Source organism: Streptomyces rugosispiralis (assembly GCF_024505145.1).
Taxonomy (GTDB): Bacteria; Actinomycetota; Actinomycetes; order Streptomycetales; family Streptomycetaceae; genus Streptomyces; species Streptomyces rugosispiralis.
Map to the genome: position 1 here is coordinate 173,015 of NZ_JANIAA010000010.1, position 56,562 is coordinate 229,576.

Here is a 56,562-nt window from a genome sequence, read left to right on the forward strand (position 1 = left end):
TACGAGGGCCCCACCGGGATCGTCGGGGTCCTCCAGGAGGCGTGCGCCCATGCCGGGGTCCCGGCGGTCAGCCTGTGGGCGGCCGTGCCACACTACGTCTCCCAGCCGCCGAACCCGAAGGCCACCCTGGCGCTGCTCAACCGCCTCGAGGACCTCATCGCGGTGCGCATCCCCCTCGGCGAGCTGACCGAGGACTCGCGGGCCTGGCAACTGGGCGTGGACCAGCTGGCCGCCGAGGACAGCGAGGTCGCCGAGTACGTCCAGTCGCTGGAGGAGGCGCGGGACACCGCCGAACTGCCCGAGGCGTCCGGCGAGGCCATCGCCCGCGAGTTCGAGCGCTATCTGCGGCGGCGCGACGGCCAGCCCGGCCCCGCCGGCGGCCACGCGACCGAGAGCGGCGGTCTGGCGGAGGGCCGGGAGGGCGGCACCGGAGGCCCGGGCGCCCCCTATCTGCGCGAGCCCTCCACCGGCCACGGACGGCCGCGCAAGCCGTCGCCCAAGGACGAGATGGCCCGGGAGGACGACGCCGAGGACACCGGCGGCGACGGGGACGAGGCCAAGGACGCGGACGACACCATGGACGCCGACAGCGCCAAGGAGGCGGACGACACCAAGGGGGCGGACGACGACCGGGGCTCCGAGGGCCGGGACTCCGAGGGGCGGGACTCCGAGGGGCGGGACGCCTCCCGCCGCGACGAGGACCGCACGGACCGAGGTGACAACGGGGACGAGGGGCCCGGCGCCGACCGGTAACCACGACCGCCGCACACGGCGCACGACGCCGCACCACGCGCGCCACGCCACGCACGCGACGCACGCCACGCGCGCCACGCACGCCTCGCACACCCCGTACGAGACAGCGAGAAGCCCGCGCCGGGAGGACCCCGGCGCGGGCTCACGTGTTCACCGTCGCGGCGCGGCGCCCCGACGCCGCGTCAGAGGGCCACGCCCAGCAGCGCGTCCACGGCGCGCGAGACCAGACCGGGCGCCCCCTCGTCCGTACCGCCGGTGGCCGACTGCGCGGCGGCCCAGCGGTCGACGGCCGCCAGGGCGGCCGGGGAGTCCAGGTCGTCCGCGAGCGCCTTACGGATCTCCTCCACCAGCGCGTCCGCCGAGGGCCCGTCCGGCCGTGAGACGGCCGCGCGCCAGCGGCCGAGGCGCTCCTCGGCCTCCCGCAGCAGCCCGTCCGTCCACTCCCAGTCAGAGCGGTAGTGGCGGGCCAGCAGCGCGAGCCTTATGGCCGCCGGGTCGACGCCGTCGCGGCGCAGCGCCGAGACGAAGACCAGGTTCCCCTTGGACTTGGACATCTTCTCGCCGTCCAGGGCCACCATTCCGGCGTGCACGTACGTCTTGGCGAACGGCCGCTCACCGGTGAGGACCTGGGCGTGCGAGGCGCCCATCTCATGGTGCGGGAAGGCGAGATCGGATCCGCCGCCCTGCACGTCGAAGCCCATGCCGAGGTGGTCCAGGGCGATGGCCACGCATTCGATGTGCCAGCCGGGGCGGCCGCGGCCGAGCGATCCGCCGTCCCAACTCGGCTCGCCGTCGCGGGCGGCCATCCACAGCATCGGGTCGAGGGGGTTCTTCTTGCCCGGACGCTCCGGGTCGCCGCCGCGCTCGGCGGACAGCAGCCGCATGGCCTCGGCGTCGAGTCCGCTGACCGAGCCGAAGGAGGGGTCGGACTCCACCGAGAAGTAGATGTCGCCTTCGAGTTCATAGGCGGCGCCCAGGTCGCGCAGCCGCTCCACGAGCGGCACGATCCCCGGTATCGACTCGACGGCGCCGATGTAGTGCCGCGGGGGCAGCATCCGCAGGGCCGTCATGTCCTCGCGGAAGAGGGTGGTCTCGCGCTCGGCCAGGTCGGTCCAGTCGTCGCCGTTCTCCCGCGCCCGCTCCAGCAGGGGATCGTCGACATCCGTGACGTTCTGGACGTAGTGCACCTGGCGCTTGGTGTCGAGCCATACGCGCTGAACGAGGTCGAACGCGTTGTAGGTCGCCGCATGACCCATATGGGTCGCGTCGTACGGGGTGATCCCGCAGACGTAGATGCGTGCGACGGGACCGGGGGTCAGGGTGATCCGTCCCCCGGTCGCGGTGTCGTGAATGCTCAGGTCGCGGCCACTGCCGGGCAGGGCGGGAACCTCAGAAGCGGGCCAGGCATACATGCAATGAGCGTAACCGGATGCAGCGTCCGTATACGAACCGGACCAGTGGTGTTGGCCGGATGGGCGGTCTTGCGCGGACGCCCGCGAGCTGCTTGAGCTCACGGGCGTCCGCGTTCCGGGGACTCCGGGCGGGGCGCGGCGGGCCCCCGCCCGGCCCCGGAACGGACGGCCGTAAGGAGCCGCAGCGGGCCCCTCCGCTCAGACCGGCGGCCAGGGGATGGCGGGCCACTGGCCGCTGGGCTCGGGGTGGGTCCCGGTCCGCAACAGCGCGGCGACACGGGCCCGCAGGGCCTCGACCTCGGCCCCGGTGATCAGCTCCGCCAGCCGGGCGCTCAGCGGGCCGCCGTCGGCCAGCTCGCCCGCCAGCCGGCGCAGCACCTCCAGCACATCGTCCGGCAGCGGCTCCCCGGCCCAGCCCCACAGCAGGGTGCGCAGCTTGTCGTCGGCGTTGAAGGTCACTCCGTGATCAATCGCATAGAGCCGGCCACCGGCCGCGGGCAGCAGATGGCCGCCCTTGCGGTCACCGTTGTTGATCACCGCGTCGAGCACGGCCAGCCGGCGCAGCCGTACGTCGTCGGCGTGGACCAGCAGCGCCGTACGGCCCTCGCCCACCTCGGCGTAGCCCACCGCCTTCCAGCCGGGGCCCGGTTCATCGCCGTCGACGAGCGCGAGCAGCTCCGCTCCCCCGGTCTCCTCCGAGCCGTCGCCGTCCGGCTCGCCGTCGGCCGTCTCGACCTCCACCCAGAGCTGGCACATCCCCTGCCCGTACGGCCCGTCGCGCAGCACCGTGGGCGGCACCAGGCCCCAGCCGGTGGCCTCGGAGATCTCGTACGCCGCGACCTCGCGCTGGGCGAGGGTGCCGTCCGGGAAGTCCCACAGCGGCCGCTCCCCGGCCACCGGCTTGTAGACGCAAGGGGCGCTGTGGCCCTCGTACTCGACCGTGCAGTACAGCACCGCGTTGGACGCCTCCCGGACCCGGCCGCGGACCGTCAGCTCACCGAGAGCCAGCAGCTCGGCCGCGGCCGGGGGCGTCAGGCTCCGCGGCGGTATCCGTTCTGGCGCGGACATACGTGTCCCTCCGGGTCGAGCGGCAGACTGCACAGCGGGCAGGGCGGCCGGCCGGCGTTGACGACCTCCAGGGCGCGCTTGGCGAACGCACGCGCCTGCGTCCCGGTGAGCCGCACCCGCAGCATGGGCGGGCCGTTCACATCGTCCTGGAGCAGCCGCTCCTCGGCCTCGGCCAGGTCCTCCTCGGACTCGGCCTCCAGCTCGACCAGCGCCTGCGCCTCGACGATCATCCGCTGCTCCTCGCCGTCCCAGGCGAGTGCCATGGTGCCGACCCGGAACTCCTCCTCCACGGGGACTTCCAGCGGCCCGGTGTCGCTGAGTTCGCTCGGTGCGACGGCGGGGACCGGGGCGTTTCCGCCGGTGCGCCGCACCACCTCGTCCAGCAGCTCGTCTATCCGCTCGGCCAACGCGGCGACCTGCGTCTTCTCCAGCGCGACACTGGTGGTCCGGCTACCGGCGGACGCCTGCAGGAAAAAGGTACGGCGACCAGGCAGCCCGACCGTACCGGCGACGAAACGGTCCGGCGGGTCATAGAGGAACACCTGACGGGACAACGTCCTGCTCCATTTGGTTCGACTGCTCGGCTGACTGACTGCTGACCGCTGGGTGTCACGACCGCCCGGTCACGGCTGTCACGGCGCCCTCGCACCGCGGCACCACCCTACTGCGCACGGCGATCACGGTGCTCCCGCGTCGCCGCCCACCGCCGCGTCCCCGCCACGGTTGCCGGTGTTCTCCTCGCGCGGCACCAGACCGGCGAAGTCCCCGGTGTCCCCGAGCCGGACGACGAACGGCCGGGTCGGGGTGTACCGGATCGCGGTGACCGAGCAGGGCTCGACCGAGATCCGCTGGAACAGATCGAGATGGAGTCCGAGGGCGTCCGCGACCAGCGCCTTGATGATGTCCCCGTGGGAGCACATCAGATAGACCGCGTCGGCGCCGTGCTCCCGCTCGATCCGGGCGTTCCAGTCGCGCACCGCCTCGACCGCGCGCGTCTGCATGGCGCGCATGGACTCGCCACCGGGGAAGGCGGCCGCGGACGGATGCTGCTGGACGATATTCATCAATGGTTCATCGGCGAGCTCGGCCAGCTTCCGGCCGGACCAGTCGCCGTAGTGGCACTCCCCGATCCGGTCGTCGGGGTGCAGCGGCAGTTCGGGGCGGGCGGCGAGCAGCGGGGCCAGCGTCTCCCGGCAGCGCTGCAGGGGGCTGGTGACGGCGGCGGCGAGCGGCAGTCCGGCCAGTCTGCCGGGCAGCGCCGCGGCCTGGGCCGTACCGCGCTCGTCGAGGGCGACACCGGGTGTCCAGCCCGCGAGGAGGCCCGCGGTATTGGCGGTGGACCGGCCGTGCCGTACGAGGATCAGCATGGGCATGGCTGCCACCCTACGACCCCTCCGGCGCCGCTCAGCGGGGATGCGCACCGATCCCGCACCGGGGTCCCCCTGTGCCGATCGGCATCACGCGAGGCACAATGCGCAGCGTGATCGTGGATTGTGCCATCTACCGGGACGGGGCCCGCACCGAGGGACCCGCCGACTTCTCCGACGCCCTGGACGAGGCGCGAGCGAGTGGGGACGCCTTCTTGTGGATCGGGCTGCATGAGCCGACCGAGAAGGAGTTCGAGCTGGTCACCAGCGAGTTCGGACTGCATCCGCTGGCCGTCGAGGACGCCCTGTGCGCCCACCAGAGGCCGAAGCTGGAGGTCTATGACGATTCGCTGTTCCTGGTGCTCAAGCCGGTGCGGTACGACGACGAGGCCGGGACGGTCACCGCGGGTGAGCTGATGGTCTTCGTCGGTGACTCCTTCGTGGTGACCGTAAGGCATGGCGAGGCCAATCCGCTCGGCTCGGTGCGCGACCGGCTGGAGAAGATGCCCGAGGTGCTCCAGCACGGCCCCACGGCGGTGATGTACGCGGTCTCCGACGCGGTCGTGGACCACTACCTGGACGTGGCCGACGATCTGCACGAGGACCTGGAGGAGCTGGAGACGGAGGTCTTCGCGCCGAACCCGGGCGCCGGGCAGAACACCGCCGGGCGGATCTACGCCTTCAAGCGCGAGGTGATGGAATTCCGCCGCTCGGCCGGGCCGTTGGGCGAGCCGATGGAGCGGCTCACCGGCGCCGGGGTGCCGTTCGTACATGAGGGCTCCCGGCCGTTCTTCCGCGATGTCAGCGACCATCTGACCCGGGTGAACGAGCATGTGGAGGGGCTGGACCGGCTGCTGTCGGACATCCTCTCCGCCCATCTCGCGCAGATGGGCGTGCGGCAGAACGACGACATGCGGAAGATCTCGGCATGGGCGGCCATGGCCGCGGTGCCGACGATGATCGCCGGGATCTACGGCATGAACTTCACGCACATGCCGGAGCTGAGGCAGCCCTGGGGATACCCGGGGGTGATCGTGCTCATGGCCGGTGTGATCGCGGTGCTGTACCGCTGGTTCAAGCGGCGTGGGTGGCTCTGAGGTCTAGGGGCGGGGCCGGGGCCGGCGTGGCCAGGCCGGTCCGCCAGAGGAAGCGGCCGGTCCGTCAGACGAGCTCGGGCGTCTCCGGCGCCCCGGAAGCGCTCTTCGCGGGGCCGCCCAGCGCGTTCCGCCGCTCGGGCATCCGCAGTGACACCATGCGCCGCCAGCCGCCCAGCCGCTCGTACGTGTGCAGGGCGTGGATCCCGGCCGCGAGCAGCGCGGACTTCGGCTTGGGCCAGCCGAGGAGGCGCCCCATGTGGGCCATCACGGCCAGGCTGACGTCCCGGTAGACCTCCATCTCGACGAGCGCGCTCTCCCGCAGGGTCCGCTGGATGGTCCGGCCGTATCCGTCGGCGGCCAGGCGCAGCAGCTCCTCATGGCAGTAGGCGAGGTGGTTGTCCTCGTCGTCGGCGATCATGCGCACCGCGCGGCCGAGGTCGGGGTGGTGGCCGAAGTACCCGCGCAACATCGTCATCTGGGCGGCGGCGCGCTGTTCGGTGACCCGGCTGTGGGCGAGGTAGATCACGATGTCGTGCTCGGTGAGCGGCTCGTCGCGGCGCAGCTTGTCATGGGCGAGGCCGATGCCGCGCGCCTCCAGGAGCATCGTGTAGTCGGTCTCGCGCGGCACCTCCATGGGCTCCAGACCGCGCTTGCGGAGCAGGGCGTTGAAGATCCGGCCGTGTTTGTCCTCGTCGGCGCCATGGCGGGCGATCTTGGGGGCGAGGTCGCGGCGGCTCTCGGGCACGAGGGCGGCGATCCGGCCGTTCTCCCAGCCTCCCTGGGCCTCCCCGCTGGCCGCGACGGAGCAGAAGAGCCGGAACGACTCGTCGTCGCCGAGGATCTCCTGGAACACGCTTTTCGCCGAGAGCATCGCCGCCACCTCCGTGCGCTGATCATGCGCCGCCGTGCGCTTAAAAAGTCAACGGCCCGGTGGGGGCGGCGGCAACAGCTGGGGCATCCGGCTCGGCCGAACGGGGGACCCCTCCGTACGCCGCGTCCGCGTAACCCCTGGGCGGCGGAGGCGTTGTGCTGGATGACGGCCGTGGCGGGGAAGACCCCCGAGCCCCCACCACGGCCGCAGAACTTTCCCGGCGCCGCGTCCAGCTCGGCGCCTACGCCACTCCGGCCCGCTCCAGGGCCTCGACACCCGCCCGCAGCCCGGCGAGCCGCTCCTCCAGCGTGAAGCCCGCGGGCGTGAGCGAGAGGGTGGTGACCCCGGCCGCCGCGTACGCCTGCATGCGGTCGGCGATGCGCTCGACGGGGCCGAGCAGCGCGGTGGAGTCGATCAGCTCGTGGGGGACGGCCGCGGCGGCGCCCTCCTTGTCCCCGGAGAGGTACTTCTCCTGGATCTCGGCGGCCTCCTTCTCGTACCCCATGCGCTGCGCCAGCTTGTTGTAGAAGTTCTGCTTGGCGCTGCCCATGCCGCCCACGTAGAGCGCGGTGTACGGACGGAACTGGTCGGCCAGGGCGCGGACGTCGTCGCCGAGGGCCATGGGGACGGTGGGCACCACGTCGAAGCCCTCGAGGTCCTTGCCCGCCTTCTCGCGGCCCGCGCGCAGCGGGCTGAGGGTGGTCTCCTCGGCGTGCTCGGGATCGTAGAACAGGACCAGGGCGCCGTCGGCGATCTCGCCGGTCTGCTCCAGGTTCTTCGGGCCGATGGCCGCGATGTACAGCGGGATGTACTCCCGCACCGGGTGCACGGTGAGCTTGAGGGGCTTGCCGGGGCCGTCGGGCAGCGGCAGGGTCCAGTTCTGGCCCTCGTGGGTCAGCCGCTCGCGCGACATCGCCTTGCGGATGATCTCCACGTACTCGCGGGTGCGGGCGAGCGGCTTGTCGAACCGCACCCCGTACCAGCCCTCCGACACCTGGGGCCCCGAGACGCCGAGGCCGAGGCGGAAGCGGCCGCCGGAGAGGGTGTCCAGGGTGGCGGCGGTCATCGCCGTCATGGCGGGGGTGCGGGCCGGGATCTGGAAGATGGCGGAGCCGACGTCGATGCGCTCGGTCTGCGCGGCGACCCACGCGAGCACGGTGGCGGCGTCCGAACCGTAGGCTTCGGCCGCCCAGCAGACGGAATAGCCGAGTTTGTCGGCCTCGCGGGCGACCGCGAGGTTGTCCGCGTCCATTCCGGCGCCCCAGTAGCCGAGGTTGATGCCGAGCCTCATACCGCACCCCTTACTGATCAGTAACGTCGCTGTTCCGGGGACTCTAGCGCGCATGGCCCCGATACGTCAGGGGTGGGTTATCCACAGGCTGTCACGTGGCGCTTTGCGCCCAGTAATCTCGACGTTCATGGAGCTAAGGCACCTCGGCAGCACGGGCCTGCGCGTCTCCCGGCTCGGGCTCGGCACGCTCACTTGGGGGCGGGACACTGACGAACACGACGCCGCGGATCAGCTCAAGGCGTTCTGGGAGGCGGGCGGGACACTTGTCGACACCGCGGATGTGTACGCGGACGGCGGCGCCGAATACCTCCTGGGGCAACTCCTGGAGGGGTTACTGCCCCGGCGCGATCTCCAGATCGCGACCAAGGCGGGCAGCGTGCCCGACCCCGACCGCCGCTTCGACGCCTCGCGCGGCCATCTGCTGGCCGCGCTGGACGCCTCGCTCGAGCGGCTGGGCACGGACTATGTCGACCTGTGGCAGGTGCACGCCTTCGACCCGTTCACCCCGCTCGAGGAGACCCTTCAGGCGCTCGACATCGCGGTGAGCAGCGGGCGGGCCCGCTATGTGGGGGTGTCCAACTTCAGCGGCTGGCAGCTCGCGAAGGCCGCCACCTGGCAGCTGGCCTCCTCGGGCGCGCACACCCGGCTGGCCAGCACGCAGATGGAGTATTCGCTGCTCCAGCGAGGTGTGGAGCGCGAGGTGCTGCCCGCCGCGCTCGACCTGGGCGTCGGGCTGCTGCCGTCCTCGCCGCTCGGCCGCGGTGTGCTCACCGGCAAGTACCGCCATACGACGCCCGCCGACTCGCGCGGCGCCTCCGAGCTCGCGGCGTTCGTCGAGCCGTATCTGGACGAGGAGGCGGGCCGGATCGTCGAGGCGGTCGCCATAGCCGCCGACGGCCTGGCTACCACCGCGCTCAACGTGGCCCTGGCCTGGGTCCGCGACCGCCCGGGCGTCACCGCCCCGATCGTCGGCGCACGCAACGCCCAGCAGCTGAGGGCGGCGTTGTCGGCGGAGACCCTTAGTCTTCCGGACGAGATCTGCCAGGCGCTCGACGATGTGTCGGCGCCCGTGCACCGCTATCCCGATCAGGACTGGAGCACGCTGTGAGTACCGACCGCCTCGCCGGCGACGCCACACCCGCGCCCGAGGAGGCCGACCCGCCGGCGGAGCCGGCGAACCCCGGGGACGCCGCGGCCGCCGGATCCGCGGAGTCCGCCGGGTCCGTCGGGTCCGTCGGGTCCGCCGGGTCCGTCGGGTCCGCCGGGTCCGTCGGGTCCGCCGGGTCCGCCGGGTCCGCCGGGTCCGCCGGACGGGGTGGGGCCGACGAGGCGGGGGCTCCCGCCTCCGGAGCGAGCGCCCACGGCGCCCAGGGCGCCGACGGCGAACCCCCGGCGGACGAGGTGGACGGGCCCGGAACGGGTCAGCGGGCTCCCTCCGCCGGGCAGGGCGCATCCGGCCCAGGGGCGGGCCAGGGCTCCGGGGACGCGGAAGCGCCGGGTCCGGACCGGGCGAGCGATGGAGCGGGAGCAGGCGCTCCGGCCCCCGCCGGGCGGGGCGAGTCCGGCGACGCCGTGCCGAGCCCCCACGTCGAGGGCGCCGGCCGAGAGCGGGCCCCGGCCGGGCAGCGGGCATCCGGCCCAGGGGCGGGCCAGGGCGGCGCCGGGGGGAGCGGTGACGCGGGCGCGGGAGACGGCGCTTCCACATCCGGCGGGCAGGACGCATCCGGCGGCGGTGGCAGGGGACGGCGGTCGGCGGCGGCCGAGGCGTTGGCTGCCGCTGTGCGGGCCGTCGAGAGCGGTGAGCGGTCGGCGGCGTCGTTCTTCAACGACGCCCCGGCCGCGCGTCCGGCGGCGCCCACCGCCCCCGCGGCCCCCCGTGAGCGGGCCCGCGCGGCGGCTCCCGCCTCCGCGCCCGCTCCCGTGCGTGCGGCGTCGGCCCGGCCGGCGCGTGGGCCGGGGGGCGAGTTCCCCGGCAGTGGCGACGTCCGGGAGGTGCTCGCGGCGGGCGGGGCCCCCGAGGCCCTGGCCGGGAAGGTCGCCGAAACGCTCGGGGAGCACGCCGCCGAGGCGCTGCGCGAGGACCCCTGGCAGTTGCTGGCCGTGCCCGGCGTACGCCCCGACCAGGCGGACGGCTTCGCCCGCTCCCTCCTCGGCCCGGACTGCGAGCCCGGCGACGAGCGCCGTGCGCTGGCGCTCACCGGCTGGCTGCTGGAGCGCGCCGCCCTCGAGGGGCACACCGCGCTGGAGTCGTCCGCGCTGCGCGAGGCGCTCGCCAAGGCGTCCGTGCCGGACCCGGACGAGGCGCTGCGCACCGCGATCGCGGAGGGCGCGGTGCTGGTCTTCCAGGACGCGCTCGACGCCCCGGCGGGGGCGCGCCCCCGGGCGGCCGAGGACGAGGACGCCGAGCAGCCGGTGCGAGTGCTGCTCGGGCTGGACCGCTACGCCCTGGCGGAGGAGAGCCTGGCCGACGGTCTCGCCCGGCTGGCGAGCACCTTCGCCCCCGCTCAGGACGGCGAGGCGACGGCGGGCGATGCCGATTGGGAGGCAGCGGCCGCGGCCGCGCCGTCCGCCTCCGCCGCGGAGCTCATCCGTACCGTCGCGGCCCACGGTCTGGTCACCCACAGCGGTGGCGAGGCGGCACGCGCCGAACCGGTGGCGCTGGTCGCCGCCGCCCGCGCGATGGGCCTGCGGGCCTACGCGGCGGCGCACACCGAGGACGGCGGGCGGCGGCTGGCCGCCGCACTGGGCGAGGCCCCGGACGCGGGAACGGGCGCGGGCCCGGACGAGGCCCGGGAGGCCGCCGCTGCGGCCGTCACCGTCGCCGGGCTGCTGGCCGGCACCGAGGGCCCCGGACGCGACGAGGAGGGCGCGCCGGCGCTCGATCTGCTCGTCGTCCTGGACGCCCCGCAGCTCGATGTGGAAACGGCCGCGATGCTCGTCGAATCGCTGCCGGACGGCGCCCGTCTGGTGCTGAGCGGGGATCCCGGGGTCCTGTGGTCGGCCGGTCCCGGCCGGGTCTTCGCGGATCTGGTGGCGGCCCGCCGCTGCCCGCAGGTCGTCTCCCGCACCCCCGACCCGGGCCCCATCGGCGAGCTGGTCTCGGGGATCGGGATCGGCGAGCTCAACCAGGTGGAGGCGCCCGGCAAGGAGGTCGTGATCGTGCCCGTGCGGGACGCGGGCGAGGCGGTGCACCGCACCGTGCAGCTCGTCGCCGACTCGGTGCCCCGTGCGATCGGCGTCCCGCCGGAGCAGACCCAGGTGATCACCCCGGGCCACGGCGGCGCGGCCGGCACCCGCACGCTCAACGCGGCCCTGAAGGACCGCCTCAACCCCGGCCCCGGCCGGTTCGGCGGCTTCGACCCGGGCGACCGCGTGGCGTACACCCCGGCCCCGGGCCGTACGGTGCCGGGCACCGTGGTCTCGGCGGACGCCGAGGGGCTGCGTCTGGACTGCGCGGGCACACCGGTCGTGGTGCCGCGCGAGGAGGTCGGCGAGCTGGTGCGGCACGGCTGGGCCCTCACCGCGCACCAGGCGGCGGGAGCGCGGTGGCCCGCGGCCGTGGTGGTGCTGCCGGGCGACGCCACGGCGGGCCTGACCCGCGCCTGGGTCTACACGGCCTTCAGCCGCGGTGAGCGCCATCTGTCGGTGGTCCACGGCGCGGACGCGGCGCTGCCGCGAGCGGTGGCGGAAATCCCCTTCAAGGACCGCACCACCCGCCTACGCGCCCTACTCCAGGCCCAGGTCCCGGCCGCGCCTACCGGCTGACCGACGGACCCGTACCGGGCCCCACCCCGCGGCCAAACCCCCGGCACACCCCGGTCCCGGATCGCCCGGCCCCACGGCCGAACGGTCCGGGACCGGGGTACGGAGCCGGGTGATCGAGGACCGAGCGGCCCGCAACCCAGCGATCCGGGACCAGGCGGCGCCCAGCGAACCGGGACCAGGCGGCCCGGAGCCACCGTCTGTTCTCGGATCGCTCGGGCCTCGGATCGCTCGGGCCCGAGCGATCCGAGGAGGACGAGAGGACAAGCGGCCCAGGGCCGAGCGACGGCCCCGGACCCCCGGCCTCAGCTGCCCGGCTCCAGGACCTCCAGGTCGTCCTCGTCCTCGTCCTCGAGTTCCTCGTCGTCGAGCTCCTCGTCGAAGACCGAACTCATGTCGAAGCGGCACACGACCATATGCGGATCCGCCTGGTCGAAGGGGGCGGAGAGCCACTCCCCCGGCTCCGGGGGCTCCTCGGCCGCCACCACCCAGAGCGTGGAGTCGCCCTCCTCCAGGCCGAACTCCTTGTGCCGAGAGGCGATCTCGTCCGGCTCGAACTCGCCGAAGACCACCCCCAGGGCGGTGTGCACGCTCTCCCCGGCGGCCGCCCCGCCGCCCTGCTTGTCGTTCCCCGTGTCGATGTCCGGATCCAGGTCGGCGATCCGCTGCGCCTGCGAGAGCAGTCGCTGCGGTTCGGCGACGACGTAGTCCCTGCGGATCAGCACGCTCAGCGCGCTCGGCTCCTCCGGCCCGGCGTAGGCGGGCAGGCGGTCGTCACCAGGGATCTCGAAGGGCGTCACCTCGTCGTAGGCGTCGTAGAGCAGCTCGTCGTAGACCTCGGCTGCCGCGGCCAGTTCGTTGAACGCGGCGTAGACGGCCGGATCGCCTTCCCCCGACCGACGTTCGACGGCGTCGAGGTGACGATCCAGTGCGGCTTTCACCGCTTCGGCGGCGGCACGTACCTCGGCAGCGGATGGCTGCGCAGCATCAGACATAGTGCAGACGCTATCCGTAGCAGGGCAGTTCCCGCACAATAGATGCGATGCCGGAATACGAATTCTGTGATGTGTATGTGCCGCGCGGCGTTTCCCGCAAGGCCACTACCCGCCTGCTCACCGACCATGCCGAGTACGGACACTGGGAGTTGGATCGCTTGAGACTCAACCCCGACGGCAGCCGCAGAGTGCGATTGCGGCGCCGGATCATCCGCCAGCTCCGGGCCACCTGGTAGCGGGCCGGGACATGACCGAGCGGGCCCCGCTTGACGCGGGGCCCGCCCAGAGTGACGCCATGGTCACCCGGCGCATGAGATCCGGTGTGTGATGTGTGGCGTGTGAGGTGCCGTGCACGGTGTGTGACGCGATGGGACCACCGCCCGGCATCTGTCGGCACCCATCAGCGCGAGGTGTGATCAGCGCTGTGCGGCGCGGGCCCGGCGGTAGAGCACCGTGCCCGCCAGCAGCATGCCCGCGGCGGCCGGAATGGCCAGCTCGACGGGGCCCGCGCCGGTGTGCGCGAGCTGCTCCTTGCTGCCGAGGTTCGCGGACGGGTCGAGACCGTGGGTTCCCGTGTGCTCGGTCTGGTGGCCCTGCGGGGAGTTTCCGTGCTGCCCCGAACCACCACCACCGTGGTTCGAACCCCCCGGGTTGCTCGGGTTGCCGGGGTTGCCGGGGTTGCCGGGGTTGCTCGGGTTGCCAGGGTTCCCGGGGTTACCAGGCTGACCCGGGTTTCCGGGGTTGCCAGGGTTCCCCGGGTTCCCCGGATTCCCGGGGTTCCCCGGATTGCCAGGGTTCCCGGGGTTGCCAGGGTTTCCGGGGTTGCCCGGGTTGCCAGGGTTCCCCGGGTTGCCAGGCTCACCCGGCTCCCCCGGGGTCTCCGGCACCGCCGGCACCGTCTCCCCGCAGTCGCCGCCGTCACTGCTGTTCCCGTACCCGACCGCGCTGACGTTGTTCCCGCACACATTGACCGGGACGCCGATCGGGGCCTGGATGTTGTTGCCGGAGCCGATGCCCGACGAGCCACTGCTGCTGCCCTGCGCATGCGAGCCGCCGGACTGCGAGCCGCCACCGCCGGACGAGCCGCCCGAGCCGCCATCGGCCCGGTCGCCGCACTGCCCCCCGCCCGCGCCGTTGAGGACACCGACGACGCTCACCGTGTTTCCGCACAGGTTTACCGGCACATGCACCGGGGCCTGGATGTTGTTGCCCGAGACGATGCCCGGCGAGTACGCGGCACCACCGTCGGCGCCCGACCCCGCCGCGTGGGCATAGCCGCCGGTCACGGCAAGAACGCCGCTGGCCGCGGCTACGGTGATCAGGCCCTTTTTCGCAACCTGTCGCATAACTTTCTGCTCCCCTAGCCTTCCGTCCCGGACGGAGTGCGCGCGGGCGATCTCGCCCGCACCCCCATCCCCGGACGGCCCGGAGCGCGCACACTCCGGAACCGCCCGGGATCACACCCCGGTGGACCGTGACTCGATGTCACGTGATCGATGCGGTAGTTGCCGAAGGCGGGGCACAGCACCACCCCCTTGTCGGCATCGCGGCCCGGTTACGAGCCGCACACACCATGTAACGAGGAGGGAGCAATCAAGCTATCAAGCTACGACACCATTCACCCTTTTTGGTTCCTTCGGTATGTGTGATCGATTAGGCCGAACGTGTAAGCCCCTCAGCGAGCCCGGCACGCCCCTGAGCAGGCCCGGCACCAGTGGGCCCAGCAGGCTCAGCAGGCGTCCAGGAACCGGTCCAGCACCCGCACACCGAACTTCAGCCCGTCCACCGGCACCCGCTCGTCGACCCCGTGGAACATCCCGGCGAAGTCCAGCTCCGGGGGCAGCCGCAGCGGCGCGAAGCCGAAGCAGCGGATGCCGAGGTCGTCGAAGGACTTCGCGTCCGTACCGCCCGAGAGGCAGTACGGCACGGCGCGGGCGATCGGGTCCTCGGCCTTCAGCGCCGACTGCATGGCGTCCACCAGCGCCCCGTCGAAGGTGGTCTCCAGCGCCTTGTCCGCGTGCACGTCCTCCCGCTTGACCCGCGGGCCGAGGATGCGGTCGAGGTCGGCCAGGAACTCGTCCTCGAACCCGGGCAGGAAGCGCCCGTCCACATGCGCCGTGGCCTGCCCCGGAATGACGTTCACCTTGTAGCCGGCGCCGAGCATGGTGGGGGCGGCGGTGTTCTGCAGCGTGGCCCCGATGATCTTCGCGATGCCGCCCAGCTTGGCGAGGGTCTCGTCCATGTTCTCGGGGTCGAGCGGGGTGCCGAGCGCGTCGGACAGCTCGTCCAGGAAGGACCGTACGGTCTTGGTGACCCGCACCGGGAACTTGTGCCGCCCGAGCCGCCCGACCGCCTCGGCCAGCTCGGTGATGGCGTTGTCGTTGTTGGTCATCGAGCCATGACCCGCGGTGCCGTCCACCGTGAGCCGCATCCAGTGCATGCCCTTCTGCGCGGTCTCGATCAGATAGAGCCGCAGCTGCTCGTTGACGGTGAAGGAGAAGCCACCGACCTCGCCGATCGCCTCCGTCACGCCCTCGAACAGCTCGGGGTGGTTGTTGACCAGGTGCTTGGCCCCGTAGACCCCGCCCGCCTCCTCATCGGCGAGGAAGGCCAGCACGATGTCGCGCGGAGGCTTGCGGCCGCTGCGCAGCCGCTCCCGGACGACCGCGAGCGTCATCGCGTCCATGTCCTTCATGTCCACCGCGCCCCGGCCCCAGACGCAGTCGTCCACGATCTCGCCGGAGAAGGGGTGGTGGGTCCAGTCCTCGGCATTGGCCGGTACGACGTCGGTGTGGCCGTGGATGAGCAGCGCGGGACGGGACGGATCCTCCCCCTCGATCCGCGCCACCGTCGACGCCCTGCCCTTGTGCGACTCGAAGATCTTGGGCTCGAGCCCCACCTCGGCCAGCTTCTCGGCGACGTACTCGGCGGCCGCGCGCTCACCGGGGCCGGAGTGGTCGCCATAGTTACTGGTGTCGATCCGGATCAGGTCACGGCAGAGGTCGACCACCTCGTCCTCACCCTTGACCGTCCCGGTCGTCGTCGCGCCCGAAAGCGACTCACTCACGATGCCTCCTCGTCGTTGCGCTGCCGCGGAACGCCCTGCCACGGACCCCGCGGCAGGGGTCACCCGCCCATACTCCTCCGCTCGCCCGCCCAGCCCAAGGCGGCAATACCGCCGTCATGCCCCCGTCACACAGCCCACCCACCCGGCCACCCCTCGGGGACCACCTGCCGTGATCGAGCACGCCCCGATGTTTGCTATGGTTTTCCATGTCGGAACGGCCACGGGGCCGACCGGCAGACACCTGGTCCGGGTGGCGGAATGGCAGACGCGCTAGCTTGAGGTGCTAGTGCCCTTTATCGGGCGTGGGGGTTCAAGTCCCCCCTCGGACACGTTCTTACGTACACGGATGACGCGGGTTGTGACTCAACGGTCACGACCCGCTTTTTCATGTTGTAGGTGAGCGTGGGACCGAAAGCCCGGCAGAGAGGGGCTTCGTGGTCGGCGGGGACAGGCTGAAGGGGCTTTCGCGCAGCCACGGGAGCGCGCCCTGGGAGCGATCAGGATCCGCGGTGCCGGGTGTGGACCTGCCGGTAGCCTCGTGCGCATGAGTGTGAGTGAAGCAGGCCCCTTCGATCGCCGCAGTCTGCGCGAGCGGACCATTGCCTATCTGCGTGGTCAGATCATCTCGGGAACGCTGCAGCCGGGTGAGCACGTTCGTGAGGTCTCGCTCAGCGACAAGCTCGGGGTCAGCCGGGGGACTCTGCGGGAGGCTCTGCGCTCCCTGGAGGGCGAGGGTCTGCTGGTCAATGACGGCAAAGGCCGCATGTGGGTCAGGAAACTCAGCGCACAGGAGATCGCCGAGGTCTTCGAGGTGCGGACGGCGCTCGAGATCCTGGCGGCGACCAAACTGGCCGGCAGCGACCGGCGTGCGGAGTTTGCGGACCTGCTGGAGCGGAAGGTCGAGGATCTGCGCGAGCCTGATCTCGGGTTCGGCGAGCGCATCGAGGCCGATCTCGGGTTCCACGCCTTGATGTGCGAGCTGACCGGCAGCGGCACGCTCAGCCGCTCGTGGCTGCAGCTGAACAGCCAGATTCGCATGATGATCATTGCCGCCGGGCCGGAACGCGCGGTCGGCAGGATGCGCTATGAGGCACACCTGCCGATCGTCGCGGCCATCCGCGCCGGTGACGTGGACGCCGTCCGGAAGACGCTCACCGAGCACATGCATGACTTCACCCGCCGTTACGTCGGCGACGCGCTCGCGGCCGAACCGGGTGAGACGCCGGCGGACCGGCGGTAGGAACGGGACGGGGTCAGCGCGCTCGGCGCAGTGTCGTGAAGAAGGCACGTTTCGTCTCGGTGCCGGCCGTCCAGTCGACGGGAACGGCCTGGTAGCCGTTGTGGTAGTCGCCGATTGTCGGCTGGGGCGGGTTGGTGGTGACGGAGCCCGGGTCGAAGTAGCCCCAGGAGGCGCCGGCGGACAGGGCCGTCTTCATGTGGTTGCGCGGCTTGTCGAAGTCGAAGTGGTCGTCCTCGTTGAACATGATCGGCTTCGGGGTGTAGCCGGGCGTGGCCCTGATCTCCTCGACCATCTCGGCCAGTCGTTCCGGGCCGGGGGTGCCGTTCCCATGGATGAGGACGAAGTCCGCTTCGGCGAGGACCTGTTCGGTGATGATGGGCGGGTGGGCGAGGAAGCTGGTGCTCACCAGCAGCCTGCGGCCTTCGTGGGTGACCGACTTGGCGTGCGCGATGAGCTCGTGGACGCGGTCGGCCTTGATCAGGCCGTGCGTGTAGTGGCTGTGCCAGTTCACCTCGTTGGCGATCTCGATCAGTACGTGGCGCCAGCCTGATCGAAGCACCCACGTGCACACCTCGGCGACGGCCCGCTTGAGGGCCGGTTCGTCGCGCAGCCGATGGTCCTGGCCGTGGTAGAAGATGTCCAGGATGACGACGAGTCCGAGCCGGTCGGCCTCCTCGATGATCTTGGCCAGGCGCTCGCGGTAACCCTCCAGCAGAGCCCCCTCCGCCGTGAACCCGGCATTGTCCCAAGGCTGTTCGGTGCTGTAGCCCTGCGGGCTGCCGCCCTGTACGCCGATGGTGAAGGCATCGAGGCCGTCCGCCTTCCACTGCGGCATGGCGGCGAGGAACTCACGGGTGTTGCGCTGTGCGTCCCAGATTCCGGTGTCGGGGTATGCCCACTGGTGGACGGTGTCGGGGTTGGCGTCGTCGAACGCTCCGTTGATCATGCGGCTGTTCAGCAGCAGTCCGTCGAGCGGGATGCCATCGAGGGTGCGGCCCTGGTTGGCGAGCTGACCGTCGACGGCGAAGTCGGTTCCCCAGATCTCGATCGAGGTCATGCGGATCATTCTCCTTGCGAGGTTGTGGCGGACCAGGTGGAACGGTGACCGTGGGCCGTGATGACCAGGCGTGCGGCGGGGGCGGCGATGAGCAGGGCGCCGACCGGCTGGATGTAGATACAGCAGACGGCAAGGAGGGCGGTGCCGGTGGTGAGGCCCGCGGCCCCTGGGTGCCGGACGATGCTGTCGACCGTTTCGCGGTAGGCGTCCCGGACCCCGCGCGGGGCGCCCGCGAGGGCCGGGATCAAGTTCGTGGCGAACACCAGGAAGGGGACGGCGACGGCCGTCAGCGCGACCGTGGCGTACGGCCGCTGCTGTCCCATGTGCGGTACGACCGCGCTGTTCAGTACCAGCAGCGCGGCGACCGGCGCGAGGGCCGCCAGCGCGGCGGTGCTCGTACGGGCCGACCGCCGCAGGTGGGAGAGGAAGGTCGGGCAGACGGGGCTCTGGTCGCCTCGGGCCCATCCGTGGACCGTCGCCACCAGGGCGGTGGCGGCCGCCGGGGCGGTGATCACCAGCGCGGTGCCGATCGTCCACAGCAGGCTGAGGAGCAGATACCGGCAGACGGTGTCGAGCCCCGCGTACGCGGGTCCGGCCCATAGGGCGCGATGGGACGGTTGGTTCATCCCTTCATCCCAGAGGTGGAGATGCCGTCCACGATCAGCCGCTGGAAGATCAGGAACAGGACCAGGGTGGGCAGAAGCGACAGCACGCTCATCGCGAACATGGGGCCGTAGTCCGACTGGCCGGTGCCGTCGATGAACTGCCGCAGTGCGAGCGGAACCGTGTACAGCTGGGCTTTCGAGATGTAGATCAGCTGGGAGAAGAAGTCGTTGTACGTCCACAGGAAGGTGAAGATCGCCGTGGTGACCAGGGCCGGCCTCAGCAGCGGCAGGATCACCTTGAGGTAGATACCGCCCGGACTGCATCCGTCGAGCGCGGCGGCATCGTCCAGGTCGCGAGGGATGCCGCGGATGAACTGCACCATCAGAAAGATGAAGAAGGCGTCGACGGCGAAGAACTTCGGCAGCACCAACGGGAGATAGGTGTCCACCCAGCCGAGATTGTTGAACAGAATGTACTGAGGGATGATCGTCACCTGTGCGGGCAGCATCACGGTGACCATCATCAGGGCGAAGGCCGTGCGCTTGAACGGGAATTCCAGTCTCGCGAAGGCGAACGCGGCCAGGGAGCAGGCGAGGATGTTCCCGGTGACGGCGCCGAGGCTCACGAGGATCGAGTTCAGCAGCGGGCGCCCGAAAGTGCTGCCGTCGGCGCTGATCCAGCCGTTTTCGTAGTTGGCGACGTTCCAGGTGTCCGGGAGCAGACCGGCCGATCCGAAGATTTCGTCGGCCGGCTTCAGGGACGCCGAGAGCAGCCAGACCAGGGGGTAGAGCATCGCGACCACGCCGATGACGAGGACGATGTAGAGCAGTGCTCGGGCGGCCCGTCGGCCGGGGGCGGCCGCTCGGGGCACCGTCGCGGACGGACGCGTACTCGTACCGGCGGGCTGAGTGGTGGTTGTCATTGTGCGTTCTCACTATTCATCGGAGTAGTGAACCCAGTACCGGCTGAGCCAGAAATTGACCGCTGTCACTGCTCCGATGACGACGAGCAGGAACCAGGCCATGGCGGCGGCATAGCCCATCTGGAAGTCGTTGAAAGCGGCCTGGTAGAGGTACAGGGTGTAGACGAGCATGGAATTGCCCGGTCCGCCGTGGCCGCCGCCGATGATGAAGGCCGAGCCGAAGACCTGAAAGGCGTTGATCACCTGGAGGATCAGGTTGAAGAAGACGATGGGGGTCAGCATCGGCAACGTGATGGAGAAGAATCTCCGCACCGCGCCGGCCCCGTCGAGGGAGGCGGACTCGTACAGTTCCGCGGGGATCTGCCGGAGCCCGGCCAGAAAGATGATCATCGGGGAGCCGAACTCCCAGACCCGCAGCAGGATCAGAGTCCCCAGCGACCAGTGCGGATCGCCGATCCAGCTGGTGGTGGATTCGATGCCGATCATGCCGAGAACGTTGTTGAGCAGTCCCTCGGCTCCGAAGATCTGCCGCCACAGGATGGCGATGGCGATGCTGGAACCGAACAGGCTGGGCAGGTAGTACAGCGCCCGCCAGATGGTCATGCCCTTGATGCCGCGGTTGAGGACGGTGGCCAGCAGCAGTGCGAAGGCGAGTTGCAGGGGGACCGCGACCGCGACGTAGACGGCGGTGACCACCACGGACTGCCGCCACACCGGATCTCCGGTGAGCATCCTCGTGTAGTTGCCTGAGCCGATCCACTGAGGTGAGCTGAGCAGGTCGTAGTCGGTGAACGACAGGTACAGGGAGGCGATGAGAGGGCCGGCTGTGAAGACCAGCAGTCCCACGATCCAGGGGCTGAGAAACAGCAGAGCCCACTTGCCCTGGGGGCGCCGGCGGCTGGTGGCCTTCGGTGTTCCCTCGGTGGTCGAGGTCCGGCTGGGGAGCCCGGAGAGCATGGTCACGAGAGGAACCCTTCGGCTTGCGAGAAGAAGCTGTCAGCTCCCGAAGAGATGGATTGGTAATTCGTGGCGACGCTCTGGCCGATGGTCACGAAAGCGGTCATGACCTGGGAGGAGCCGCTGGGGAACTCGCTGGCGAGGGAGGGCACCGGCTGGGCGAACTCCTGGGAGACGAGGTTCACGTAGTCGATGAAGAGGCGGTCGGTCTCGCTGAAGTCGAGGGCCTTGCGCAGCTGAAGATTGGGCGGGGCGGCGAATTCGGCCTGCAGGATGCCTGCGGCCTCCTCGTCGTTGAGCATGAAGTCGATCAGTGAGGCCGCGTCCGCCGGATGGCTGGAGCGGGCGTTGACCGCGACCCAGTTGGAGGCCCGCACGGAGTGCCCGGACTTCGATGCGCTGGGCATCGGCATGGTGCTGACGCCGAGCTGGTTCTTCGTCATGTACTGGAAGGCGCTCAGGACGTTCGGGTAGATGAAGAAGTTCGGAGCCTTGCCCGTGACCAGCAGCGAGTTGCCGAAGCCGCCGACCGCCGTCTGCACGGTGAGGTCGCCGGGCGGGGCGGCGCCGCTCTTGCGCAGCCCCGCCCAGATTTCGTACCAGTCCTCCAGGTCGGTCCGGGAGAAGCCGAGCTTGCCGTTCCGGTAGAGCTCCTTGCCGCGCTGGCGGACGAAGACCTGGAAGCCGTTGATGTCGGTGCTGTCGTCGATGCTGCCGTAGAGGCGTCCTCCGGACTTCTCCCGCACCTTGTTGGCGAAGGTGATGAACTCGTCCCAGGTGTGGCCGGGCTCGGGGACTGACATCCCGAGATCGGCCAGCGCGGCCTTGTCCCAGATCACGCCGTAGGCGTTGTCGCCGAGCGGCAGGGCCACGCGCTCGCCCCCGATGACTCCTCCGGAGACGGACCGCTCCTCGAAGTGCGACAGGTCCAGCGTCTTCGGGGCGTAGCGGTCGAGCGGGGCAAGGGTGTTCTTCGTCGCGAACTGCGCGACGATGTTCTGGAACAGCGCCTGGATGTCAGCCGCGTTGCCGCCGGCGACCTGGGTGGACAGCTTCTGCGAGTAGGACTCGTTGGAGAGCAGTTCCAGGTCGATCTCGCCGCCGTTCTTCTTGGTGTACAGCTTGAAGACTTGCTGGAGTTTCTGCTGCCGGGCAGCCGAGCCATAGGCCGACATCCTCAGCGGGACGCTGCCCTGGGGGGTGACCGAGCTGGACCGCGGGCTTCCGGAGGCGTCGCAGCCGGCCAGGGAGAGTGCGGCGGCTCCGGCTGTGGAGAGGCCCATGCCGAGGAAGGAACGCCGGGAGGGCACTCTGTGCGAATGGTGCACGGGCTGGCCTTTCTTCATGGAAAGGTGGGCACGAGGGAGGAAGGTCAGAAACCTTCCATCCGGTGCGGGACGTAGTGCGCCTCGAGCGCGCTCATCTCGTCCGCGCCGAGCGTGAGGTCGACCGCGGCCACGGCGTCGTCGAGGTGATGGGGCTTGGTGGCACCGACGATCGGCGAGGTGACGACCGGGCGGTGCAGCAACCAGGCGAGGGCGACCTGGGCCCGGGTGACACCGCGGTCTCCGGCGATCGCCGTGACCTGGTCGCCGATCTTGCGGTCCTCGACCTCGGCCTGCTGGTACAGCGTCTTGCCCAGCGGGTCGGTCCTGATCCGGTCGCTGCTCTCGTCCCAGGCACGCGTGAGCTTGCCGCGGGCCAGCGGACTCCAGGGCAGTAGGCCCACGCCCTGGTCCAGGCAGAACGGATGCAGTTCGCGCTCGTCTTCCCGGGTCAGCAGGTTGTACTGGCTCTGCATGGAGACGAAGGTCGTCCAACCGCCGAGACGGGCGGTGTACTGGGCCTTGGCGAACTGCCAGGCGTGCATCGACGAAGCGCCGATGTAGCGGGCCTTACCTGCCTTGACGACGTCGTGCAGCGCCTCCATCGTCTCCTCGATCGGGACGGTGTCGTCCCACCGGTGGATCTGGTAGAGGTCGACGTAGTCCGTCCGCAGCCGGCGCAGGCTGGCGTCGATCTGCTCCATGATGTGCCGGCGGGAGAGCCCGCCGCCGTTCGGGCCGGGCCGCATCACACCGTGCACCTTGGTGGCGACGACGACTTCCTCGCGGCGCGTGAAGTCGCGGATGCAGCGGCCGAGGATTTCCTCGCTGTGCCCGAGGGAGTAGATGTTGGCGGTGTCGAAGGTGGTGATCCCCAGTTCGAGAGCTCGCTTGATGAACTCGCGGCTGGGCTCCTCGGGCAGGCTCCAGCCGTGCGCGCCCCGGTCGGGGTCGCCGTAGCTCATGCAGCCGAGAGTGACAGCGGAGACTTCGAGCCCGCTGGTGCCGACCTTGAGGTACTTCATGTCAGTGCGGCTCCTTCTGGAACATTCGGATGACGCTGGAGTCGTCGTGGCGGCCCAGCCCCTGGTCGCCGGCGCGGGCGAACAGGGCGGCCGCCTGCTCGGCCAACGGGGTCACGGCGCCGGATTTCCGTGCCGCGGCGAGGACGAGGGACGAGTCCTTGACGAAGATGTCGACCGCGCTGCGGACCGGCGGAGTGTCGGTGCTGAGCATCCGTGGCCCGCGGTCGCTCAGCATGAACGAGGAGGCGGCGCCCGGCTCGATGGCGGCGAGCACCTGGACCGGATCAAGGCCGAGCGCGCGGGCGAATTGCAGGGCCTCGCCCGCCGCGGCGAGGTGCACGGAGCACAGCAGCTGGTTGACGAGCTTCACGGCCTGTCCGTCGCCGACCCGGCCACCGCAGAGAGCGATCCGGGAGGCCACGAGGTTCAGCACCGGCCGGACACCGTCGAGCACGTCGGGTGCGGCACCGGCGAGCACGGTCAGTTCGCCGGTCTCGGCCCGGGAGGCGCCGCCGGTCACCGGCGCGTCCACCACCTTCGCGCCGAGGGCCTCCAGGCGCCGCCCCGCATCGGCCGCGCAGTCGGTGCCGACCGAGCTCATGAGGATCACGGTGGATCCGGCCGGCAGGCCGGCGTGGACGCCGTCGTCACCGAACAGAGCACGGTCCAGCTGCGCGGGCGTGGCCACCATGACGACGACCACGTCGGCTCCGCGGGCCGCCTCGGCCGCGCTGACAGCGGCGGTGGCTCCCTGGGCGGCTAGCTCGGCGGTGCGGGCGGAGTCCGGATCGAACACGGTCACCGGGAACCGGCGCAGTATGTGACGGGCCATGGGCAGCCCCATGGCGCCGACTCCGACGAACGTGACCTTCACAAGGCCTCCTCGCTCGACTGGGCGGACGCTGCGGCCAGGTGGCTGAGTGCGGATCGCACTTCCTCTTCCTTCGACGCGAACGGGCTGCCGTGGGTCTCCAGCTCCAGCACGAGCGGCCCCCGGTACCCGGCCGTTCGCACCGCGCGCAGGACCCGGGGGAAGTCGATGTCGCCCAGACCCATCGGCCGGCGGATGTCCCCGGCGAGGGCGTCGCGCAGATGGACGGTCGCCACCCTGCTCGCGAACCGTGGGAACAGCCCGGCCGGGTCCTCCCCCGCCGCCCGGACGTGGGAGACGTCCCAGGCTTGGGTGATGCCGGGTGCGAGCGCGGCCAGCAGGGCGTCGGTGCGTGCCAGTGTGTTGACCAGCCGCAGATAGTGGGGCGCCTCGACGGTCAGCTCCACGCCCACGTCGCCGGCGCGGTCGAGTACGGGTTCCAGGCCGCCGGCCACCCGGCGCAGTTGCTCCGCTGCCGGGACCCCGGGGTCTTCCGGATCGCCGCAGGTGAGCACCAGGCGGGGACTCCCGGCGTCGGCGCAGAAGTCGAGCAGCCGGAACATCGCGTCACGCACACCGGCGTGGTCGGTGCGGGTGTTGAAGGAGCCGGGGTCGGCGTTGACCCCGGTGACGGCCAGGGACGCCGCCCGGACCCGGGCCGCGACGGCGGACAGCTGGGCCGTGGTGCCGGTGGGCGGAACGTGCTCGCACAATCCCGCCAACGCACCCAGGTCGACCCGGTCGAAACCGAGACCGGCGATGGTCTCGAGCGCTCGGGGCAGATCGCGGTCGCGGAAGGTGATGGTGGAGCAGGACAGGCGCGGCAACGCCGGTGGACTCATCCGGTCTCTCGCTCTCGAGGGGAAGGAGGCTGGGTGGCGGCCGACGGCAGGCGCCGGGCGTCGCCCGCGTAGCGGCGGCAGAAGTCGCCCATGTGCGCGGAGACGACGGAGGCCACATGGGCGGGGTCACCGGTCTCGATCGCGTCGACGATGGCGACGTGGTCGGCGTAACGCATCCGGTCACTGGCCCGTGCGGGGCCGGCCGCGATGATGATCATCTCGATCTGGCCCACCAGCCGGCGCCACGTGGTGAACAGGGTGGTGCTGCCCGCCAGCGCGCACAGCCTCGCGTGGAAGGCGAGGTCCAGCTCGATCTGGGTGCCGAAGGACAGGTCGGGGTTGTTCAGCGGCGCCAGCAACTCGCGCAGCTCGGCTGCGGTCCCGCCGCGATCCGCGCGCCGCGCCAGCTTGGTCGCGGCCAGGACCTCCAGCGCCTCGCGGACTTCGAAGACCTCGCGGATCTCCCGGCCGGAGAGCTCCCGGACATGCAGGTGGCCGCGGCCGTCGCCCACGATCAGGCCCTCGGTCTCCAGGGGGCGCAAGGACTCCCGCAACGTGCCGCGGCTCACCCCCAGCTCGCGGCTGAGAGCCACCTCGACGATGTGCTCACCGGGGCGCAGCGCCCCAGAAATGATCTTCTCTCGCAGGTGAGTGGTGCAGCGTTCCCGCAGGGTGCTGCGGCTGAGTGTGGCTTGAACGCCGAGTTTCATGGCGTGAACCGTACTTGTTGACATTTTTTTGTCAACAGTTACGGTGGCGAAACATCATCGACCCCTGACCGAAGGAGATGGGGGCTACGTGACGCGACTGTGGAACGCGCCGGATGACTTTCCCGACGAGATGCTCGCCGGGTTCGTCGCGGCGAGCGGCCGGTGGATACGGCAGGTTCCGGGAGGGGTGGTGCGCTCGACGAGAGATCCGCGGCCGACGGTCTCGGTGGTCATCGGCGGGGGTTCGGGCCACTACCCGGCCTTCGGGGGACTTGTGGGCCCGGGCCTGGCGCACGGCGCCGCCGTGGGAAATCCGTTCTCCTCCCCGTCGGCACGCCAGGTCGAGTCGGTCGCACGCGCCGCCCATCAGGGCCGGGGAGTGCTGCTGTCCTACGGCAACTACGCCGGTGACGTCCTGCACTTCTCAGAGGCCGAGGCCGCCTTGCGCGCCGACGGCATCGACTGCCGCACGGTGCGGGTCACCGACGACATCTTCAGCGCCCCGGCGGACCGCGCGGACCAACGGCGCGGAATCGCGGGCGACTTCACGGTCTTCAGGATCGCGGGGGCCGCCGCCGCGGCCGGCCTCGGCCTGGACGCCGTGGAGTCCCTCGCGAGCAGGGCCAACGCGCGTACCCGCTCGATGGGGGTCGCCTTCTCCGGATGCAACCTGCCCGGCGTCGACGAACCACTGTTCACCGTCCCCGACGGCCGGATGGCCATCGGACTGGGCATCCACGGCGAGCCCGGTATCGCCGAGGTGGACCTGCCGACCGCGGACGGCCTCGCCCAACTCCTCGTGGAACGGCTGCTGGCCGACGAGGAAGTGCCGCTGCCGGACGGACCGTCCAGCGCCCGCGTCGTCGCCCTCCTCAACGGCCTCGGCTCGGTGAAGTACGAGGAGCTGTACGTCGTTTACCGGCGCGTCGCCGAACTTCTCGACGTCGCCGGTGTGGTCGTGGCGGACCCGCATGTCGGCGAGTACTGCACCAGCTTCGACATGGCAGGAGTCTCCCTGACGCTGCTGTGGCTCGACGACGAGCTGGAACGGCTCTGGTTCACGCCGGCCGACACCCCGGCCTTCCGCACCGGGAGTGTCCGGACCTCACTGCCGCGGCCCGCGGCGGCCGCCTCCACCGAGCGGCCCGACGGACCGCTGCCCCGGGCGAGCGCGGAGTCCCGTCAGCTCGCGGCCCGGATCGTCACCGCCCTGGACGCGGGCCACGCCGCCATTGACGCCGCGGCGGAGGAACTGGGCCGCATCGACGCCGTGGCCGGCGACGGCGACCACGGGGTGGGCATGCGGCGCGGAACCCGTGCGGCCTCGCACGCCGCGGCAGCCGTAGCCCAGAGGGGCGCGGGGGCCTCGACCACGCTCAACGCGGCCGCGGACGCCTGGTCGGACAAGGCCGGCGGCACCTCGGGCGCGATCTGGGGAGTGATCCTGCGCGCGGTCGGCCGAGAACTGGGCGACGAAGCCGACCCCACGGCCGAAGACCTCGTCCGAGGCTTGAACCGCGCGGTCGAAGGGGTCACCTCATACGGCAAGGCCACCGTGGGGGACAAGACCCTGGTCGACGCCCTCGTACCGCTCGCGGACACATTCGCGGCGGCTGTGGGAGCCGGCGCGGACCCGGCCCTCGCATGGTCGAAGGCGGCCGCGGCCGCCACGAGGGCGGCGGCTGCGACCGCCGATCTGCTTCCGCGTATGGGCCGGGCCAGAACCCACGGCGAACGCTCCCAGGGCACCCCGGATCCCGGAGCTGTCTCGCTCGCGGTCCTCGCCCGCGTCGTCGAGCAGTCCCTCTCCCCCGTCGACTGATCACCATACGAACCCGGCCCTTCAACGATCGGACTGAGCAACATGGCCGCCTGGCGTCTCGTCGTCGGCTCGGACGACGCAGGATACGAGTACAAGCAGCGCATCAAGGCTGATCTCCAGAGCGACCCGGACGTGGCCGACGTCGTGGACGTCGGCACCGGCGCCGACGGACGCACCAACTATCCGACCGTGGCCATCCGGGCCGCGGAAATGATCGCGAACGGGGAGGCGGATCGGGCGATCCTCGTCTGCGGGACGGGACTTGGCGTGGCCATCGCCGCGAACAAGGTGAAGGGTGTGCGAGCGGTCACCGCCCACGACAGCTACTCCGTCGAGCGGTCGGTCCTCTCCAACAACGCACAGATCCTGTGCCTGGGACAGCGTGTGGTCGGCATCGAGGTCGCCCGCAGACTGGCCCGGGAGTGGCTCGCCCATCGGTTCGACGAGTCCAGCCCGTCGTCTGTGAAGGTTCTCGAGATCGCGAACTACGAGGCACGGTAGCTGGGCTGTGCCCGCTGCCCCCGGGATGTCCGACATCGAAGGGAAACACCATGCACTGTCCGGTCGATCTCGACTCGCCGGAGCTGCACAAACTGCTGGACGCCCTGTCCCTGGAAGCGAAGGTGCGGCTGCTGACCGGCCGCGACTTCTGGACGACCTGGCCGATCGACAAGATCGGCCTGCGCCGGATCCTGGTCTCCGACGGGCCGTCCGGAGTGCGGGGCGAGGTGTGGGACGAACGCGATCCGTCCCTCAACCTGCCGTCGGCGACCGCCCTGGCCTCGTCATGGGACCCGGAGGTGGCACGCCGCTACGGCAACGTCCTCGCCGTGGAGGCGCGGCGCAAGGGAGTGGATGTCGTACTCGGCCCCACGATCAATCTGCACCGCTCCCCCCTGAGCGGCCGTCACTTCGAGGCCTTCAGCGAGGACCCGGTGCTCACGGCGGACCTCGCGGCGGGCTATGTGCGTGGGCTGCAGGAAAACGGTGTCGGCGCGACACCGAAGCACTACATCGCCAACGACTACGAGACCGAACGGTTCACCGCGAGCACGGAGGTCTCCGAGCGGGCGCTGCGCGAGCTCTACCTGACGGCGTTCGAGAAGGCGGTCACCGAGGCGCGGGCCTGGCTGGTGATGTCGTCCTACAACGCCGTCAACGGCGTGCCGGCGACCGAGAACGAGCTTCTCCGGATGCCGCTGAAGGACGAATGGGGCTTCGACGGCGTCGTGATCAGCGACTGGACGGCCGTCCGGTCGCTGGCATCGGCCGCGGCGGGTCAGGACCTCGTCATGCCCGGCCCGAACGGGCCCTGGGGGGCCGCCCTCGTCGACGCGGTCGACGACGGGCGCGTCCCCGAGGCCGAGATCGACCGGAAGGTGCTGCGGATCCTGCTGCTGGCCGCGCGGGTGGGCGCGCTCGAGGGGTTCGGGCCCGCCCGGCCCGAACCGGTTGGGCCCGAGGACGGCACGGCGTTCGCCCGAGAGGCGGCGGCGGAAGGCACCGTCCTGCTGGCCAACGACGGAATCCTACCGCTGGACCCGGCCAGGCTCCGCAAGGTCGCCGTCGTGGGGCACAACGCGTGGCACGCCCGGTCCCAGGGCGGTGGATCGGCCACCGTGCTGCCCGAAAAGGTCGTCACCCCGCTCGACGGCATCCGCGCGGCACTGCCCGGAACCGAGGTGACCTACTCCATCGGAGCCGTCGTGCAGCACGGCATCGCCGAACTCCCACTCGACCGGATCGTCAACCCGGCCACCGGCGAGCACGGCATGCTGGTGCGCTTTCTCGATGCCGACGGCGCCGAACTCCACCGGGAGAACCGTCTGTCCACGGCGCTGATCTACTTCGGCGGGGACGCCCCCATCACCAGCGCCTCCGCGATCGAGCTCTCGCTCACCTGGACCCCCGATACGACGGGGGAGGTCCGGCTCGGGTTCGCGTCCGTCGGCCGCGGCCGGGTGCACATCGACGGGGAACTGCGCCGCGAGGACACCGCGGAGGCCGTCGGGCAGGACCTGGGCGCGAGTCTGCTCTCCCCGCCGTCGATCACCACCCCGCTGGCCGTCACCGCCGGCACCCCGGTCGATGTGCGCGTCGAGTTCGACATGACCTCGGGGGAACGAGCCATGGACGGCGCCTTCGGCATCACCGTCGGGGCCGAGCCCGTCGAGGCCGACTCCGGGCAGCTGATCGCCGAAGCCGCCCGCGCCGCCGCCGACGCGGACGTCGCGGTCGTGGTCGTGGGCACCAACGCCCAGGTGGAGTCCGAGGGCTTCGACCGTACCGGCCTTGACCTCCCCGGCCGCCAGGACGACCTCGTACGCGGCGTCGCGGCCACCGGCACGCCGACGGTCGTGGTCGTCAACTCCGGCTCGCCGGTGCTCCTGCCGTGGCGGGACGAGGTCTCGGCCCTGCTGGTGCCGTACTTCGGCGGGCAGGCGATGGGCGACGCGCTCGCCGATGTGCTGCTCGGCGTCGTGGAACCCGGGGGCCGCCTCCCCACCACCTGGCCGAAGCACCTGGACGATGTGCCCGTATCCGACGTCACCCCCATCGACGGCGAGCTCCGCTACGACGAAGGTATCCACATCGGCTACCGCGCCTGGCTGAGGACCGGCACCGAACCGGCCTTCCCATTCGGCTCCGGACTGGGCTACACCTCATGGCGCCTCACCGACCTCCAGGTCCAGCCGCGGATCACCGCGGGTGAGGACGGTGAGGTCCGCCTCACCGTCACCAACGACGGGGCCCGCGCCGGGAAGCAGGTGATACAGGTGTACCTGTCCCGCGCCACAAGCTCCGTCGACCGGCCCGCCCGCTGGCTCGCCGCCCACTCGGTGGTCCGGATCGGCGCCGGGGAATCGGTGGCGGTGACCATACCCCTGCCCGGCCGCGCGTTCGCCGACTGGCGGCCGCACGGCTGGACTTACGAAACCGGGCGATTCGACGTCCTGGTCGGCACCTCGGTGTCAGACCTGCCGCTGACCACTTCAACGACCCTGGAGGACTGACCGGAGCGGTGTGTGCCAACGCCGCCCGCCACCTGCTGGACAGGCGGCCGTCACAGCCGCTCAGTAGCGGACCTTCCCATAGTCGATCTCCTGCTCGGGATAGGTGGCCGCCCGCTCGCCGAGGGCACGCATCCGCCGCCGCATCTCCTCGGCGGGCAGCCGGTGGAAGCTGCCGTGTCCCGGCAGCACCCATGCGAAGGTCAGCTCCTCGGCGCCGCGCGCCACCGAGACGGCCAGCGTCTTGATCGAGTCGTAGACGACGCTGTCCGCGACCTCCAGGTCCTGTTCGGAGTGCGACCAGAAGAAGGCGTCGCCCGTGAAGCAGAACTTCTCGTCGGCGATGAACAGCGTGCTGCCCGCCGTATGGCCGGGGAATGGATGGGCGATCACTCCCGGCCCGATCTCCACCGGCTCCCGTCCCCGGATGACGCGGTCGGCGTCCGGGCGTGAGTGCAGATCGCCCTCGTGGATCCACAGCCGGGCGCCGAACGCGTCGGCGTACTTGCGGCCGTGCGCCACATGGTCGAGGTGGGTGAGCAGCACGTCGGTGATCTTCCCGGCCTTCTCCTCGTAGCGGCGGGCGAGCGCGGGGCTCCAACGCGGGGTGTCGATCATCATCGCGGTGCCGCCGGGGCGGCGCAGCAGATACGAGGTGGCGCCGTAGGTCCGCGTCGAGGCGTGCCCGCACAGCAGGACGATCCCGTCCTCGTCCAGAGCCATCGGGTACGGATCCGAGTCCGCCGCCCACGCGTCGGCGGGCGGGTGCACGGACCGGGTCGGACACGCGTGCGCGGCCATGTACATCTTCCGCAGCTCGTCCTCGGTCTCCGGCTGGCGCAGGACGGTCGACACTCCGCCGTAGTCGCCGCCGGCCGTGTAGCCGATCAGGCCGGGGGCGTACTGGCGGGCGATGTTGCAGTTCAGGCAGCGGTCGTCGACGTACCAGCCCTGCTTCGTCTCCGTCGCCGTGGCCTCGTGTTCCGTCTGGGGTGTGCTCTCGCTCCGCTTCCCTGAGTACGGAGTCACGGTCGGGGTTCGCCGAGCGGGGCTCGGGGAGTGGGGGGAATTGCTCATGATGGGTTCCCGCTTCCACGGAATTCGGAGCGACACCCCACACCGTCGGCGAACCGAGGCACGACGTGACGCTGGAACGAGTCAGGTCATGGATCGCGCGACGGAGGGCAGAGCAACGGACGCCGTTTTCCGGAATGAACCCTAGCGGACGCACACCCGAAGGGGTGCCGAATCGTTATCGAAGCCGACTGTTTCGATCGCGATCGTACTATGGGGTGACCGCACGATACCGCCTCAAGGAGTCACCGTGGCCCGCCCTCGCACCACCGCCCGGAAGGTGGAGCATCCCGAGATGTCGGAGATCTCCCTGCAGCAGGTCCTGGAGGCGCTGGTGGACCCGGTGCGGCGGATGGTGGTGTCCCAGCTCACCCGGGCAGGTGAGGACATGAGCTGCGGCACGTTCGATGCGCCGGTGTCGCTGTCGACGCTCACGCACCACTTCAACGTGTTGCGCGAGGCGGGCGTGATCCGCCAGTACTACGTCGGGACGACCAAGATGAACACGCTGCGCGCGGTCGAGATGGAGGCGCGTTTCCCGGGCTTGCTGTCGGCGGTGCTGGCCGCCTCCGCCGCCGAACGGAAGGCGGACGCGAGGTAGGGCCGCGGAACCGACCGCGGCGTCGGCGGGTACATATTTTGATGGTGATCTAAATTTGACTGCCATCGAAGTTCGGGGCACTGTGGGCGGTGGCACCGGCTGATCCGGTACCGCCGTCCCCTTCCCGTCCGCGAGGAGCCGCATCATGAGCCGCGCCGTCCGTTTCCATCAGACCGGTGGCCCCGAGGTCCTGCGTCTTGAGGAGATCCCCGACCCGACTCCTGGTACGGGCGAGGTCCTCATTCACACCCGTGCCCTGGGGCTGAACCGGGCGGAATCGATGTTCCGCCGGGGCGAGTACGGCATCGACCCGGTCTTTCCCTCCGGCCTCGGCTACGAGGCCGCCGGCGTGATCGCGGCCGTCGGAGAAGGGGTCACCGGGTTCCGCGTGGGCCAAGCCGTCAGCGTGGTGCCGTCCTTCACGATGACCGACTACCCCGTGCACGGCGAAATGGTCCTCGCCCCCGCGCACGCCGTCGTCGCCCACCCCGAGCGGCTCTCCTTCGAGGAGGCGGCCTCGGTGTGGATGCAGTTCGTCACCGCTTACGGCGGCCTGGTGGACATCGCCGGAGTGCGCCCCGGGGACACGGTGCTGATCTCCGCCGCCTCCAGCAGCGTGGGTCTCGCGGCGATCCAGGTGGCTCACAAGGCGGGCGCCCGTGCCATCGCCCTGACCCGTACGGGGGCCAAGCGCCAGCAGCTTCTGGACGCCGGAGCCGACGCGGTCATCGCCACCTCCGAGGAGGACATCGTCGCCCGGGTGCGCGAGCTGACCGGCGGACAGGGCGCCCGGGTGATCTTCGACCCGGTCGGCGGCCCGGCCCTGGCCGACCTGGTCGAGGCTGCCGCCCACGAGGCCGTCATCGTTCTCTACGGCGTTCTCGACCGCGGCCCGGCCCCGCTGGAGGTGGGCACCGTGCTCTTCAAGCACCTCACTCTCCGCGGCTTCGAGCTGTTCGAGATCACAACCGACGACGAACGGCGGGCCGCCGCGGTCGAGTACGTCCGCGAGGGCCTCGCCAAGGGCGAGCTGACCCCTCTCATCGACAGGACCTTCCCGCTGGACGCCATCGCGGACGCCCACCGCCACCTGGAGGCCGGCGGACAGGTCGGCAAGATCGTCGTCACGGTCGCGCCCGGGGCCGGAACGTCGTCGTGAAGTCCGGCTTCACCAGGTTTCTCACGCGGGACGCCATCTCGCCCTGGCCCGCAGGGCCAACGCGATGAGGGCGGCGTCCTCGGGACGTCGTACGTCATGACCGGTGAGTTCGCAGAAGCGGTTGAACCGGTGTTGCACGGTGTTGCGGTGGCAGTACACGGCCGTGGCCGTGTCGGCTATCGCACCGTTCCCGCCGAGATGCACGCGCACGGTGCGCAGCAGCCGCTCCTTCTCCGCGTCGGTGACATCAGGCCGGTCGAGCCCGCCGAGCACGTCACCGACGAGGTCGTCCGCCAGGTCCGAGGCGTGATGGACCAGGACGTCCAGCCAACTGTCCCGCAGCCACCGCGGCCCGCGGGCGTCCGCGGGAAGGCTGCGTGCCGTGGTGATGGCCAGCCGGACGGCGCGCGGCACGTCGGCAAGGTGACCGGGGGCCGACGACACCCCGCAGGGCGTATCCCCCAGGTGCTCCAGGATGGTGCGGGCGGTGGTGCGCGGCCCGAGCTGAGCGGTGAGGACCACCGCTGAATCGAGGGCCTGCTGCTGGACCGGGACTCCCGCGGTGCGCAGTTCCATGGCGGCCCGGCGCAGGGCGGCGCCGTGCTGGGCGGCGGCAGCGGCGCACATGTATTCGCCACTGACCTGGAACCCGAGGGCCAGTGCGGTGTCACCGACCACGGTCGGGTTGCGGCCGTCGCAGTCCATCAGGCGGGCGAACCACATCTGGCGCTCGTCGTCGGCCCGCCGCCCCATCTCCAGCACAGTGCGCTGGTAGGCGGTCATGATGCCGGTGACATGACGTTCGACCGCCTCCCACACGTAGTACGCGGAGGCCACCAGATGCGTCATGTTGCGCTGCTCGGCTTGTCCGATCAGCGCCGTCCACACCACCCGGAAGTCCAGCCGGGCCGCGTCCAGCAGGGCGTCCAGCGGTACGCCCTGCCGGGCACGTCGCGTGCCCACCCGTTCCGACACCTCGGCGATGTGTCCGGGCACCGGCAGCTCGGCCACGGTGCGCAGCAGCATCTCCAGGGCGTCGCGCGCGGAGTCACGGAAGTCCGCGTCCGGCACTCGGTCGGCATATGCCTCGCGTACGGGGCTCACCACGTCGATCCAGAGTTCGATCAGTCCGTCGAGATCCTCCAGACATGCCTGGGCGAGTTCGGCGATGCGTGGATCGGGCGGCGGGAAGGCGGCGGCACTGTGCATATGCACGATGTTGGCCGGTGGATCGGATGCATTTCAACCTTGGCCGAATTCCCTCGTCCCGTGATTCTGGTGTGACCCCGGAGGGACCTGTGCCGGGGATCACCGTCCCGGGAGGGCCGTAGCAGTGCATTTGACTCCTCGAGAGCTGGAACGTGTCCAGCTCTTCACCGTGGCCGAGCTGGCCCGGCGCCGTCGGGCGCGCGGGCGGCGGCTCAACGCCCCCGAGGCCATCGCGCTCATCTGCGACGAGGTGCTGGAGGCGGCCTGGGACGGCGCCACCCTGGACGAGGCGATCGCGGCCGGCCGCTCGGCGCTGACCGTGGACGAGGTGGCGGAGGGAGTCCCGGCTCTGGTCGGCACCGTCCAGGTGGAGGCGATGTTCCCCAGCGGTACGTCCCTGGTGGCGATCGACGACCCGATCACCGGCGGTGGTCGGGCATCGGCCCCCGGCGCGCTGCGGCCGGCCGACGAGCCGGTGGCCATCAACGCGGGCCGGCGCCGGATGCGGCTCACCATCCGCAACACCGGCGACCGTACCGTCTTCCTCTCCTCGCACTATCCCCCGGCCGAGGCCAACCCCGTCCTCGAACTCGACCGCGAGGCCGCCGCCGGCATGCGGCTGGACATCGCGGCGGGGACCGCGCTCGCCTTCGAGCCCGGCACCGAGCGCGAGGTCGGCCTGGTGGCCGCTCGCCACGACGAGCGGGAGGAGACGCGGTGAGCGATGTGACACGGATCGACCGCCGTATGTACAACACCCTCTACGGCCCCACCACCGGTGACCGTGTCCGCCTCGGCGACACCTGTCTGTGGATCGAGGTGGAGACCGACGACGGCACCCCCGGCGATGAACTGCTCGGCGGCTGCGGCAAGACCGTCCGTGACGGGCTGCTGGCCTCCCCGCGCTCCGACCGGGCCTCGGCCCTGGACCTGGTGGTCTCCAGTGTGCTGCTGATGGACCCCGTACTGGGCATCCGCAAGACCGACATCGGCGTCAAGGACGGCCGGATCGTGGCGGTCGGCGGGGTGGGCAACCCGGATCTGATGCCGGTGGACTTCGCCATCGACTCGCACACCGCGGTGGTCACGGGAGAGGGGCTGATCGCCACCCCGGGCATCGTCGACAGCCATGTGCATCTGTCCTCGCCCCAGGTGGCCCCCGCCGCGCTCGCCTCCGGTGTGACCACGGTCGTGGGCATGGGGCTCGGCGGGGTCTGGGACATCGGCTGCAACCCGGCCCACAATCTGCACACCCTGATGAGTTCCTGGCGCGGCACCCCGCTCAACGTGGCCTTCCTCGGCCGCGGCTCCTCCAGCTCCCGCGCCCTGCTGGACGAGTCGGTGCTCGCCGGGGCCGGCGGATTCAAGATCCACGAGGACTTCGGGGCCACTCCGCGCATCATCGACACCTGTCTGGCGACGGCGGAACACGCCGATCTGTCCGTGGCGCTGCACACCGACTCGATGAACGAATCGGGCTATCTGCGCGACACCATCGGCGCCACCCGCGGCCGCACCGTGCACGCATACCACGTGGAGGGCGGCGGCGGACACCCCGATCTGCTGGAGATCCTCTCCGAGCCGCACATCCTGCCGTCCTCGACCACCCCCACGATTCCCTACACGGCGAACACGGTCGGCGAGCTGTTCCCGATGACGATGACCGTGCACCGGCAGAACCACCATGTGCACAGCGATGTCGAGATCTCCCGCGGCCGCATCCGCGGCCACGCCATCGCGGCCGAGAACGCGCTGCACGACCTCGGCGCCATCAGCATCGTCAACTCCGACTCGATGGGCATGGGCCGGATCGCCGAAACCGTACGGCGCACCTGGCAACTCGCCCATGTCCAGGCGCTGCGCGCGGGCGAGGGCGGGGTGGAGCGGCCCGCGAACGAGCGGGTGCTGCGCTATCTCGCCAAGATCACCCTCAATCCGGCGCTCGCCCACGGCCTCGCCCACGAGGTGGGCACCCTGCGCCCCGGACGCCTCGCCGATCTGGTGCTGTGGCATCCGGCGTGGTTCGGCACCAAGCCCGAACTGGTGCTCAAGGGCGGCTTCGTGGCCTGGGGCAACAGCGGCTCGGGCTCCGGCTCCACCCGGCTCACCCAGCCCCGTGCCTACGGGCCGTACTTCGGCGGCCTCGGCGACGCGCCGTCCCGGCTGTCGCGGATCTTCGTGGCCCAGGCCGCGCTCGACGACGCCGGGGCCCGCGCCGCCCTCCCCGGCGGACTGCGCTACGCGGCGGTGCGCGGCGCCCGCGGGCTCACCCGCGCCGACATGCTGCACAACACCGCCACCCCGCGCGTCGAGGTGCCCCGCGAACCCGCCCCCGTCCTCGTCGACGGCGTGCCGACCACTACCGAACCCGCCACCGCTCTGCCGCTCGCCCAGCTCCACCACCTGGCCTGACCCGAGGCCGACACACATCCCCACCGGCCCCGCGCCGAGGCCACGCGCGTCCCCTCTCCTCCCCCGCACCGAGCTCACCGGCCACCCCGACGCCCCACTCGCCCGCAACGGCCGGTTCCTCTCCGTCCCCACAGCCGCCACCGGCTGCCGCACGCCCCTGGAGACCCCGTGAGCACCACCACCGCGCCACCACGCCCCAGCCCGGGAGACATCAAGCGGCTGCTGGCCGCCGCGTTCATCGGCACCGCCCTGGAGTGGTACGACTACTTCCTCTACGGCACCGCCGCCGCGCTCGTGTTCAACAAGCTCTTCTTCCCCTCCCTCGCCCCGGCCACCGCGACCATCGCCTCCTTCGTCACCTTCGCGGTGGGATTCCTGGCCCGGCCCATCGGCGCCGCCGTCTTCGGGCATATCGGCGACCGCTACGGGCGCAAGGCGGCGCTCATCATCACCGTCGTACTGATGGGTGCCGCCACCGGCTGCATCGGACTGCTCCCGGACTACCGCACGATCGGCATCTGGGCCCCGGTCCTGCTGGCCACCCTCCGCTTTCTGCAGGGCATCTCAGTCGGTGGCGAGTGGAGCGGCGCCATGCTGCTCACCCTGGAGCACACCCCGAAGGAGAAGCACGGCAGCTACTCCTCGATCCCCCAACTCGGTTCCCCGGTTGGGACGTTGCTCTCCAGTGGCGCCTTCGCCCTGGTGGGGATGTTGCCCGATGACGCCTTCTACGCCTGGGGGTGGCGGATCCCCTTCCTCGCCGCCTTCGCGCTGCTCGCCTTCGCCCTCTATCTGCGGCTGCGCATCGAGGAGTCCCCGGTCTTCCGCGCCATGCGGGCCGACGCCGAACGCGAAGGGCCCACGTCCGCCCCGCTCATCGAGGCGTTCCGCAGGACCTGGGGGCGGATGCTCATCGGGGTGGCCGCGGCCCTCCTCGGCATCGGTGGCTTCTTCCTGCTGACCACCTATGTGATCTCCTACGGCACCGAGGAACTCGGCGTCGGCAAGTCCGTGATGATCAATGCCACGCTGCTGGCGGCCGTCGCCGAGATCGCCGTCATCGTGGTCGCCGGGCGGCTCGCCGACCGGATGGGCGCCTGGAAGGTGTGCACCATCGGCGGTATCGCCTCCGTACTGGTGGCGTTCCCGGCGTTCTGGCTCATCGACACCCGGCACACCGGGCTGGTGATGCTCGGTGTCTCCCTGGGCGTCGCCGTCATCTCGATCCCGTACGCGGCGATCGGCGCCGTGGTCACCGGGATGTTCCCCGACACCGTGCGCTACAGCGCGGTCGCCATGGCCTACAACCTCGCCGGTGTGCTCGGCGGGCTGGTGCCCCTGGTCGCCGCCTGGCTGACCGGCCTCGCCGACGGCGCCTCCTGGGGCGTGACGCTGCTCCTGATCCTCATCGCGGCCTGCACCGCGGCCGGCTCCTATCTCGCGGGTCCGCCGCTGCGCCGCCGCCTCGGCCCTGACCACCCCGAACACCATGAACACCCCGCGACCGCGAAGGCCACCGCATGACACCGCAGTACCCCGCCCGTACCGGCGGGCAGGTCCTGATCGACCAGCTCGTCCGGCATGGTGTCGACACCTTGTACGGCGTGCCCGGCGAGAGCTATCTCGCCGCGCTCGACGCCCTCCACGACGCCCCCGTCCGGATGGTCGTGTGCCGCCACGAGGGCGGCGCGGGCTATATGGCCGAGGCGTACGGCAAGCTCACCGGCCGACCGGGCGTGTGCTTCACCACCCGCGGCCCCGGCGCCACCAACGCCCTGGTCGCCCTGCACACCGCCGAGCAGGACGCCACCCCGCTCGTACTCTTCATCGGGCTGGTGCCACGCGGTCACACCGGCCGCCGCTCCTTCCAGGAGCTCGATCTGCGCGCCACCTTCGGCGCCTGCACCAAGCTCGTCGAGACCGTCGACGACGCCGCCCGGATCCCCGAACACCTCGCCCGCGCCTTCGCCACCGCCACCGGCGGCCGCCCCGGCCCGGTCGTCCTCGGACTGCCCGAGGACATGCTGACCGATGCGGTACGGGTGGCCGACGCGGCCCCGGCTCCGGCGCCCGAGGGTGCCGTGTCCCCGGCCCAACTCGACTGCCTCACCGACCTGCTGGCGTCGGCGGAACGTCCGCTCGCGCTGCTCGGCGGCAGCCGCTGGACCCCCGGGGCCCGAGCGGACGTCCGGGCCTGGGCCGAGGCGTGGTCCCTGCCGGTCGCGGTCGACTTCCGCTGCCAGGACCTCTTCGACAACGACAGCGAGGTCTACGCCGGAGCCCTCGGCTACGGCCGCTCCGACGCGCTCGCCACCCGGCTGCGCGACGCCGATCTGCTGATCTGCGTGGGCGCCGCGCCCGGCGACGTCACCACGGACGGCTTCACCCTGCTGCCCGCCGGCGGACCGGGCCCGCGCATCGTGCTGGCCCTCCCCGAACCCGGCGCCCCCGGGCTGCTGCGCGCCCCCGGCCTCACCCTGCTCGCCGCGCCGGACGCCTTCGGCCGCGCCGTACGGGATCTGGCCCCCGCCGGACCCGTGGCATGGGCCGCGCTGACCAAGGAGGACCGCGCCGCCCACCTCGCACACCGCACCCCCGTCCACGACGACGACCCGCTCGACCTCGGCGCCGTCTTCGCCGAACTGGACTCCCGGCTGCCACCGGACACCATCGTCACCTTCGGCGCCGGAAACCACGCCCTATGGGCCCAGCGCTTCCTCACCTACCGGGACGGCTCCCGGCAACTCGCCCCGCGCAACGGCTCCATGGGGTACGGCATCCCCGCCGCGGTGGCCGCGGCCATCGCCCACCCCGGCCGCCAGGTGGTCTCCGTCGCCGGAGACGGCTGCTTCCTGATGAACGGCCAGGAACTCGCCACCGCGGTGGCCAACGGCGCCACCCCGCTCATCCTCCTCGTCGCCAACGGCACGTACGGCACCATCCGGCAGCACCAGGAGCAGCACTACCCCGGCCGGGTCAGCGGCACCGGCCTGGTCAACCCCGACTTCGCCGCCTACGCCCGCGCCTTCGGCGCGCACGGCGAAACCGTCACCACCACCGAGGAGTTCGCCCCCGCCCTCGAACGCGCTCTCGCCGTCGGCACCGCCGCCCTCATCGAGCTGCGGACCGAGGGCCGGCTGGCCCCCGGAGAAACCGTCGCCACCACCGGACCCGCCGCCCACCCCGCCCAAGGAGCCCCCGGATGTCCGAACTGACCCTGCACAACGTCGTCGACGGTGAAACCGTGGCCGTGGACGGGCGCATGGACCTGACCGACCCCGCCACCGGCGAGATCTACGGCACCGCGCCCCGGTCCACCGCCACCGACGTGGACACCGCGGTCGCCGCCGCCCGCCGCGCCTTCACCACCTGGCGCCGCACCACCCCCGCCCAGCGCCAGGACGCCCTGCTGCGCCTGGCCGACCTCGTCGCCGAGAACGCCGACCGGCTGCTGGACGCGGAGGTGCGGAGCACCGGCAAACCGCGCGCGACCACCCGGACCGTGGAACTCGACCGGTGCGTGGACCAGATGCGCTTCTTCGCCGGGGCGGCCCGGGTCCTGGAGGGGCTGGCCGCCGGGGAGTACGCCGAAGGCCACACCTCCTACCTCCGGCGGGAGCCGGTGGGCGTCATCGGCCAGGTGACCCCGTGGAACTACCCGCTGATGATGGCCGTGTGGAAGCTGGGCCCGGCGCTGGCCGCGGGCAACACCGTCGTCCTGAAGCCGTCCGACACCACGCCCTGGTCCACCGTGCTCCTCGGCGAGCTGGCCGCCCGGGTCCTCCCGCCCGGTGTCGTCAACATCGTCTGCGGCGACCGGGACACCGGCCGGGCCCTGGTCTCCCACCCGGACATCGACATGATCGCCATCACCGGCAGCACCCGGGCCGGATCGGAGGTCATGAGCGCCGCCGCGGCGGACCTGAAGAACATCCACCTGGAGCTCGGCGGAAAGGCCCCCGCGATCGTCTTCGCCGACATCGATCCGGTGCGCACCGCCCGCGCCCTGGCCGACGGCGCGTTCTTCAACGCGGGCCAGGACTGTACGGCGATCACCCGAGTGCTCGTCCAGCGCGAGGCCCATGACGCGCTGCTGGCCGCCCTGATCGCCGCGGCGCGCGACACCCACACCGGAGCACCGCCGGACGGCGCCTTCTACGGTCCGCTCAACAATGCCGACCAGGCCGAACGGGTGGCCTCGGTGATCGCCGGGCTGCCCGCCCACGCGGTGGTGGAGACCGGCGGCACCCGCCTGGACCGGCCCGGCTACTTCTTCGCCCCGACCGTGGTCTCCGGGGTGCGGCAGGACGACGCCGTGGTCCAGCGGGAGACCTTCGGCCCGGTCGTCACCGTCCAGCCCTTCGACACCGAGGAAGAGGCCCTGGAGCTGGCCAACGGGGTCGACTACGGCCTGGCCTCCAGCGTGTGGACCACCGACCTGGGCCGCGCGACCCGGATCGGGGCCGAGCTGGACTTCGGCTGCGTATGGCTCAACTGCCACCAGGTGATCCTGGCCGAGCTGCCGCACGGCGGATACAAGCAGTCGGGCGCCGGGCGGGATCTCAGCCGCTACGGCTTCGACGACTACACCCGGGTCAAGCATGTGATGGTCGCCCACACCGCGCCCTGAGCCCGCCACCGTTCGCCCGGCGCTGCCGACACGGATTCCCCTCCCCGCCCCGGAAAGGAACATTCATGACCGACCCCGGCCCGTTCCCCGCCGAAGCCGCTGTCGACCGCTATTTCGCCGCCGTCGCCGCCCGCGACGCGGCCGCCTGGGCGGCCAACTTCGCGGCCGAGGGCAGCAGCGAGGACCCGGTGGGAGGGGAACCGGCGATCGGCCGGGAGGCCCTCCGGGCCTTCCAGCAGTCCATCTTCGACGCCTTCCCGGTCATGGTCCTCACCCCGCGCGCCCGCTACTTCGGCGCGAACCAGGCAGCCGTCACCTGGACCTGCCATGTCGAGACGGACGGCCGCGCCGCCGACTTCGACGGCGTCAACACCTACGAGGTGGACGAGGAGGGCCGCATCACACGGCAGAAGGCGTTCTGGGACATGGCAGGCGTCCAGCGCCGCCTCGCGCGGGATTGACGCGCCGGGGTCAGTCGCGCGAGTTGCCGAACAGGAGACGGTACGCGACGAGGAGCACGAGAGAGCCGCCGATGGCCGCACCCCATGTATAGAGGTCGAAGAACTGCTTCTCCACGGGGCGGTCGAGGAATCGAGCGGACATCCAGCCGCCTATGAAGGCGCCCGCGATGCCGATGAGGGTGGTTCCGATGAGGCCGCCCGGGTCACGTCCCGGCAGAAGGACCTTGGCGATGGCCCCGGCGAGGAGGCCGAGGATGATCCAGCTGACGATGCCCACGTGGGTGTCCTCCATCCGGTCCGGCCAAGTTGGGACCACCTGGCCGGGAGCAGTATTGCTTGGTTGCGCAACTTTACAGATAGTAGGGAAGACGCGTGTGGGGGTGTCCGCGGTTGCGTACACACCGGTTGATCAGGCCCGGTGCCGCTGAGGCCACGAAGCGTTTGAGCGATGTGTCCGAACCGGACGCCTAGACTGGGCGCCGCGGACGCGAGGCGATGACCAGGACAGGACAGGGAGAGGGCTGTGGCGGCAGGCGAGGGTGGCTTCGAGGATCCACCCGCCGAGGTGCTGGCGGAGGCCGCCGCCGCGTTCGGGCTCCTGGCGTCCTCGGCTCGGCTGCACATCATGTGGACCTTGGCGCAGGGGGAGAGCGATGTGACCCATCTCGCCGACCGGCTGGGTGGGGCCCTGCCAGCGGTCAGTCAGCACCTGTCGAAGCTGAAGCTCGCCGGGCTTGTCCGTTCCCGTCGCGAGGGGCGGCGCCAGGTCTACTTCGTGGACGACCCCGACGTGGTGACCGTGGTGCGGCTGATGGTCGGCCAGCTGGCCGCCCGCGCCGAAGCGGCGTCCCCACCGGTGGGCGGACTGCGTGGGACCGGTGCCTGAGTCTGCTGCGGCCTCGGAACCGGGCGCCGAAGCGCTCGTTCCCGGGTTCGTGCCGGGGCCGGGGAGCGGCTCACCCGTCGATGCCGTCGCCGGTCGGGCGACGAGCGCCCCGACCGTACTCCAGGTGCTGCGGCGGCTGGACAGTGGCCCACGTGGGCTGACTGAGGCGCAGGCTGAGGAACGCGCGGTTCGCTTCGGGGCGAACACCCTTCCGGCCCGGTGCGAGGCCTCCTGGCCGCGGCTGTTCGTGCACAGCCTGCGGGACCCGTTCACCACGGTGCTGCTGTGCCTCGGGCTGGTGTCGGCGGCCGTCGCCTCGTGGGGGACCGCGTGCGTGATCCTCCTGCTGGTCGCGGTCAGCTGTGTGCTGCGGGCGTCCGGCGAGCACCGGGCGGACCGATCCATGGCCGCGCTGCGCGGACTGGTCGCCACCACCGCCACTGTGCTGCGCCGCGCCGAGGAGGGCGATGCGCCGGTGGCCCGGGAGATCCCCGTGGAGGAGGTGGTGCCCGGCGATGTGATCCGGCTCGGTCCCGGCGACCTGGTCCCGGCCGACGTACGGCTCCTGCGCGCATACGGCCTGTCCGTGCACCAGGCCGCGCTCACCGGCGAGTCAGCCCCCGTCGCGAAGGCCGCGGCCGACACGACGGGCGCGGCCTACGGCGGCGTGTTCGGCCGACCGCAGATGTGCTTCCAGGGCAGCAGCGTCGTTTCCGGCACCGGTACGGCCATCGTCGTCGCGACGGGCAGGCGGACGCGGTTCGCCGCCGCCCACGGCGGCCTGGGCGCCCAGCGCGAGCCGAGCGCCTTCGACCGCTCCGTGCATGGCATCTCCTGGATCCTGATCCGGTTCATGCTGTTGACCCCGCCGCTGGTTCTCATGGTGAACGCGGCGTTGCGCGGCCGGGGTCTGGAGACGCTGCCGTTCGCCGTCGCGGTGGCGGTCGGGCTGACGCCGGAGATGTTGCCGGTCATCGTCACCACCTGCCTGGCTCGCGGAGCCTCGCTGCTGGCCCGTGCCCACGGGGTGATCGTCAAACGGCTGCCCGCGCTGCACGACCTCGGCGCCGTCGACGTGCTGTGCCTGGACAAGACCGGCACGCTCACCAAGGACCGCCCTGTCGTCGACCGCGCCCTGGGCCCGGACGGCGAGGACGGCCCCGAGGTCTTGCGCTGGGCCGCCGTGAACGCCTGGTGGACCCTCCAGCTCGCCGACCTGCCCACCCCGGACGCCCTCGACGAGGCGATCCTCGACGCCGCCGACGAGGACGACCTCATGGCGTACGACGGAACAGCGGCCATCCCGTTCGACCCGGTACGCCGCCTCGCCACCGCGGTCGTCCGCACGCCGGGCCGGCTGGGCAGCCACACCCTGGTCGTCAAGGGAGCCGTTGAGGCCGTCCTGGTGCGCTGCGCGGTGACGGAGGACGAGCGCGAGCGGCTGCTGGCCCTCGCCGCCCACCAGGCGGATGCCGGTCTGCGGGTGCTGGCTGTCGCCACCGCCGAACGTCCGGCCCGCGTCCGCGACTACACCCCGGCCGATGAGCGTGGTCTGACCTTCCAGGGCTTCGTCACCTTGCGGGACGCGCTCGCACCCACCGCCGCCGACGCGCTGAAGGTCCTGGCCGACCGGGGGGTCGCCGTCAAGATCCTCACCGGCGACCATCCCAAGACCGCCGCTCGTGCCTGCCGCGACCTGGGCATCCCTGTCGCCTCGGACAGTGTCTTCACCGCCGACCGCGTCGACGGCCTCAGCGACACCGAGCTCGCGCACGCCGCCGCCCGTACTGTCGTCTTCGCCCGCTGCACTCCCGAGCACAAGGCCCGGATCGCCACTGCCCTGCGCTCCAGCGGGCACACCGTCGGCTTCCTCGGGGACGGCGTCAACGACCTGCCCGCACTCCGCGCCGCCGACATCGGCATCGCCCCCCGCGACGCCGTGGCCATCGCCCGCGAGGCCGCCGACGTCGTGCTCGCCGAGAAGGATCTCACCGCGATCGACCGCGCCATCACGGCGGGACGCCACTCCGGCGGCAACATCGCCACGTACCTGCGCGTCACGCTGTCCTCGAACCTCGGCAACGTGATCGCGATGCTCACCGCCGGGCTTCTCCTCCCCTTCTTGCCGATGCTCCCGGTGCAGGTCCTGGCCCAGAACCTGTGCTTCGACGCGGCGCAGCTCGCTTTCGCCTACGACCGCCCGCACAAGGCGGTGCTGCGTCGCCCGACCCGGCTTCGCCCCCGCGACCTGCTGCGCTTCATCGCAGGCTTCGGGGCCCTCAACGCGGTCGCCGACCTGGCCACTTTCGCCGTGCTCGCGTTCACTCTCCACGGCCCCGACGCCCTGGACGACGAGGCGGTGTTCCACTCCGGCTGGTTCACCGAGAACCTGCTCACCCAGGCCCTGGTGATGCTGCTCCTGCGTACCGGTCGCCGCGGCGCCGAGGGCCGCACGCCGGGCACGGTCGGCTGGGCGGCAGCCGCGCTGACCGTGGTAGGACTGCTGGTGCCGGTCTCTCCGCTGGGCTCCTTCTTCGGCCTCACGCCTCTGCCGGTCCTCTACTACCCCCTGCTCGGGGCCGTCCTGGCGCTCTACGCGGCCGCGCTGATGGCAGCCCGGACACGTTACGAGCGGCTGGGGGCCGGCCTCCGCGTGGGGCCGTGAGACCTCGCTGCCGACGGTTTGGCAGCCGGCTGTCCCAGCTTGACCCCCATCAGGGACTCGCCGTGTCGAAGCCGTACCGCAGCGGCTCGTGTTCCACCCGGAGGTCCCGACGGTAGATGTACAACGCTTCCGCGCGCACACCGCCTGGCGAGGCATCCACCTCGCAGGGGTAAGTCACCTGAATCGCCCGCGGCCGGCCGGTGACCCGGATTCGCAGTCCGTCCGCCGGACCGTCATCGAGTACCGCGGTTTCCTGTCCCGTTGCGTCGCTGGTTTCCACCCAAGACAGTTTAGAGGTTGCGCAACTATAGAATAGTTGTGTCCTGGGTCACACGCGCGCACTCCTCACACACGCGCACACGCGCCGTTCGATGGGAGGAGGCTCGTGCCGAGGCGGTCCGCCCCGGCACGGCAACCGTGTGGTCCCGCCGCAGGCGCCGACCGCGGTTCGGGGTGAGTCGGGGCCGTCAGTCCTTCTTCTCACCGAGGCGCTCGACGAAGTCCTGCGCCTTGTCGACTCCCGTGTCGATCTTTTCGCTGTATTTGCCGCCGGTCTTGTCGTCGATGAAGTCGCCGGTTTTCTCCAGCCCCTCGGAGATCTTTCCGCCGTGACTCCCGGCGAGGTCCGCGGCCTTCTGCTTGAGGTTCTTCAACGCGTCGAACATCTTGTACGTATACCTCCGACTGATCTCGGTGTCGGCATGTCACTGCCGTCGGGGGTGGCGAGCAGGACCCTCCGCCCCGCACCCGCGGTCCTACTTCGTGGCGGATTCCAGCGAGGCGAGCGTGGAGGCCCACTGGAAGTACTTCAGATTGGCCAGATCCGCCACCGTCTTGATGCCAAACGCCTCGCGCAGCAGCTCACCCTGCCGGTCCGACACGCCCTTCAGGGCGGAGGCGGGAGCCGCGAGGATCTCCGAGAGCTCCTTGTCGGCCCACGCCTTGTCCACCATGTTGCCAAGATCTATCGCAGCCAAGCTGTCCTCCTGATACCGGCCGGGCGCCGTGGCGGCCCGGTGACCGCGTTCGCGGCCGAACGCAAAACTACAGCGATGTAGAGAAGGTTCCCCGACCGGAAGAGGAGCGCGTGCTTTCGGCCAGGTCGGCGCGCCCTGCCGCCGTACGCGTACGCGATGGCGGGCCGACTCTTCTCCACCGCGACACCGTCGGGTTGTACAGTTGCGCAATGCCGCAATCATGCCGAGGGGCGACACCCAGCGGCCGACAACAAGGAACGAGGTGAGTGTGGTGCTGCTTCGCAACGGGCTGGAACCCTGGCACCTACTGATCGTGGCGATCGTGTTCATCCTGCTCTTCGGGGCGAAGAGGCTGCCCGACACCGCTCGCTCCCTGGGCAAGTCCCTGCGCATCCTCAAGAGTGAGACCAAGGCCATGAAGGAGGAGAGCGGGCAGGCAGCCGCGACCTCGTCAGCGTCCACTGCCGCCGATACGGCCGAGCAGCCCTCGTCCCGGGGTATCCAGGCAGCCTCCGGCGAGACCTCCTCGGCGCGAGCGGTCCGAGAAGACCACACCACAGGGCGATGACCCCGGGCGCCGGCGCGAGAGGCTCAGCACCCTCTTCGACACTTTAGACATTGCGCAACTGTGCGAGCTAGGGTGGTCGCGGCTCCGCGGTCGGAGCCGGTTGAGCGCCAAGTGCCAGGCACCGAGTGCCAAGTGCCAAGCGCCAGGAACAAGCCAACAGTGGAGGAGGAGAACAGTGGGAGTTTCGCTGTCCAAAGGCGGCAACGTGTCGCTGAGCAAGGAGGCGCCGGGGCTGACGGCGGTGCTGATCGGTCTGGGCTGGGACGTCCGTACCACCACCGGCGCGGACCATGACCTGGACGCATCGGCTCTACTGTGCGATGAGTCCGGGAAGGTTCTCTCCGACCAGCACTTCGTCTTCTACAACAACCTCAAGAGCCCGGACGGCTCGGTCGAGCACACCGGCGACAACCTCACCGGCGAGGGTGCGGGTGACGACGAGATCGTCAAGGTGAACCTCGCCGGGGTGCCCGGCAACGTCGCCAAGGTCGTGTTCCCGGTATCCATTCATGATGCCGAGGTCCGCGGGCAGAGTTTCGGCCAGGTCCGCAACGCCTACATCCGCGTCGTGAACCAGGCGAACGACCAGGAGATCGCTCGCTACGACCTGTCGGAGGACGCGTCGACGGAGACCGCGATGGTCTTCGGCGAGCTGTACCGGCACGGCGCGGAGTGGAAGTTCCGCGCGGTGGGCCAGGGCTACGCCTCCGGTCTGCGCGGCATCGCGCTCGACTACGGCGTCAACGCCTGACGGACCCTGCTGCCCGCGATCACCCGTCCCCCGTCACCCGTCACCCGTCACCCGTCACCCGTGAGGAGCCGGACGCCACGACCAGCACGGACGCCATGACCAGCACGGAGTTTCGCGAAGGACCGGAGCAGCAGCACGTATGAGGCAGACACTGTGGACGCCAGGCCGTTTCCGCGCGCCGCTTCCCGCCGCGCGGCCGTCGGTCGACGCGGGAGGCCCCAGAGGCGACGGCCGCGCCCACGGCACGGTGTCACAGTCGGCGCCGAAGCCGGACCAGCAGCGGGAGGCGTTCTTCGACAACGCCAAGTACCTGGCGATCGTGCTGGTCGCGATGGGGCACGCATGGGAGCCGCTGCGCGACGACAGCCGGGCCGCGGCCGCGCTCTACAGCACCGTCTACACCTTCCACATGGCCGCCTTCATCGTCATCTCCGGCTATTTCTCACGGAGTTTCGAGGCCCGTCCGGAGCAAATGCGGCGCCTGGTGACGGGCATAGCGGTCCCGTATGTGGTCTTCGAGGTCGCCTACACCCTGTTCAAGCGGTGGGCGGACGACGACCCCACCTATCCGATCAGCCTGCTCGACCCCTGGTACCTGACGTGGTTTCTGATCGCCCTGTTCATCTGGCGGCTGACCACCCCCATCTGGAAGACGCTCCGCCGGCCCCTGCCGCTCGCGCTGGCCATCGCGGCTCTCGCCTCGACATCGCCTTCCATCGGCGACGACCTCGATCTGCAGCGCGTTCTGCAGTTCCTGCCCTTCTTCGTCCTGGGGCTGTGCCTGCGGCCCGAGCACTTCCGGCTCCTCCACCGCCGAGAGGTGCGGATCGCCTCGGTGCCGGTGTTCGCGGCGGCGCTGGCCGTCGCGTACTGGGCGGCACCGCGGATGAACGCGGCCTGGTTCTACCACCGTGACAGTGCCCAGGAACTGGCCGCGCCGGCCTGGACCGGCCCGGTCATGACCCTGGCGTTGTTCGGCTGCTCACTGATCCTTATGGCGTGCTTCTTCGCCTGGGTGCCCCGGCGCCGCATGTGGTTCTCCGCCCTCGGCGCGGGGACCCTCTACGGCTATCTGCTGCACGGCTTTCTCGCCAAGGGCTCGCGCTTCTGGGACTGGTACGCGCCCGACTGGCTGCACCGGCCCCTCGGCGAGATCACCGTCACTCTCGTCGCCGCGGCCGTGATCACCGTGCTGTGCACACCACCCGTGCGGCGGATCTTCCGGTTCATGATCGAGCCCAGAATGCCCTGGGCGTTCCGGCGGGAGACCGCGCACCCCGCGCCCACGCGCCACGATCACAACTCACCGGACAAGGCGGGTCGTTGGGCTTGACGAGCGTCAGGGCGTGGGGCCGTGAGCCGTTCCCGAGACACAATTGCTAGATTGCGCAATCACACAACCATAGGTCGGGGCCGGCAGTCCCCTGTGTAGCGCCGGACGCACGAGGGGTGTACCGATGACCAACAGCCGCAAGAAGACGGCGTCCAGGCGCCGTGCCCCGGCGCAGCCGACCGACCGGTGCCGGGACGCTTCCCGTGCCCGGCGGCGCAAGCGGAGCCGTAGGCGGATAGCGCTGGCCATAGTGCTGTCGCTGCTGGTCCTCCTGGCGGCGGGCGCGGGCTGGGTGTACTGGCAGCTGAACGGCAACATCAGCACCTTCGACGCGGACGGCATCTCCGGGGACCGGCCGGACGACTCCTCCAAGGGCCAGAACGTCCTCGTCATCGGCTCGGACGCGCGCACCGGCGGCAACAGCGAACTGGGCGGCGGCGACAAGGGCGACATCGGGCGCTCCGACACCGCACTGCTGCTGCATGTGTACGCCGACCGCAAGCACGCCGTGGCCGTGTCCATCCCCCGCGACACACTCGTGGACATCCCGCCCTGCAAGCTGCCCGACGGGAGCTGGACCAAGACGCGGCGGGACACGATGTTCAACGCCGCGTACTCCGTCGGACAGACCGCCAAGGGCAATCCGGCCTGCACGCAGAACACCGTGGAGCACCTCACCGGTCTGCGCGTCCATCACACGATAGTGGTCGATTTCAAGGGCTTCGCGAAACTCACCGACGTGGTGGGCGGCGTGGAGGTGTGCGTGCCACAGGACGTCTACCAGAAGGACCTCAACCCCAACCGCGCCGACCGCGGCGAGCGCATCTTCGCCAAGGGCGAGCAGAACGTCGCCGGACAGAAGGCCCTGGACTACGTCCGCATCCGCCACGGCATCGGTGACGGCTCCGACATAGGCCGCATCAAACGCCAGCAAGCCTTCATCGGCAGCCTGATCAAGAAGGTCAAGAGCGACGGCCTCACCCCCACCAAGCTGCTGCCCCTCGCGAATGCCGGCACCAAGTCCATGACGGTCGACCCCGGCCTGGGATCCGCCGCCAAGCTGATCTCCTTCGCGATGTCGATGAAACAGATCGACCTGCACAACACCAAATTCATCACCATCCCCTGGCGGTACCAGGGCGACCGGATCGCCATCGTCGAGCCGGAGGCCGACGCCCTGTGGGCCGCCCTGAAGGCCGACCGCACCCTCGACGGCAAGGACGCCAGCGGAAAGAACGGCGGCAAGAAGCCCAAGCCGTCGCAGAGCGCCGAGCCGGTCTCCGGCGACGGGATCGCGGTGGCCATTCACAACGGCACCACCACCGGCGGCCTCGCCTCACGCGCCGCCAAGGCGCTGACCGACCATGGCTTCATGGTCACCGGCACCGGCAACGCGCCGAGCCAGAACCACGCCACGACCGCCATCGAGTACGGCCCCGGCCAGAAGACCCAGGCCGAAACGGTCGCCCGGCTCTTCGCCAAGGCCGAACTCGAGTCGGTGCCCGCCGACGGCATCACCGTCACCCTCGGCCAGTCGTACGCGGACAACCCCTCGGCCACACCGTCACCCGAACCGACCACCGTCCCCTCCAAGGTGGCCGACGGCGCCCGCTCCGCCGACGACGACGCCTGCTCCAACCTCTCCTACGGATGACCCCGGTCCCTGCGGTCATGGCACGCTCAGGCGCCGGATTCGTGCACCAGACGCACCGGCGCCGTGGCCTCGTTCCGCGCGCGGTCGGCGAGCTGGCCGACCATCAGACGCACCACGGTCACGACGTCGGGGTCATCGACGAAGTACACCTGCCGGCGGCCTTCCCGCCGGGACCGGACGAGTCCCGCCAGCTTGAGCTTGGTCAGATGCTGACTGATCGCGGGCAGCGCCCCGCCCACCCGGTCGGCGAGGTGCGTCACATCGCTCTCCCCCTGGGCGAGGGCCCACATGATGTGCAGCCGTGCCGCCGATGCCAGCAGTCCGAAGGACGCCGCCGCCTCGGCGAGGACATCGGCGGAAGGATCTTCAAACTCGCGCACGTCGCCCTTCGCCATCGCCGACCTCCGTCGCCCCGAACCACCCGTTCACCAGACTCCCCAGTCTAGGCGTCGCGTTCGCCACCCGATCCGAGGTCACTGACAGGCGGTGTCCCGCTCGACCGGCAGCGTGCCCGGCTAGACCGGGGTGGCCGCATGCAGGATCAACACCAGGGTGACCGCGGAGTTCGCCGAGGAGAGTGCCGAGGCCGTGGTACCCATCGCGGCCCCCCAGGCGGCCAGGCCCACCGCCGTGAAAACAGGCGGCCAGATGCGCCCGGCGGGGGCCGGGCCCAGCAGAGCGGCCACCCTGCGGGGCACCGGTCCCATGGCCGCGAAACCCGCCAACGTGGCGACCGGCGCACCGCGGGACATCAGCGCCGACCTGCCGACCGCCAGCGCCACGGCACGTCGGCTGCCGACCGCTTGGGCCGCCTCCTCGTCCGCCCACCGCTCGGTCGTGTAGGTGACCGCGGTCCGCAGCGGGCGCAGAAACGGGTTGGCTCGCGCCGCGAGCTGCACGGTGAGCAGGAACCGGTGATGGCGACGAGCCAGATGGGCGCGCTCGTGAGCGAACAGCGCCCGGCGCTCGGCCGAGTCCAGCCCGGCGAGCATCCCCGTGGTCACCACGATCCGATCACGCCTGCCCGGCAGCGCGTACGCGTACGGCGACTCATCGGGCAGCACCGCCACCGGCGTGGCGGGCAGGCCCGCGAGGGCGCGCTCGGCCTGACGCCGTACGCGCTGGTGACGCCGCACCACCCGGGTGCACGCGGCGAGCACGGCGATCAGAGCGGGGATCGCGGCCTTGCCCGCCACCTCGTCGTACGGGACGGTGTCGCGCACCTCCTCGTCCGACCAGCCGTCCGGCAGCGGGTTGCCGGGCAACTGCGCGGTGCCGACCACCATCAACAGCGCCAGACTCAGCGTGCTGCACACCGCGAACACTCCGGCGACCGCCGACAGCAGCCACGTCGCCGCACGCGGGTGGAGACGCTGCTCGGCCAGGCGGGCGATCGGCCATGCCGTCAACGGCAGCACCAGCGGCAGGAAGACGAAGACCCCCATGGACTCCCTACTCCTCCGCTTCCCGGGCCCGCCCCAACAGACCCCGAAGCACCTGCTCATCCTGCGGCGACAGACCGGTCACGAAGCTGGCCAGCACCGCCTCGCGGTCGCTCTCCCCGTCCAGCACCCGCCGCATCCGCAAAGCCGCCAGGCCCGATTCGTCGGCCGTCGGTGTCCAGAGGAACGCCCGGCCGGCCTTCTCCCGCGTCACCGCGCCCTTGGCCAGCAGCCGTGTGAGAATGGTGATCACGGTGGTATGGGCAAGAGTGCCGCCGAGTCGCTCACGCACCCACCCCGTGCCCACCGGCTCCGGCGCCTCGCGAAGAGCCGCCAGCACCTGCACCTCCAGCTCACCCTGACCGCGCCGCCGGCCACGCTTCTGATCTCTCACCCCGCCACCCTCCAGTCGCACGCCGCCCGTCCCCAAGCGGGGGAATCATCGTATCCAGTGCCTCGACGGCGGTTCGGCCGAACGGCGGGGCGGGCGCACACACGAGCGGCCTCCCGCCACCGTCACGGTAGCCGGGAGGTCCGCCCGCGGGGGGAACCGGGATCAGACATGGATGCCGATCTCTGGTGCGGCCGCCGACTCCTCCTGCTGTGGTTTGACGTTGCGGACCAGCAGCGAGAGCAGGCCGACCACGACCGTGAGGCCCGCGGAGATGGTGAAGACCAGATGCATGCCGTCCACGAAGGTCTGGTGCGCCACCCGGGTCAGCGTGTCGACGAAGGAGTTGAGGTCGTCGGCACGCATCCCACCGCCCTGGACGAGCTGCTCCTTGACGGCGTCCCGGGCCGAGGGCGGGAAACCGAGGGCGACGGACTCGTGGACACCATTGTTGTCGGCCATCACATCGACGGCCGAGCCGCCCTTGCCGGCGAACTCGTCGCGCAGCGCATCGGGGAACCTGGAGCTCACCGAGGAGGCGAGCAGGCTACCGAAGATCGCGATGCCGAGCGTGCCGCCCAGTTGCTGCATGGACTGCTGCATACCGGAGGCCACACCGGCCTTCTCCACCGGAGCGTTGCCGACAATGGCCTGGATGCCGGCGACCAGCAAGAAGCCGGCGCCGAACCCGGAGAGAACCAGCGGCGGGGCCAGCGCCCAGCCGGAGGTGTCCACCTCGATCTGCCGGAGGTACACCAGGGCACCGAAGAGGAGCACGGCGCCGAGCAGCAGGGTGCCTTTCACACCGAGCTTTCCGGTGGCCCAGCCGGCGAGCGGTGAGGCGACGGTGAAGACGGCGGTCAGCGGCAGCAGGCTGACGGCGGCCATAATCGCGCTCTTCCCCTGCACGCCCTGGAGATAGAACATCAGGTAGAAGACGATCGCGAAGAAGGCCAGCATCGTCACCACCATCAGCAGCAGACCGACCGAGACCGAGCGGTCCTTGAAGAGGCTGAGCGCGACCATGGGGTGTTCGGTCCTGGCCTCGATCAAGACGAAGACCGCCAGCAGCACGGCGCCCAGGCCGATGAAGCCGAGAGTCTTGCCGGAGGCCCAGCCGTCGTCCTGGGCGCCGGTGATGCCCCACACAGCGCTGACCATGGCCGCCGTGAGCGCGATGGCGCCGGGGATGTCGAGCGGCTCGGAGCCCCGCTGCGCGGACTCCTTGATGACGATCAGACCCACCAGGACGCCGATGATGCCGAACGGGAGGTTGATGTAGAAGACCCACGACCAGTTGGCGTACTCCACCAGCACGCCGCCGAGCATAGGTCCGCCCGCCATCGCGACAGCGGTTACGGCGCCGAAGATGCCGAGGGCCGCGGGGAGTTTGGCCGGCGGGAAGGATGCCTTGAGCACGGCGAGTCCGGAGGGGCCGAGCAGCGAGGCGAAGACGGCCTGCAGTACGCGGGCGCCGATCAGCATCTCGATCGAACCGGACATGCCGCACAGCAGTGAGGCGAGCGAGAATCCGCCCACGCCGATCAGGAACGCCTTCTTACGGCCGATCTTGTCGGCCACCGTGCCGGCCGGAATGAGTAAACCCGAAAGGGCCAGTAAGTAGCCGGTGGTCACCCACTGGATCTGCCCGGGAGTGGCATTCAGATCGCTAGCGATCTTCGGGTTGGCCGCGGCTACGACGGTACCGTCGATCTGCACGACCATGATTCCGAGCGCCACGGCGATCAGGCTGAACCATGCCCCGGCAGATGCTTTTACCTTTCCGGCGGCCCCGGCCTCACCTGGTGGCGGATCCGAGTATTCGAGCGTCGAGTCACTCATGACCAATCTCCTTGATTAACAGTGCGGCCGAGGGCCGGATGGCGCCAGACGGGGACAGTCCGGCATCGCAGGCCTGGATCACGGCCCCGGGAAGCCGCCCGATCCTGGGGCTCCCCGGGACCGCCGTGCGACCCGGCTCGTAGCCGAGCCGCACGCGCACCCGGTGGTGACCGACGGGGGACGACCCTCCACCAGGCCGTGGCTCGAACCACGGCGCCATCATGGCACATAAATGGCACAGCGGGGAAGCCGCCCCGCTCCGCCAGTCGAGCCGGCGGCCGCCGAGCGAGGCGTGCCCGCGGCGGCGAGGGCACCTCTCCCGGCGGTCATGACGTGGGCGAACGGCGGATCACGACGTTCCCGGCGACGGTACGGGCCCACACCTTGACGCCTTCCGCGGGCGCCGCCGCCTGGAAGGTGTCGAGGGAGCGGTAGATGTCCCCCGCCTCAGAGGTGACTTCCAGCCAGGGCGCGACGTCGCCCGGGAGCCCGATCTCGATCTCGCCGGAGGTGGTGTCGAGATGCAGGGGCCCGTGCGCGGCCTCGTCGACGCGGATGTCCCCGAGCACGGTCCTGACCTCGACCCCGGCATGCGCCCGGCCGACCAGAACAGGTCCGTCGGCCCCGCGGACCCGCAGGTCCCCGGCGATCTCCCCGATCCGGACGCCGCCGTTGGGCTTGCCGATCAGCGCACCGCCCCCAATCTCCCGCACCCACAGGTCACCGGAGTGGGCGGTCACCTCGACATCACCCGAGGCGTGTTCGACGGTGACATCGCCGAAGCCCGTCGTCAGGCACAGCGCACCGGTGCGATCCAGCCAGACGTGGCCACAGTTGCTGATGAGCCGGCACTCCCCCAACCGGCCCTCGGACCGGAAGTCGGCGACGGCGGCCCGTCCGCGCAGGCTGGAACCAACCGGCAACTCGATCACCACCGTCACCGCTCCGCCGGTGCGCCGGGAGCCGCTGGGACGAGGGGACATCACCAGCAGCCGGTTGTCGGCGAACTCCACACGGGTGCGCTCGGCGGTGGCCACGTCCCGGGGGTCGCCTGGGTCGCTCGGATGCGCTCCGACACGAGTGTGGCCGCGCTCGTCGGCGATGATCCAGACGTCCCCCAAGCCGATGTCGAGGACGGCGCGAATGGGGCCGGGCGTATTGAAGGTGTGCATGGTGCGGCTCTCTCCAGGGGTCGCCTTCCGACAAGAGCGGGACGGCTCGGCAGCGCGCCGCCGACCGCGTACGGGAGGCGGATGGGAGCGTTTGACCCGTCGCACCGCACCGTGATCAAGGCATGGACGTGCTGGAATGAGCCGAGATGGAGACGGCATAACGCCAGCATGGCGCATGCTTTGGCGCCAAAACAAGATGGGTATGAGCCCATCTGGCACACGACAGCGGCAGGAGACGGTCGTCAGCCGTTTCGCGCACCCCTGATGCGACTCCACCGCACGGGCTTCCCGCCGCCCCTTCCGCCCGCCTGCCGAATTTTTCACCGGAGCATGATCGAGCGGATACAATCAGGACAGTCGCCGCTAATCGTGCACTTATCCGGGCGACTTCTTCCGTCTGGCCTCCATGAAGAATCAGGAGCCCCTTATGAGCACGAATCCTTTCGATGACGAGAACGGCCGTTTCCTGGTCCTGGTAAACAACGAGGAGCAGCATTCGCTGTGGCCGTCTTTCGCCGAGGTGCCCGCCGGCTGGGAGGTCGCGTTCGGCGAGAGCGGCAGGCAGGAGTGCCTGGAGTACGTCGAGCAGAACTGGACTGATCTGCGTCCCAAGAGCCTGCGGGAGGCCATGGCCGCGGAGGAGGCCACCCGCTGAGAGCAGGGACCGCCGACGGTCGGAAGCACCGCGTACGGGAGCGGGGCCGGTACTGATTCCAGTACCGGCCCCGCTCCCGTACGCGGCCCCGCGTCAGCTCGCTCCGACCGGCCGTCCCAGCAGGATCGACTCGGCGATCTCACCGCTGCGTACGGCGATGTTCGACAACAGCGATGAGGTCAGACCGTGAGTGTGCTCCGTGCCGCCCTGCAGATAGATGCCGCAGCGCACCTCGGGCGTCGTGGTGATGCGGTAGTCCCGCTCCATGCGGTACCGCCCGAAGTCGTCCCTCAGACAGTGCCGGTCGAGCTCGCCCAGCAGGCCGGTCGGCTCCATCCCGTCGTAACCCGTGGCACATACGAGGAAGTCCACGGCCAGCTCGCTCGGGTGGCTGCCGAGCTGCGAGTGGAGGGCGACCCGCGTCTCATTGCCCTCTCGCTTGACGCCACTCACGCGAGTGAGGTTGACGAAGGACAACCGGTCGGCCGCGCGCAGCCGGTCGTCGTAGAAGCGGCGGTACAGGCCCCTGATGACGTCGTCGTCCACCACCGAGTAATTCGTGTTCTGGTGGTAGCGCCAGAACGAGTCGCGCGCTTGGTCGGTGCTGAA

Annotated in this window: 54 protein-coding genes and 1 tRNA gene (2 of these 55 only partly in view); 25 read left to right on the plus strand and 30 right to left on the minus strand. The window is 70.8% G+C overall.

Annotation, left to right across the window (positions count from 1 at the left end; genetic code table 11):
- Positions 1-753, plus strand: the 3' portion of a protein-coding gene (locus NP777_RS18575; protein WP_256651263.1) for a PAC2 family protein. 483 nt of this gene lie to the left of the window's left edge; the window shows 753 of its 1,236 coding nt (coding positions 484-1,236); its start codon lies off the left edge, out of view; the stop codon is at positions 751-753.
- A gap of 182 nt (positions 754-935) precedes the next feature.
- Here NP777_RS18575 and mshC read toward each other — a convergent pair whose 3' ends face one another.
- The 4 genes from mshC to NP777_RS18595 form a co-directional block, all read right to left on the minus strand.
- The gene (mshC, locus tag NP777_RS18580; RefSeq protein WP_256651264.1) at positions 936-2,165 is read right to left on the minus strand and encodes a cysteine--1-D-myo-inosityl 2-amino-2-deoxy-alpha-D-glucopyranoside ligase; all 1,230 of its coding nucleotides are present in this window, start codon (positions 2,163-2,165) and stop codon (positions 936-938) included.
- A gap of 198 nt (positions 2,166-2,363) precedes the next feature.
- Positions 2,364-3,233, minus strand: a complete 870-nt coding sequence (locus tag NP777_RS18585; protein ID WP_256651265.1) for an SCO1664 family protein — start codon at positions 3,231-3,233, stop codon at positions 2,364-2,366.
- Positions 3,197-3,787, minus strand: coding sequence for a DUF3090 domain-containing protein (locus NP777_RS18590; protein WP_256651266.1), 591 nt, complete (start codon positions 3,785-3,787; stop codon positions 3,197-3,199). Before NP777_RS18590 ends, NP777_RS18585 begins: the two co-directional genes overlap by 37 nt.
- Before the next feature lie 123 nt (positions 3,788-3,910).
- Positions 3,911-4,606, minus strand: coding sequence for a histidine phosphatase family protein (locus NP777_RS18595; RefSeq protein ID WP_256651267.1), 696 nt, complete (start codon positions 4,604-4,606; stop codon positions 3,911-3,913).
- A gap of 98 nt (positions 4,607-4,704) precedes the next feature.
- Between NP777_RS18595 and corA the strand changes: the two genes are divergently transcribed.
- Positions 4,705-5,697 (plus strand): magnesium/cobalt transporter CorA, encoded by a 993-nt coding sequence (corA, locus tag NP777_RS18600; RefSeq protein WP_256651268.1) that lies wholly within the window; start codon positions 4,705-4,707, stop codon positions 5,695-5,697.
- Positions 5,698-5,761: 64 nt separating this feature from the next.
- Here the strand turns inward: corA and NP777_RS18605 are convergent, their stop codons facing one another.
- Both NP777_RS18605 and NP777_RS18610 read right to left on the minus strand, forming a co-directional pair.
- Entirely contained in the window at positions 5,762-6,568 is an 807-nt protein-coding gene (locus NP777_RS18605; protein ID WP_256651269.1) for a ferritin-like domain-containing protein, read from the minus strand.
- A gap of 241 nt (positions 6,569-6,809) precedes the next feature.
- The gene (locus NP777_RS18610) at positions 6,810-7,859 is read right to left on the minus strand and encodes an LLM class F420-dependent oxidoreductase (RefSeq protein ID WP_256651270.1); all 1,050 of its coding nucleotides are present in this window, start codon (positions 7,857-7,859) and stop codon (positions 6,810-6,812) included.
- A 127-nt stretch (positions 7,860-7,986) separates the two neighbouring features.
- Here NP777_RS18610 and NP777_RS18615 point away from each other — a divergent pair, with 127 nt between their 5' ends.
- Positions 7,987-8,967 (plus strand): aldo/keto reductase, encoded by a 981-nt coding sequence (locus tag NP777_RS18615; protein WP_256651271.1) that lies wholly within the window; start codon positions 7,987-7,989, stop codon positions 8,965-8,967.
- Positions 8,964-11,624 carry a helix-hairpin-helix domain-containing protein gene (locus NP777_RS18620; protein WP_256651272.1) on the plus strand — a complete coding sequence of 887 codons (2,661 nt, stop codon included), beginning with the start codon at positions 8,964-8,966 and terminating at the stop codon, positions 11,622-11,624. Before NP777_RS18615 ends, NP777_RS18620 begins: the two co-directional genes overlap by 4 nt.
- A gap of 302 nt (positions 11,625-11,926) precedes the next feature.
- Here the strand turns inward: NP777_RS18620 and NP777_RS18625 are convergent, their stop codons facing one another.
- Positions 11,927-12,616 (minus strand): hypothetical protein, encoded by a 690-nt coding sequence (locus tag NP777_RS18625; protein ID WP_256651273.1) that lies wholly within the window; start codon positions 12,614-12,616, stop codon positions 11,927-11,929.
- A gap of 47 nt (positions 12,617-12,663) precedes the next feature.
- Here NP777_RS18625 and NP777_RS18630 point away from each other — a divergent pair, with 47 nt between their 5' ends.
- Positions 12,664-12,852: a DUF5703 family protein gene (locus NP777_RS18630; RefSeq protein ID WP_014059547.1), complete on the plus strand. Its 189-nt coding sequence runs from the start codon at positions 12,664-12,666 to the stop codon at positions 12,850-12,852.
- Positions 12,853-13,032: 180 nt separating this feature from the next.
- Here NP777_RS18630 and NP777_RS18635 read toward each other — a convergent pair whose 3' ends face one another.
- Together NP777_RS18635 and NP777_RS18640 are read right to left on the minus strand one after the other, a co-directional pair.
- Positions 13,033-13,962 carry a chaplin gene (locus NP777_RS18635; RefSeq protein ID WP_256651274.1) on the minus strand — a complete coding sequence of 310 codons (930 nt, stop codon included), beginning with the start codon at positions 13,960-13,962 and terminating at the stop codon, positions 13,033-13,035.
- Positions 13,963-14,345: 383 nt separating this feature from the next.
- Entirely contained in the window at positions 14,346-15,683 is a 1,338-nt protein-coding gene (locus tag NP777_RS18640) for a M20/M25/M40 family metallo-hydrolase (protein WP_256651275.1), read from the minus strand.
- Between the two features lie 244 nt (positions 15,684-15,927).
- Here NP777_RS18640 and NP777_RS18645 point away from each other — a divergent pair.
- A tRNA-Leu gene (locus NP777_RS18645) sits at positions 15,928-16,012 on the plus strand.
- A 215-nt stretch (positions 16,013-16,227) separates the two neighbouring features.
- On the plus strand, positions 16,228-16,923 hold the full coding sequence (locus NP777_RS18650; RefSeq protein ID WP_256651276.1) for a GntR family transcriptional regulator: 696 nt from the start codon (positions 16,228-16,230) through the stop codon (positions 16,921-16,923).
- Positions 16,924-16,936: 13 nt separating this feature from the next.
- On the opposite strand, the gene NP777_RS18655 is transcribed toward NP777_RS18650, so the two are convergent.
- From NP777_RS18655 to NP777_RS18695, 9 genes are all read right to left on the minus strand, one after another.
- Positions 16,937-17,980 carry a hypothetical protein gene (locus tag NP777_RS18655; RefSeq protein WP_256651277.1) on the minus strand — a complete coding sequence of 348 codons (1,044 nt, stop codon included), beginning with the start codon at positions 17,978-17,980 and terminating at the stop codon, positions 16,937-16,939.
- Positions 17,981-17,985: 5 nt separating this feature from the next.
- On the minus strand, positions 17,986-18,606 hold the full coding sequence (locus tag NP777_RS18660; RefSeq protein ID WP_256651278.1) for a DUF624 domain-containing protein: 621 nt from the start codon (positions 18,604-18,606) through the stop codon (positions 17,986-17,988).
- The gene (locus NP777_RS18665) at positions 18,603-19,508 is read right to left on the minus strand and encodes a carbohydrate ABC transporter permease (RefSeq protein ID WP_256651279.1); all 906 of its coding nucleotides are present in this window, start codon (positions 19,506-19,508) and stop codon (positions 18,603-18,605) included. The genes NP777_RS18660 and NP777_RS18665 overlap by 4 nt, the downstream gene beginning before the upstream one ends.
- A gap of 12 nt (positions 19,509-19,520) precedes the next feature.
- A complete protein-coding gene (locus tag NP777_RS18670) occupies positions 19,521-20,465 on the minus strand; it encodes a carbohydrate ABC transporter permease (RefSeq protein WP_256651325.1) in 945 nt (314 codons plus the stop codon).
- 2 nt (positions 20,466-20,467) lie between these two features.
- Entirely contained in the window at positions 20,468-21,748 is a 1,281-nt protein-coding gene (locus tag NP777_RS18675) for an ABC transporter substrate-binding protein (protein WP_256651280.1), read from the minus strand.
- An 89-nt stretch (positions 21,749-21,837) separates the two neighbouring features.
- Positions 21,838-22,815: an aldo/keto reductase gene (locus NP777_RS18680; RefSeq protein WP_256651281.1), complete on the minus strand. Its 978-nt coding sequence runs from the start codon at positions 22,813-22,815 to the stop codon at positions 21,838-21,840.
- Position 22,816: 1 nt separating this feature from the next.
- Positions 22,817-23,689 carry an NAD(P)-dependent oxidoreductase gene (locus tag NP777_RS48100; RefSeq protein WP_256651282.1) on the minus strand — a complete coding sequence of 291 codons (873 nt, stop codon included), beginning with the start codon at positions 23,687-23,689 and terminating at the stop codon, positions 22,817-22,819.
- Positions 23,686-24,528, minus strand: a complete 843-nt coding sequence (locus tag NP777_RS18690) for a sugar phosphate isomerase/epimerase family protein (RefSeq protein WP_256651283.1) — start codon at positions 24,526-24,528, stop codon at positions 23,686-23,688. The genes NP777_RS48100 and NP777_RS18690 overlap by 4 nt, the downstream gene beginning before the upstream one ends.
- Positions 24,525-25,238, minus strand: a complete 714-nt coding sequence (locus tag NP777_RS18695) for a GntR family transcriptional regulator (protein ID WP_256651284.1) — start codon at positions 25,236-25,238, stop codon at positions 24,525-24,527. Before NP777_RS18695 ends, NP777_RS18690 begins: the two co-directional genes overlap by 4 nt.
- An 88-nt stretch (positions 25,239-25,326) precedes the next feature.
- Here NP777_RS18695 and NP777_RS18700 point away from each other — a divergent pair, with 88 nt between their 5' ends.
- The 3 genes from NP777_RS18700 to NP777_RS18710 are packed head-to-tail and all read left to right on the plus strand — an operon-like array spanning position 25,327 to position 30,074.
- Positions 25,327-27,060 carry a dihydroxyacetone kinase family protein gene (locus NP777_RS18700; RefSeq protein ID WP_256651285.1) on the plus strand — a complete coding sequence of 578 codons (1,734 nt, stop codon included), beginning with the start codon at positions 25,327-25,329 and terminating at the stop codon, positions 27,058-27,060.
- 42 nt (positions 27,061-27,102) lie between these two features.
- The gene (locus NP777_RS18705) at positions 27,103-27,561 is read left to right on the plus strand and encodes a ribose-5-phosphate isomerase (protein WP_256651286.1); all 459 of its coding nucleotides are present in this window, start codon (positions 27,103-27,105) and stop codon (positions 27,559-27,561) included.
- 50 nt (positions 27,562-27,611) lie between these two features.
- On the plus strand, positions 27,612-30,074 hold the full coding sequence (locus NP777_RS18710) for a beta-glucosidase H (RefSeq protein WP_256651287.1): 2,463 nt from the start codon (positions 27,612-27,614) through the stop codon (positions 30,072-30,074).
- Between the two features lie 60 nt (positions 30,075-30,134).
- Here the strand turns inward: NP777_RS18710 and NP777_RS18715 are convergent, their stop codons facing one another.
- A complete protein-coding gene (locus NP777_RS18715) occupies positions 30,135-31,100 on the minus strand; it encodes an MBL fold metallo-hydrolase (RefSeq protein ID WP_256651288.1) in 966 nt (321 codons plus the stop codon).
- Between the two features lie 340 nt (positions 31,101-31,440).
- On the opposite strand from NP777_RS18715, the gene NP777_RS18720 reads away from it, so the two are divergent.
- Together NP777_RS18720 and NP777_RS18725 are read left to right on the plus strand one after the other, a co-directional pair.
- Positions 31,441-31,746 (plus strand): ArsR/SmtB family transcription factor, encoded by a 306-nt coding sequence (locus NP777_RS18720; protein WP_256651326.1) that lies wholly within the window; start codon positions 31,441-31,443, stop codon positions 31,744-31,746.
- A gap of 145 nt (positions 31,747-31,891) precedes the next feature.
- A complete protein-coding gene (locus tag NP777_RS18725) occupies positions 31,892-32,905 on the plus strand; it encodes a zinc-dependent alcohol dehydrogenase family protein (RefSeq protein ID WP_256651289.1) in 1,014 nt (337 codons plus the stop codon).
- A 21-nt stretch (positions 32,906-32,926) separates the two neighbouring features.
- On the opposite strand, the gene NP777_RS18730 is transcribed toward NP777_RS18725, so the two are convergent.
- Positions 32,927-34,114 (minus strand): helix-turn-helix domain-containing protein, encoded by a 1,188-nt coding sequence (locus tag NP777_RS18730; RefSeq protein WP_256651290.1) that lies wholly within the window; start codon positions 34,112-34,114, stop codon positions 32,927-32,929.
- 124 nt (positions 34,115-34,238) lie between these two features.
- Here NP777_RS18730 and ureA point away from each other — a divergent pair, with 124 nt between their 5' ends.
- The 6 genes from ureA to NP777_RS18760 all read left to right on the plus strand — a co-directional run bounded on the left by ureA (position 34,239) and on the right by NP777_RS18760 (position 41,617).
- The gene (gene ureA / locus NP777_RS18735) at positions 34,239-34,835 is read left to right on the plus strand and encodes an urease subunit gamma (protein WP_256651291.1); all 597 of its coding nucleotides are present in this window, start codon (positions 34,239-34,241) and stop codon (positions 34,833-34,835) included.
- Complete coding sequence (locus NP777_RS18740; RefSeq protein WP_256651292.1) at positions 34,832-36,526, plus strand: urease subunit alpha; 1,695 nt, start codon at positions 34,832-34,834, stop codon at positions 36,524-36,526. The genes ureA and NP777_RS18740 overlap by 4 nt, the downstream gene beginning before the upstream one ends.
- A gap of 168 nt (positions 36,527-36,694) precedes the next feature.
- Positions 36,695-38,050 carry an MFS transporter gene (locus NP777_RS18745; RefSeq protein ID WP_256651293.1) on the plus strand — a complete coding sequence of 452 codons (1,356 nt, stop codon included), beginning with the start codon at positions 36,695-36,697 and terminating at the stop codon, positions 38,048-38,050.
- Positions 38,047-39,741: a thiamine pyrophosphate-dependent enzyme gene (locus NP777_RS18750; protein ID WP_256651294.1), complete on the plus strand. Its 1,695-nt coding sequence runs from the start codon at positions 38,047-38,049 to the stop codon at positions 39,739-39,741. Before NP777_RS18745 ends, NP777_RS18750 begins: the two co-directional genes overlap by 4 nt.
- A complete protein-coding gene (locus tag NP777_RS18755; protein WP_256651295.1) occupies positions 39,729-41,156 on the plus strand; it encodes a gamma-aminobutyraldehyde dehydrogenase in 1,428 nt (475 codons plus the stop codon). Before NP777_RS18750 ends, NP777_RS18755 begins: the two co-directional genes overlap by 13 nt.
- A gap of 65 nt (positions 41,157-41,221) precedes the next feature.
- Positions 41,222-41,617: a nuclear transport factor 2 family protein gene (locus NP777_RS18760; RefSeq protein ID WP_256651296.1), complete on the plus strand. Its 396-nt coding sequence runs from the start codon at positions 41,222-41,224 to the stop codon at positions 41,615-41,617.
- Positions 41,618-41,627: 10 nt separating this feature from the next.
- On the opposite strand, the gene NP777_RS18765 is transcribed toward NP777_RS18760, so the two are convergent.
- A complete protein-coding gene (locus tag NP777_RS18765) occupies positions 41,628-41,894 on the minus strand; it encodes a GlsB/YeaQ/YmgE family stress response membrane protein (RefSeq protein ID WP_256651327.1) in 267 nt (88 codons plus the stop codon).
- Positions 41,895-42,140: 246 nt separating this feature from the next.
- Between NP777_RS18765 and NP777_RS18770 the strand changes: the two genes are divergently transcribed.
- Complete coding sequence (locus NP777_RS18770; protein ID WP_256651297.1) at positions 42,141-42,503, plus strand: ArsR/SmtB family transcription factor; 363 nt, start codon at positions 42,141-42,143, stop codon at positions 42,501-42,503.
- On the plus strand, positions 42,496-45,168 hold the full coding sequence (mgtA, locus tag NP777_RS18775) for a magnesium-translocating P-type ATPase (RefSeq protein WP_391858536.1): 2,673 nt from the start codon (positions 42,496-42,498) through the stop codon (positions 45,166-45,168). Before NP777_RS18770 ends, mgtA begins: the two co-directional genes overlap by 8 nt.
- Positions 45,169-45,217: 49 nt before the next feature.
- Here the strand turns inward: mgtA and NP777_RS18780 are convergent, their stop codons facing one another.
- From NP777_RS18780 to NP777_RS18790, 3 genes are all read right to left on the minus strand, one after another.
- Entirely contained in the window at positions 45,218-45,448 is a 231-nt protein-coding gene (locus NP777_RS18780) for a hypothetical protein (protein ID WP_256651298.1), read from the minus strand.
- A 187-nt stretch (positions 45,449-45,635) separates the two neighbouring features.
- Positions 45,636-45,833 carry an antitoxin gene (locus NP777_RS18785; protein WP_256651299.1) on the minus strand — a complete coding sequence of 66 codons (198 nt, stop codon included), beginning with the start codon at positions 45,831-45,833 and terminating at the stop codon, positions 45,636-45,638.
- A 90-nt stretch (positions 45,834-45,923) separates the two neighbouring features.
- Positions 45,924-46,145 carry a hypothetical protein gene (locus tag NP777_RS18790; RefSeq protein ID WP_256651300.1) on the minus strand — a complete coding sequence of 74 codons (222 nt, stop codon included), beginning with the start codon at positions 46,143-46,145 and terminating at the stop codon, positions 45,924-45,926.
- Between the two features lie 274 nt (positions 46,146-46,419).
- Between NP777_RS18790 and tatA the strand changes: the two genes are divergently transcribed.
- The 4 genes from tatA (at position 46,420) to NP777_RS18810 (ending at position 50,451) form a co-directional block, all read left to right on the plus strand.
- On the plus strand, positions 46,420-46,713 hold the full coding sequence (gene tatA / locus NP777_RS18795; protein WP_256651329.1) for a Sec-independent protein translocase subunit TatA: 294 nt from the start codon (positions 46,420-46,422) through the stop codon (positions 46,711-46,713).
- A 175-nt stretch (positions 46,714-46,888) separates the two neighbouring features.
- Positions 46,889-47,464 (plus strand): TerD family protein, encoded by a 576-nt coding sequence (locus NP777_RS18800; protein ID WP_256651301.1) that lies wholly within the window; start codon positions 46,889-46,891, stop codon positions 47,462-47,464.
- Between the two features lie 139 nt (positions 47,465-47,603).
- Positions 47,604-48,797: an acyltransferase family protein gene (locus NP777_RS18805; protein WP_256651302.1), complete on the plus strand. Its 1,194-nt coding sequence runs from the start codon at positions 47,604-47,606 to the stop codon at positions 48,795-48,797.
- Positions 48,798-48,921: 124 nt separating this feature from the next.
- Positions 48,922-50,451, plus strand: a complete 1,530-nt coding sequence (locus tag NP777_RS18810; RefSeq protein ID WP_256651303.1) for an LCP family protein — start codon at positions 48,922-48,924, stop codon at positions 50,449-50,451.
- Between the two features lie 26 nt (positions 50,452-50,477).
- Here NP777_RS18810 and NP777_RS18815 read toward each other — a convergent pair whose 3' ends face one another.
- The 5 genes from NP777_RS18815 to NP777_RS18835 all read right to left on the minus strand — a co-directional run bounded on the left by NP777_RS18815 (position 50,478) and on the right by NP777_RS18835 (position 55,298).
- Positions 50,478-50,846: an ArsR/SmtB family transcription factor gene (locus tag NP777_RS18815; protein ID WP_256651304.1), complete on the minus strand. Its 369-nt coding sequence runs from the start codon at positions 50,844-50,846 to the stop codon at positions 50,478-50,480.
- Between the two features lie 120 nt (positions 50,847-50,966).
- Positions 50,967-51,896, minus strand: coding sequence for a M56 family metallopeptidase (locus NP777_RS18820; RefSeq protein ID WP_256651305.1), 930 nt, complete (start codon positions 51,894-51,896; stop codon positions 50,967-50,969).
- Positions 51,897-51,903: 7 nt separating this feature from the next.
- Positions 51,904-52,287, minus strand: a complete 384-nt coding sequence (locus NP777_RS18825) for a BlaI/MecI/CopY family transcriptional regulator (RefSeq protein WP_256651306.1) — start codon at positions 52,285-52,287, stop codon at positions 51,904-51,906.
- 162 nt (positions 52,288-52,449) lie between these two features.
- Positions 52,450-54,126: a DHA2 family efflux MFS transporter permease subunit gene (locus NP777_RS18830; protein ID WP_256651307.1), complete on the minus strand. Its 1,677-nt coding sequence runs from the start codon at positions 54,124-54,126 to the stop codon at positions 52,450-52,452.
- Positions 54,127-54,452: 326 nt separating this feature from the next.
- Complete coding sequence (locus NP777_RS18835; RefSeq protein ID WP_256651308.1) at positions 54,453-55,298, minus strand: DUF4097 family beta strand repeat-containing protein; 846 nt, start codon at positions 55,296-55,298, stop codon at positions 54,453-54,455.
- Positions 55,299-55,725: 427 nt separating this feature from the next.
- Here NP777_RS18835 and NP777_RS18840 point away from each other — a divergent pair, with 427 nt between their 5' ends.
- Positions 55,726-55,953 carry an MbtH family protein gene (locus NP777_RS18840; protein WP_256651309.1) on the plus strand — a complete coding sequence of 76 codons (228 nt, stop codon included), beginning with the start codon at positions 55,726-55,728 and terminating at the stop codon, positions 55,951-55,953.
- A gap of 93 nt (positions 55,954-56,046) precedes the next feature.
- Here NP777_RS18840 and NP777_RS18845 read toward each other — a convergent pair whose 3' ends face one another.
- Positions 56,047-56,562 carry the end of a lysine N(6)-hydroxylase/L-ornithine N(5)-oxygenase family protein gene (locus tag NP777_RS18845; protein ID WP_256651310.1) on the minus strand. 789 nt of this gene lie beyond the right edge of the window, so the window shows 516 of its 1,305 coding nt (coding positions 790-1,305); the start codon falls outside the window, past its right edge; it ends in the stop codon at positions 56,047-56,049.

Bases quoted from the DNA above. Each gene is read 5' to 3' on its own strand.
- mshC (WP_256651264.1), bottom strand. From the start codon at position 2,165: ATGTATGCCTGGCCCGCTTCTGAGGTTCCCGCCCTGCCCGGCAGTGGC.
- NP777_RS18585 (WP_256651265.1), bottom strand. From the start codon at position 3,233: ATGTCCGCGCCAGAACGGATACCGCCGCGGAGCCTGACGCCCCCGGCC.
- NP777_RS18595 (WP_256651267.1), bottom strand. From the start codon at position 4,606: ATGCCCATGCTGATCCTCGTACGGCACGGCCGGTCCACCGCCAATACC.
- corA (WP_256651268.1), top strand. From the start codon at position 4,705: ATGCGCAGCGTGATCGTGGATTGTGCCATCTACCGGGACGGGGCCCGC.
- NP777_RS18605 (WP_256651269.1), bottom strand. From the start codon at position 6,568: ATGCTCTCGGCGAAAAGCGTGTTCCAGGAGATCCTCGGCGACGACGAG.
- NP777_RS18610 (WP_256651270.1), bottom strand. From the start codon at position 7,859: ATGAGGCTCGGCATCAACCTCGGCTACTGGGGCGCCGGAATGGACGCG.
- NP777_RS18615 (WP_256651271.1), top strand. From the start codon at position 7,987: ATGGAGCTAAGGCACCTCGGCAGCACGGGCCTGCGCGTCTCCCGGCTC.
- NP777_RS18625 (WP_256651273.1), bottom strand. From the start codon at position 12,616: ATGTCTGATGCTGCGCAGCCATCCGCTGCCGAGGTACGTGCCGCCGCC.
- NP777_RS18630 (WP_014059547.1), top strand. From the start codon at position 12,664: ATGCCGGAATACGAATTCTGTGATGTGTATGTGCCGCGCGGCGTTTCC.
- NP777_RS18635 (WP_256651274.1), bottom strand. From the start codon at position 13,962: ATGCGACAGGTTGCGAAAAAGGGCCTGATCACCGTAGCCGCGGCCAGC.
- NP777_RS18650 (WP_256651276.1), top strand. From the start codon at position 16,228: ATGAGTGTGAGTGAAGCAGGCCCCTTCGATCGCCGCAGTCTGCGCGAG.
- NP777_RS18655 (WP_256651277.1), bottom strand. From the start codon at position 17,980: ATGACCTCGATCGAGATCTGGGGAACCGACTTCGCCGTCGACGGTCAG.
- NP777_RS18660 (WP_256651278.1), bottom strand. From the start codon at position 18,606: ATGAACCAACCGTCCCATCGCGCCCTATGGGCCGGACCCGCGTACGCG.
- NP777_RS18665 (WP_256651279.1), bottom strand. From the start codon at position 19,508: ATGACAACCACCACTCAGCCCGCCGGTACGAGTACGCGTCCGTCCGCG.
- NP777_RS18670 (WP_256651325.1), bottom strand. From the start codon at position 20,465: ATGCTCTCCGGGCTCCCCAGCCGGACCTCGACCACCGAGGGAACACCG.
- NP777_RS18675 (WP_256651280.1), bottom strand. From the start codon at position 21,748: ATGGGCCTCTCCACAGCCGGAGCCGCCGCACTCTCCCTGGCCGGCTGC.
- NP777_RS18680 (WP_256651281.1), bottom strand. From the start codon at position 22,815: ATGAAGTACCTCAAGGTCGGCACCAGCGGGCTCGAAGTCTCCGCTGTC.
- NP777_RS18690 (WP_256651283.1), bottom strand. From the start codon at position 24,528: ATGAGTCCACCGGCGTTGCCGCGCCTGTCCTGCTCCACCATCACCTTC.
- NP777_RS18695 (WP_256651284.1), bottom strand. From the start codon at position 25,238: ATGAAACTCGGCGTTCAAGCCACACTCAGCCGCAGCACCCTGCGGGAA.
- NP777_RS18705 (WP_256651286.1), top strand. From the start codon at position 27,103: ATGGCCGCCTGGCGTCTCGTCGTCGGCTCGGACGACGCAGGATACGAG.
- NP777_RS18710 (WP_256651287.1), top strand. From the start codon at position 27,612: ATGCACTGTCCGGTCGATCTCGACTCGCCGGAGCTGCACAAACTGCTG.
- NP777_RS18720 (WP_256651326.1), top strand. From the start codon at position 31,441: ATGTCGGAGATCTCCCTGCAGCAGGTCCTGGAGGCGCTGGTGGACCCG.
- NP777_RS18725 (WP_256651289.1), top strand. From the start codon at position 31,892: ATGAGCCGCGCCGTCCGTTTCCATCAGACCGGTGGCCCCGAGGTCCTG.
- NP777_RS18730 (WP_256651290.1), bottom strand. From the start codon at position 34,114: ATGCACAGTGCCGCCGCCTTCCCGCCGCCCGATCCACGCATCGCCGAA.
- NP777_RS18750 (WP_256651294.1), top strand. From the start codon at position 38,047: ATGACACCGCAGTACCCCGCCCGTACCGGCGGGCAGGTCCTGATCGAC.
- NP777_RS18755 (WP_256651295.1), top strand. From the start codon at position 39,729: ATGTCCGAACTGACCCTGCACAACGTCGTCGACGGTGAAACCGTGGCC.
- NP777_RS18760 (WP_256651296.1), top strand. From the start codon at position 41,222: ATGACCGACCCCGGCCCGTTCCCCGCCGAAGCCGCTGTCGACCGCTAT.
- NP777_RS18785 (WP_256651299.1), bottom strand. From the start codon at position 45,833: ATGTTCGACGCGTTGAAGAACCTCAAGCAGAAGGCCGCGGACCTCGCC.
- NP777_RS18805 (WP_256651302.1), top strand. From the start codon at position 47,604: ATGAGGCAGACACTGTGGACGCCAGGCCGTTTCCGCGCGCCGCTTCCC.
- NP777_RS18810 (WP_256651303.1), top strand. From the start codon at position 48,922: ATGACCAACAGCCGCAAGAAGACGGCGTCCAGGCGCCGTGCCCCGGCG.
- NP777_RS18815 (WP_256651304.1), bottom strand. From the start codon at position 50,846: ATGGCGAAGGGCGACGTGCGCGAGTTTGAAGATCCTTCCGCCGATGTC.
- NP777_RS18820 (WP_256651305.1), bottom strand. From the start codon at position 51,896: ATGGGGGTCTTCGTCTTCCTGCCGCTGGTGCTGCCGTTGACGGCATGG.
- NP777_RS18830 (WP_256651307.1), bottom strand. From the start codon at position 54,126: ATGAGTGACTCGACGCTCGAATACTCGGATCCGCCACCAGGTGAGGCC.
- NP777_RS18835 (WP_256651308.1), bottom strand. From the start codon at position 55,298: ATGCACACCTTCAATACGCCCGGCCCCATTCGCGCCGTCCTCGACATC.
- NP777_RS18840 (WP_256651309.1), top strand. From the start codon at position 55,726: ATGAGCACGAATCCTTTCGATGACGAGAACGGCCGTTTCCTGGTCCTG.